Source organism: Armatimonadota bacterium, assembly GCA_016223145.1.
Taxonomy (GTDB): domain Bacteria; phylum Armatimonadota; class Fimbriimonadia; order Fimbriimonadales; family Fimbriimonadaceae; genus Nitrosymbiomonas.
The window spans coordinates 1-57,671 of record JACRPN010000022.1; the positions used below are offsets into that span (position 1 = coordinate 1).

General features: G+C 62.0%; 38 protein-coding genes (1 of these 38 running past the window's edge). 16 read left to right on the forward strand and 22 right to left on the reverse strand.

The window, feature by feature from the left end:
* Positions 1-523: 523 nt before the first annotated feature.
* On the reverse strand, positions 524-2,476 hold the full coding sequence (locus HZC36_16100; GenBank protein MBI5708507.1) for a 9-O-acetylesterase: 1,953 nt from the start codon (positions 2,474-2,476) through the stop codon (positions 524-526).
* A gap of 94 nt (positions 2,477-2,570) precedes the next feature.
* Positions 2,571-3,197 carry a PEP-CTERM sorting domain-containing protein gene (locus tag HZC36_16105; GenBank protein ID MBI5708508.1) on the reverse strand — a complete coding sequence of 209 codons (627 nt, stop codon included), beginning with the start codon at positions 3,195-3,197 and terminating at the stop codon, positions 2,571-2,573.
* A gap of 216 nt (positions 3,198-3,413) precedes the next feature.
* On the opposite strand from HZC36_16105, the gene HZC36_16110 reads away from it, so the two are divergent.
* From HZC36_16110 to HZC36_16145, 8 genes are all read left to right on the forward strand, one after another.
* Positions 3,414-4,013 (forward strand): TlpA family protein disulfide reductase, encoded by a 600-nt coding sequence (locus HZC36_16110; GenBank protein MBI5708509.1) that lies wholly within the window; start codon positions 3,414-3,416, stop codon positions 4,011-4,013.
* Positions 4,014-4,277: 264 nt separating this feature from the next.
* Positions 4,278-5,330: a LacI family DNA-binding transcriptional regulator gene (locus HZC36_16115; protein ID MBI5708510.1), complete on the forward strand. Its 1,053-nt coding sequence runs from the start codon at positions 4,278-4,280 to the stop codon at positions 5,328-5,330.
* Positions 5,327-7,495 (forward strand): alpha amylase N-terminal ig-like domain-containing protein, encoded by a 2,169-nt coding sequence (locus HZC36_16120; GenBank protein ID MBI5708511.1) that lies wholly within the window; start codon positions 5,327-5,329, stop codon positions 7,493-7,495. The genes HZC36_16115 and HZC36_16120 overlap by 4 nt, the downstream gene beginning before the upstream one ends.
* Entirely contained in the window at positions 7,492-8,439 is a 948-nt protein-coding gene (locus tag HZC36_16125; GenBank protein ID MBI5708512.1) for a prepilin-type N-terminal cleavage/methylation domain-containing protein, read from the forward strand. The genes HZC36_16120 and HZC36_16125 overlap by 4 nt, the downstream gene beginning before the upstream one ends.
* A gap of 61 nt (positions 8,440-8,500) precedes the next feature.
* Positions 8,501-8,821, forward strand: coding sequence for a hypothetical protein (locus HZC36_16130; protein ID MBI5708513.1), 321 nt, complete (start codon positions 8,501-8,503; stop codon positions 8,819-8,821).
* A 24-nt stretch (positions 8,822-8,845) separates the two neighbouring features.
* Positions 8,846-11,008 (forward strand): alpha amylase N-terminal ig-like domain-containing protein, encoded by a 2,163-nt coding sequence (locus HZC36_16135; GenBank protein MBI5708514.1) that lies wholly within the window; start codon positions 8,846-8,848, stop codon positions 11,006-11,008.
* On the forward strand, positions 11,005-12,321 hold the full coding sequence (locus HZC36_16140) for a glycosyl hydrolase 53 family protein (GenBank protein ID MBI5708515.1): 1,317 nt from the start codon (positions 11,005-11,007) through the stop codon (positions 12,319-12,321). The genes HZC36_16135 and HZC36_16140 overlap by 4 nt, the downstream gene beginning before the upstream one ends.
* Positions 12,322-12,591: 270 nt before the next feature.
* A complete protein-coding gene (locus HZC36_16145) occupies positions 12,592-13,665 on the forward strand; it encodes a Zn-dependent exopeptidase M28 (GenBank protein MBI5708516.1) in 1,074 nt (357 codons plus the stop codon).
* Between the two features lie 147 nt (positions 13,666-13,812).
* On the opposite strand, the gene HZC36_16150 is transcribed toward HZC36_16145, so the two are convergent.
* From HZC36_16150 to HZC36_16205, 12 genes are all read right to left on the reverse strand, one after another.
* On the reverse strand, positions 13,813-15,162 hold the full coding sequence (locus HZC36_16150) for a hypothetical protein (protein MBI5708517.1): 1,350 nt from the start codon (positions 15,160-15,162) through the stop codon (positions 13,813-13,815).
* Between the two features lie 144 nt (positions 15,163-15,306).
* The gene (locus HZC36_16155) at positions 15,307-16,242 is read right to left on the reverse strand and encodes a PD40 domain-containing protein (protein ID MBI5708518.1); all 936 of its coding nucleotides are present in this window, start codon (positions 16,240-16,242) and stop codon (positions 15,307-15,309) included.
* Between the two features lie 6 nt (positions 16,243-16,248).
* Entirely contained in the window at positions 16,249-17,055 is an 807-nt protein-coding gene (locus HZC36_16160) for a phytanoyl-CoA dioxygenase family protein (GenBank protein MBI5708519.1), read from the reverse strand.
* A 339-nt stretch (positions 17,056-17,394) separates the two neighbouring features.
* Positions 17,395-18,837: a hypothetical protein gene (locus tag HZC36_16165; protein ID MBI5708520.1), complete on the reverse strand. Its 1,443-nt coding sequence runs from the start codon at positions 18,835-18,837 to the stop codon at positions 17,395-17,397.
* The gene (locus HZC36_16170; protein ID MBI5708521.1) at positions 18,818-19,714 is read right to left on the reverse strand and encodes a hypothetical protein; all 897 of its coding nucleotides are present in this window, start codon (positions 19,712-19,714) and stop codon (positions 18,818-18,820) included. The genes HZC36_16165 and HZC36_16170 overlap by 20 nt, the downstream gene beginning before the upstream one ends.
* A 1-nt stretch (position 19,715) precedes the next feature.
* A complete protein-coding gene (locus HZC36_16175; GenBank protein MBI5708522.1) occupies positions 19,716-22,478 on the reverse strand; it encodes a hypothetical protein in 2,763 nt (920 codons plus the stop codon).
* A gap of 73 nt (positions 22,479-22,551) precedes the next feature.
* Positions 22,552-23,898, reverse strand: a complete 1,347-nt coding sequence (locus tag HZC36_16180) for a carboxypeptidase regulatory-like domain-containing protein (GenBank protein MBI5708523.1) — start codon at positions 23,896-23,898, stop codon at positions 22,552-22,554.
* A gap of 309 nt (positions 23,899-24,207) precedes the next feature.
* Positions 24,208-26,724 (reverse strand): hypothetical protein, encoded by a 2,517-nt coding sequence (locus tag HZC36_16185; protein ID MBI5708524.1) that lies wholly within the window; start codon positions 26,722-26,724, stop codon positions 24,208-24,210.
* 119 nt (positions 26,725-26,843) lie between these two features.
* The gene (gene csaB, locus HZC36_16190; GenBank protein ID MBI5708525.1) at positions 26,844-27,923 is read right to left on the reverse strand and encodes a polysaccharide pyruvyl transferase CsaB; all 1,080 of its coding nucleotides are present in this window, start codon (positions 27,921-27,923) and stop codon (positions 26,844-26,846) included.
* Positions 27,920-29,794 (reverse strand): hypothetical protein, encoded by a 1,875-nt coding sequence (locus HZC36_16195; GenBank protein MBI5708526.1) that lies wholly within the window; start codon positions 29,792-29,794, stop codon positions 27,920-27,922. The genes csaB and HZC36_16195 overlap by 4 nt, the downstream gene beginning before the upstream one ends.
* Positions 29,781-30,467, reverse strand: coding sequence for a rhomboid family intramembrane serine protease (locus tag HZC36_16200; protein ID MBI5708527.1), 687 nt, complete (start codon positions 30,465-30,467; stop codon positions 29,781-29,783). Before HZC36_16200 ends, HZC36_16195 begins: the two co-directional genes overlap by 14 nt.
* A gap of 40 nt (positions 30,468-30,507) precedes the next feature.
* Positions 30,508-32,889, reverse strand: coding sequence for a glycosyl transferase family 36 (locus HZC36_16205; GenBank protein MBI5708528.1), 2,382 nt, complete (start codon positions 32,887-32,889; stop codon positions 30,508-30,510).
* A 194-nt stretch (positions 32,890-33,083) separates the two neighbouring features.
* On the opposite strand from HZC36_16205, the gene HZC36_16210 reads away from it, so the two are divergent.
* The 4 genes from HZC36_16210 to HZC36_16225 are packed head-to-tail and all read left to right on the forward strand — an operon-like array spanning position 33,084 to position 36,677.
* Positions 33,084-33,404 carry a hypothetical protein gene (locus tag HZC36_16210; protein ID MBI5708529.1) on the forward strand — a complete coding sequence of 107 codons (321 nt, stop codon included), beginning with the start codon at positions 33,084-33,086 and terminating at the stop codon, positions 33,402-33,404.
* A gap of 59 nt (positions 33,405-33,463) precedes the next feature.
* On the forward strand, positions 33,464-34,486 hold the full coding sequence (locus HZC36_16215) for a LacI family DNA-binding transcriptional regulator (GenBank protein MBI5708530.1): 1,023 nt from the start codon (positions 33,464-33,466) through the stop codon (positions 34,484-34,486).
* 20 nt (positions 34,487-34,506) lie between these two features.
* Positions 34,507-35,325 (forward strand): prepilin-type N-terminal cleavage/methylation domain-containing protein, encoded by an 819-nt coding sequence (locus HZC36_16220; protein MBI5708531.1) that lies wholly within the window; start codon positions 34,507-34,509, stop codon positions 35,323-35,325.
* A gap of 56 nt (positions 35,326-35,381) precedes the next feature.
* The gene (locus HZC36_16225) at positions 35,382-36,677 is read left to right on the forward strand and encodes a hypothetical protein (protein ID MBI5708532.1); all 1,296 of its coding nucleotides are present in this window, start codon (positions 35,382-35,384) and stop codon (positions 36,675-36,677) included.
* A gap of 350 nt (positions 36,678-37,027) precedes the next feature.
* Here the strand turns inward: HZC36_16225 and HZC36_16230 are convergent, their stop codons facing one another.
* The 4 genes from HZC36_16230 to HZC36_16245 form a co-directional block, all read right to left on the reverse strand.
* Positions 37,028-39,853 (reverse strand): glycoside hydrolase family 2 protein, encoded by a 2,826-nt coding sequence (locus HZC36_16230; protein ID MBI5708533.1) that lies wholly within the window; start codon positions 39,851-39,853, stop codon positions 37,028-37,030.
* A 184-nt stretch (positions 39,854-40,037) separates the two neighbouring features.
* Positions 40,038-41,714: a formate--tetrahydrofolate ligase gene (locus HZC36_16235; GenBank protein ID MBI5708534.1), complete on the reverse strand. Its 1,677-nt coding sequence runs from the start codon at positions 41,712-41,714 to the stop codon at positions 40,038-40,040.
* A 16-nt stretch (positions 41,715-41,730) separates the two neighbouring features.
* Positions 41,731-44,406 carry a formate dehydrogenase subunit alpha gene (fdhF, locus tag HZC36_16240; protein MBI5708535.1) on the reverse strand — a complete coding sequence of 892 codons (2,676 nt, stop codon included), beginning with the start codon at positions 44,404-44,406 and terminating at the stop codon, positions 41,731-41,733.
* Complete coding sequence (locus HZC36_16245; protein MBI5708536.1) at positions 44,394-45,863, reverse strand: NADH-quinone oxidoreductase subunit D; 1,470 nt, start codon at positions 45,861-45,863, stop codon at positions 44,394-44,396. Before HZC36_16245 ends, fdhF begins: the two co-directional genes overlap by 13 nt.
* A 199-nt stretch (positions 45,864-46,062) precedes the next feature.
* Between HZC36_16245 and HZC36_16250 the strand changes: the two genes are divergently transcribed.
* On the forward strand, positions 46,063-47,352 hold the full coding sequence (locus HZC36_16250) for an MFS transporter (GenBank protein ID MBI5708537.1): 1,290 nt from the start codon (positions 46,063-46,065) through the stop codon (positions 47,350-47,352).
* A 219-nt stretch (positions 47,353-47,571) separates the two neighbouring features.
* Entirely contained in the window at positions 47,572-50,130 is a 2,559-nt protein-coding gene (gene mutS / locus HZC36_16255; protein ID MBI5708538.1) for a DNA mismatch repair protein MutS, read from the forward strand.
* A 189-nt stretch (positions 50,131-50,319) separates the two neighbouring features.
* Here the strand turns inward: mutS and HZC36_16260 are convergent, their stop codons facing one another.
* Positions 50,320-52,107 carry a protein kinase gene (locus tag HZC36_16260; GenBank protein ID MBI5708539.1) on the reverse strand — a complete coding sequence of 596 codons (1,788 nt, stop codon included), beginning with the start codon at positions 52,105-52,107 and terminating at the stop codon, positions 50,320-50,322.
* 192 nt (positions 52,108-52,299) lie between these two features.
* Here HZC36_16260 and HZC36_16265 point away from each other — a divergent pair, with 192 nt between their 5' ends.
* On the forward strand, positions 52,300-53,433 hold the full coding sequence (locus tag HZC36_16265; GenBank protein MBI5708540.1) for a CAP domain-containing protein: 1,134 nt from the start codon (positions 52,300-52,302) through the stop codon (positions 53,431-53,433).
* Between the two features lie 756 nt (positions 53,434-54,189).
* On the opposite strand, the gene HZC36_16270 is transcribed toward HZC36_16265, so the two are convergent.
* Genes HZC36_16270 through HZC36_16280 form a run of 3 tightly spaced genes read right to left on the reverse strand, consistent with a single transcriptional unit; the run spans position 54,190 to position 56,712 of the window.
* Positions 54,190-55,149, reverse strand: coding sequence for a ketoacyl-ACP synthase III (locus HZC36_16270; GenBank protein ID MBI5708541.1), 960 nt, complete (start codon positions 55,147-55,149; stop codon positions 54,190-54,192).
* 28 nt (positions 55,150-55,177) lie between these two features.
* Complete coding sequence (gene plsX / locus HZC36_16275) at positions 55,178-56,170, reverse strand: phosphate acyltransferase PlsX (protein ID MBI5708542.1); 993 nt, start codon at positions 56,168-56,170, stop codon at positions 55,178-55,180.
* The gene (locus HZC36_16280; protein ID MBI5708543.1) at positions 56,167-56,712 is read right to left on the reverse strand and encodes a DUF177 domain-containing protein; all 546 of its coding nucleotides are present in this window, start codon (positions 56,710-56,712) and stop codon (positions 56,167-56,169) included. The genes plsX and HZC36_16280 overlap by 4 nt, the downstream gene beginning before the upstream one ends.
* A 169-nt stretch (positions 56,713-56,881) precedes the next feature.
* On the opposite strand from HZC36_16280, the gene HZC36_16285 reads away from it, so the two are divergent.
* Positions 56,882-57,671 carry the 5' portion of a hypothetical protein gene (locus HZC36_16285; GenBank protein ID MBI5708544.1) on the forward strand. The gene runs 521 nt beyond the window's last position, so only the first 790 of its 1,311 coding nucleotides appear in the window; its start codon is at positions 56,882-56,884; the stop codon falls past the right edge of the window.

Below are 57,671 nucleotides of genomic sequence, written 5' to 3' on the forward strand. Positions count from 1 at the left end.
CCGCCCCTACGGGGCTTTCTGGGCACCCCCTTAGGCGCCGTTCACCTTGGCCACGTCGCCGGCGACGATGCCCGCCGTGCCGACATACACGTTGATCTTGAGGGCGAATTGTGGCAGCCAGGTCAGTCGTTCAGCTTCGCGCAAAGGTACCCAAGACGGCATGGGTTCATTCTCCCTGGGATGCATGGGACATCCCTTTTGAGGAGACGTTTCGACGCGTGGATAAGCCGTTCCTGCTGGCTGAGGAGCCATAGGTTCGGGCTGAGCTGAGGTTTCTTCGTGCTGAGGAACGACAGATCAAGTCTGGAAAATGGTTAGTCCGAACAGAGGAGGAGGGCCGGATGGACGCAAACAGTTTTTCCGTCTACAAAGGTCGAAGGGAATTGGGAAGAGCGCGTCCGCGCATCAGCCAGGGCTCGAACTTGACGCTGAAGATGAGGAAATCGAATAGCGACTATCCGACATGGGCCCGGGCGGCATCAAGCTGGGCCAGCCGGAAACCTCGCCCTCCACTATGCAGGTCCTACTTCCTGCCGAACGTCACGCCTTTCCAGTCGTCGGTGCGGAAGGGGAATGCCGGAAGACCCGCGCCGTTGTAAAGCGAGACCTCGGGGTTCGTGGCCCAGGCATAGCGGACCGCCACCGGCTCGCGGATCTGAGGTGAGGACACGACCACCGTGTCGCCGTCGATTCTGGCGTCGGCCCAAACAAACTTCCTATCCTTGCCCGCGATCGAAAAGCCCTTGAGCCAGTACGCCAGGCCTTTAAGGCCCCCGTCCGTGTGATTGAACTTGAGGCGGATGGTGTTGCCCTCGACTTTCATGCTCTTGTAGGTCGGGCCGGAGTAGCTTACGTTCTGGCGATAGGCGACCTTGAGCGCCGAGAGCGCCAAGCGGTAGCCCACGTCCTGTTTGTTTCGGGGGTGGATGTCGTTCGCTTCGCCGATGTCTATGGCCGTTCCGATGCCGACGTTCTTCAGCTTCTGGGTCGCCATGAACTGGGCCTCGCGGAGCTCGGCCCAATCGCTTTCGCCCGGGTCGGGAAGGCGCGCCGTGAAGTTGGCGAGCTGCACAATGAAGAAGGGCAGGTTGGGCTGGCCGAAGAGTCTGCGCCAGTCGTTGATGAGCATCGGCATGAGCTCGCGGTACTGATAGGCTCTGCCGGCGTTCGATTCGCCTTGGTACCAGATCGCCCCCTTGATGGCGAGCGGCACGATAGGATGGATCATGGCGTTGTAAAGCACGGTCGGGACGTTGGGATTGCCGGACACCTGCTGAGGATAGGGAGGCAGGGCGCTCATCGCCGCGCCGGCCTGGAATCGCCACTTGCCCTGGCTCAACGGCGCCTTAGTCCCATCCGAGAAGGTGATGCCCATGTCGGCCACGGCGCTTGTGAAGCCGCCTGCGCCTCCGGTATCCAGCACACGAACTGCAATCACGTTCTTGCCCGGCTTTAGGGTGCCGGCAGGCACCGTGTACCTTCGCGCGGCGTCCCAGACACTCATTGAGCCCACGCGGACCCCGTTCACATAAGTCACATCGGCGTCGTCAATCGCGCCCAGGCTAAGAGTGGCTGTGCCCGAAGCGCCCGCAGGGACATCGATTTCAGCTCGGTAGAACCCAAAGCCATCGAAGGCTTCGAGACCCATGTCCTCAAAGCGCTTCGGGCGATCGATGGACTTCCATCCTTGGGCGTCGAACTCGGGCTTTTCCCAACCCGCCGCAACCTTGGAAGCGCCCTCGGCTTTGGCGTTCCAGGCCTCAACCTGCTTCTCGAAAGGCTCGCCCATGTTTGCCTTTTGCCGGTCGATCTGATCGAGCAGGGCCCCAAAGTCGCCTTGTTTGGTTACGGACGCGCGGCTGGCCCAAGCCTCGATGATGGTGCCGCCCCAGCAGTCCTCCACCAGGCCGATCGGCACGTCCAGCCGCTTATGAAGCTCCCGCCCAAAGAAGTAGGCCACGCCAGAAAAGCCGCCCCAACCTCCTTTGTCGATGGTTTCCGGCGAGCAAACTGACCACCCGGTCGGCACCGTGGGCTGCGGATCGAAGGCCGTAACCTTGGGCACCATGGCCAGGCGAATCTTGGGGTAATTGGCGGCGGCGATCTCGTTTTTCGGGTTTAGGCAGGCCGCGATCCCCTGCTCCATGTTCGATTGGCCCGAGCAGATCCAGACGTCCCCAACGAGCACGTCGTCGAGCACGACTTTCTGCTCTCCCACGACAGCCACTTTGTAAGGACCACCCACCGGCGGAGGCGTAACTTTGACTACCCACTTTCCATCGGCGCCAGTCGTTCCTGAGGCGTTCTTGCCGGCGATGGTGATAGAGACCTTGGAGCCAGGCTTCGCCCAGCCCCAGAAAGTGTTCGGCATGCCCCGCTGCAGGACCATGTGGTCCGAAAAGATCGGGTTGAGGAAGGGAAGCGGGCTTTGTGCCGACGCGGGAGCGAGCGCGAGAACGAGAATGGAAAGCGTCATTGGGGAACCTCGTATCCGACCCGTCGAGATTACCCATCCCAAAGAAACGATGCCGGCGCGAGCGCCGGCATCGTTGGTCCCAGCGGGGCGGACTCTATCGCTTTCGGCGAAGGAGCGCCAGCCCACCGATGGCGAGCGCCGCGAGGGTCGCGGGCTCCGGCACCGGTGTGTCGGTTCGGATGTTGTCGAGATAGAACACTCGGTTCTGAGCGTTGTTGGCGTTGATCGAGAAGCCCAGGCGGTAGGGTTGCCCTGCCACCATGACGCTGGTCAGCGGCGAAATGTTGAAGGTGACCGTGCGTTGTCCGGCCAATCCGCCGTTGCCTGGTCCATAGGTGATCTGGCCGATCTCTCGCCAGCTCCAGCCTCCAAACATCTCCTGCATAAAGGCCTTTCCGTTGAACCAGCCGTCCTGAAAGTCAACCGGCAAGTACATGTCGATCATCAGTTGGGTGGCCAGCATCAGATCGTCGGCCCTGGCGCCGGACACGTTGTCGACCATCAGCCATCGGAAGCCGGCGCCGGCCGGGTAGTCCACTCGGGCAGAATGAGACCCGTCAGTCACGCCAACGGTGTCCTGAGTGAGAGTCACGTCGCCACCGCTCCACGAGGGGTTGTACCAGCCCTCGGTTCCGGTTTCGAACGAGTAGAGCAGACCGGCTTGGCTTTGAGCGGCAAGCGTCAGCAGCCCCAGTGCCAAAAGAACACTTCTATTCCTCATCGAATTCCTCCTCAAATTACCGGCAGGCCCTAGCATAATTCCCGGGCCAAGCCAAATCCAGTGTACGGGAACTGTCCTTCCGAAACTACTGGCAAAAATGCCAATTTAGCTGGCTTTGAACTTGCATGAAAGGATACAAAAACGTCGTGAATGGCCACCTTCGTGCCGACCGGAGATCGGGAGGCTCTCCAAGGAATCTCAGCGCATAATGAAGGCATGAAGACGCTCCGCATTTTCGCCATCGGACTGCTCGCCACCGCCGGATTCGCTCAGACCACCGGGTCTCAGGCGACGGTCCCGGCCGCCAAGATCAAGCCTGTCCAGGCGCAGACAGCCCAACCCAGCCTTGAGGAGCGCATCAAGATCGTCAAAGAGGCCGAAGGCAAGCCGCTGCCGAGCTTCCTGATGAAGCGGCTGGACGACAAGGTGCTTGCCAACAAGGACGTAATGGGAAAGGTGGTGGTCATCGATTTCTGGGCGACCTGGTGCGGGCCTTGCAAGGCCGCGGCGCCCAAGCTGGACCGGCTCTACAAGGAGTTCCATGACCGCGGGCTGGAAATCATCGGGGCGAACCTCGCCGAACGAGGCGAAGGCGGCGCCAGGATTCAGACCAAGGACAATGCCGTGGCCTATGTCAAGGAGCACGGCTACGGCTACACCTTCACCTATGCCAACGACGAGCTTGGCAAGAACTGGAAGGTCCCTGGGTATCCCACGTTCTTCATCGTGGGCCGCGACGGCGTGGTGAAGGAAGTGATGGTGGGCTTTAACGAAGGGCGCATGAAAGAGCTTGTGGCCGAGCTCCTCGGAAAGTGACGGGGGAAGTCGATTCCTCTGGTTGTCCACATTCGCGTCTGTGATTTCGCGGCCTGCGCCTAAGCGCAGGCTGGAAGCCCTCGGACCGGGGTGCGGACGGGGATGTCCGCGCTCCGGTCCGCACACCTATCACCTTGGACCTCGGACCTCCCCCTGTGAATAACCCCGAGAATATTCCGGCAAATATTCCTTCCGTTTTTGAAAAGTCTGTGATATAGTGTTTGAGAATACGTATTCTGAATACGAATTCTCGAAGAGGAGTTCATGCCAAAGGGGGCAGATCAGAAGCCTGCGGGGGTCACCCAGCAGGATATCGCGAGGATGGCCAGCGTTTCGCAGGCCACCGTGTCCCGCGTGTTGGCGGGTGACACCCGAGTCGAGAGCACGATCCGAGACCGCGTCTCCGCGGTGATCAAAGAGCACAACTATCGCCCCGACGTTCGGGCACGCTCGCTCCGAAAGCAGCTCACCGGTTTGGTGGGGCTAGTTGTGAAGCGCCCCACTCCCAACCTCGCCGAAGAGCCCTTCATCGCCGACCTGATCGCGGGGATCATGACGCAGCTCGCCGGGACGGGCTACCACCTTTGCCTCGATTTCGCGACCTCCGAGGTGGGCCAGGCTGCGGTTTATGACGAAATGCTCCGGACCCGGCGCGTCGACGGGCTCATCCTCGTGGAGTCGGAGGCCTGCGACGACCGCGTCCGGCTCCTGCAAGAGGACCGTTTCCCATTTGTGCTCGTGGGCAATCCCATGGAGCACGAGGAGATCGTCTCGGTCGACAACGACAACGTTGACGGTGGCTATGTCGCGACCCGGCACCTGCTGAGCCAGGGCTATCGCAAGGTTGGGATCATCGCCGGGCCCCAGGGCCTGACGGTCAGCGAAGACCGTATCACGGGCTATCGAAGGGCCGTGAGAGAGTTCGGAAAGGACTCGCGAATCTGGTACTCAGAGTTTGGCTCGACGGCGGCCCGGGTCCTTGCCGAGGAACTGCTTGAAAGGCCGAACAGCCCCGACGGCCTGGTCGTGTTGGACGACAACATGGCGTTCGGCGTGATTTTGGCGGCGAAGACGGCGGGCAAGCGCATTCCTGAGGACCTGGGGGTCGTGGGCTTCAACGATTCGAGCCTCTGCGACCTCCTCGACGGAGGGCTGACCTCCGTCAGCCTCAACATCCCGCTGATCTCCTCGCACGCGACGGAACGTCTCCTGCAAACCGTTCAGGGCCAGCCGATCGACGGTCCCAAGCGCCTGATCGTGCCGATCGAGCTGCATGTCCGGGGTTCATCGGCCCGTCCCAAAGGGGGAGCCCTATGATTTTCTGGGCGCCCTTCGTCGACCTGCAGGTCAAGGAAATCGCGCACGAATTAGTGTACCGGGCGGACCGTGAGCATCGTAGCGTCTTTCTCGCGGGGAGCTTTAACGGCTGGAGCCCGTCGTCCTGGCCGATGAAAGGCGACGCCGACGCGCGCACTTGGCGCTATGCCGCAAAGCTCGCGCCGGGCAGGCACTTTTACAAGTTTGTGCTCGACGGTTCGACTTGGATCACCGACCCCAAGGCCGTCCGCAACGAGGACGACGGCAACGGAAACACGAATTCGGTGTTGGACCTCCTGCCGAACGGCATGGCACGGCCCGGGAAGACCGGAGACGGCAGCGTCAACACCGCTGCGCTGAAGCACGTGCAGGAGGCGCCGTGGGTGAACTGGGATCAAGGGCGGCTCACGCTGCAATTCCAGACGTTGGCTCAGGATGCGAAGCGCGTGTTCGTCGTGATCCAGGGCAAACGCACTCCGATGCGCCGGGTTGGCACAGACGGGCTCTTCGACCGCTATTCAGCCGACGTGCCTTGGGATCGCAAGGGGGCTGTTCGCTACTCCTTTGCTATAGAAGACGGCGGCGCAACGGAGACCTGGGTCGCCAAGGGCGGCAGCAAGGACTCCCCCTTCACCCTGGACCCCAAGTTGTTCCGCCCGATCTTGGTCCCCAACTGGGTTGAGAAGACGGTGCTCTACCAGATCTTCCCAGAGCGATTCGACAACGGTGACCCATCCAACGACCACTCCAACAAGGTCGCTTGGGACGCCAAACCGGAGTACTACACCTTCCACGGCGGCGATCTGGCGGGGGTGCGGAAGCACCTTGGCTACCTCAAGAGCCTGGGGATCGGGACCGTCTACTTCAACCCAATCTTCGAGGGGCCAAGCAACCATCACTATGAGACGTTTGATTATTTCAAGGTCGATCCGCACCTCGGCACGAACGCAGAACTGGCTGGCCTGACTAGGGACCTTCACGCCGGCGGCATCAAGGTGATTCTGGACGGCGTGTTCAACCATTCCGGAACCGGATTTGCGCCGTTCAAAGACGTGATCGCTCGCGGAGAGGCTTCCAAGTTCAAGAACTGGTTCTTCATCAACAGCTTCCCGGTTATGGTGAAAGACCCGCCGAACTATCGGGCGTTCTACAACTTCCCGTCGCTTCCAGCAGTCAACCTGCTCGATCCCGATGCCTCGGCCTACATGCTGAAGGTGCCTGGCTTCTGGGAGCGCACCGCGAAGATCGACGGCTGGCGGCTGGACACGGCGCAGGACGCCCCGATGGAGTTCTGGCGGCGGTTCCGCAAGGCGGTCAAGGGAATCCGCAACGACAAATGGATTCTAGGTGAGAATTGGGGCGACTCGTCCCCGTGGCTGAAGGGCGACCAGTGGGACGCGGCGATGAACTACCCGTTCCGGGACGCCGTGCTGCACTTCGTGGCGCAAGGGGACATCCGTGCAACGGACTTTTTGCGGCGGCTCCAGGCGAATTACGAACTTTATGTGCCGCAGGTCTCGCGGAACATGATGAACCTGCTCTCCAGCCACGACACACCGCGGTTCTACACCTTGTGCAAGCGTGACCCGAAGCTGGCGACGATGGGTGCAGTGGTTCAGTTCGCCTGGGCGGGAACCCCGAGCGTCTACTACGGCGAAGAGCTAGGCATGGAAGGGGAGCGCGACCCGGACAACCGAAGGGGGATGGTCTGGAATCTGGCCAAGCCCGACAATCCCTTGCTCCAGACCTACCGGAAGCTGATCGCGGCCCGGCGGAATACGCCCGTGCTTCAGAGCGGCGCACCCGTTCCTCTCGAAGCCAACGACGCCAACGGCACGGCGTCGTTCGGGCGCGTCCTGGGTGAGGACCTCGCGGTCGCCATCGTGAACCGGTCTGACTCGCCCAATGAGGTTTCGGTTCCCCTCTCAAAGGTCCCCGCGAGGACCTTCAAAGGCAAACAGTTTCAAGACGTCCTCAGCGGCAGGCGGTATGCGCCCTCCGCCCGAGGAACGCTTTCCATCAACTTGGAAGCCAAGGGCTCCGCGCTCCTGGTTCCCACTCGTCCACACACCGCGGTCCGAGCCAATTCGGTCCGCCACGACCGGCTCGGCTCGGACTTGCGGAGTCGCAATATCCGCAAATCTCGTTCCTTGGAGGCCCAATGAAGAAGCAGATAAGAATGGGCTTTACGCTCATTGAACTCCTCGTCGTGATCGCGATCATCGCCATTTTGGCGGCGATCCTCTTCCCCGTCTTCGCGCAAGCGAAAACCGCAGCCAAGAAGGCCGCGGACCTTTCGAACGTCCGGCAGTTCGTGACTGCGACGCTTATGTATGCGACCGACTATGACGATCGGATTCCGCACTACAACTGGCCGGAGGGCTACATCTTCGCAGCCAGGCTAGAGCCCTACATCAAGAACCGCGGCATCATGAAGAACCCGGCCGTAACGTCCCCTCAGGGAAACATGCAGAAAAAGCAGGCCGACAACGGTTCAGGCGACTACATGCTGGATCCCAACGATCCTTGCGTCGGCCTTGGAGTCTCGACCCGTGGCCCCAAGCCGAACTATTACGACGACAAATATCCGCCGTTGGACTACGAAATCAACCCGACCCTGTTCAGCTACGTGGATGCGCCCTCGAGCCACCCATGCTCGAGCGGCCGTTACGGCTACTACCATCCCGGTACAGACGCCACCTCGGGTGGCACGTCGGGTGACGGTAACGTCGGCATTGGCGGCGGCTATCCCATGTCGTTCACGAGCGTTGCCAAAGTCGGTTTGATTATCGACTTCCCTGGCAACGGCATGCAGTGGCCGGGCGGCTCCGGACTCAACTTCTGGGGCGTCAAGACCGGCATCTTTGCGGACGGCAGCAACGTGGGACACATGGACGGACACGCCAAGTTCTACAAGGGCGTCAAGCTCTTCCCGAACTTGAAGGCAGACGGAACGCTGGTCTACGGCGACACCTGGTGTGGCGGCGAAGGCGGCACCTGCCCGTGGGGCGGTTCCGTTGGATGGGCGGCAGGCGCTCCTCACAACGAACAGAACGGCAAGGGCTGGATCTGGTGGGGTACGAACTACGCCGATCCGAGCAACCAGTAAGCGATCGATTCGGAGGCGGCTTTGCCGCCTCCGATTGACCTATGAACATGGAGGAAACCAGGTGAGACAGTTGTGGCTAGTAGGGATTGTCGCCGCCCTTGGAATCATGGCGACGGGCTGTAATGTCGGGAATGCTCCCGAACCTATGTCGGAGAACCAAGTCAAGGATGAGGTAGCCAAGCTAACCCCAGAGCAGCAGATCGATTGGATCAATCGCAGTCCGATGCCACCTGAGGAGAAGCAAAAGAAGATCGACGAGATCAAGGCCAAATACGGCATTTCGGGTGCGGTAACGGGCGCCAGTGGCGTGCCGGGAGCTGCTGGCGGTGGCGCCGCTCCGCCTGCGGGTGGTTCGGACGGTTCCGGCAGGACCCCGAACTGACTTCCGTGAGCCATGCTGGCTAGCTTGACCTTCTTGCTGGCAATCGCGCCTTGGCACGAACGCCCTCAAGGGGCCTGGTTCGAGCCAAGGTCCGTTGCGTTTGCCCATGCGCCGTCGATGCACCTTGAAAGCGTGTCGGTGGTCGGCGGATTCAATGATTGGGACCGAGCACGGAACCCCCTTGAGCTGAGCGCTGACGGTAAAACCTGGCGCGGGACCTTCGACATCCAGCCTGGCGTCTACCCGTATCTCTTTGTGGAGGACGGCAGTCGCTGGGTGCCGGATCCCAAGGCGCCGCCCTTCCCGGATGCCAACGGCAACGTGAACTCCAAGCTGGTGGTGCTGCCGCTCGATTACGACAAGCAGCCAGGAAGAGTGGGCGACGGGAAGGTCACCGCCAGCGCCGCGCTGCACTGGCCAAATCCCGAAAACACGGTCCGGCTGGATGAGAACAGGGCCTACGTCAAGCTGCTGACCCGGGCGCGCGACGTCGCCAAGGTCTGGGTGGTGCTGGAGGGCGGGGAGCGGTTTCCGATGCAGCGGGTGGCTGGAGACGAGCTCTTCGACACCTGGCGTGGGGAGTTTCAGATTCCCAGGGGCCCGGTGACCCGGTACTCGTTCTTGCTGGAGGATGGGGGGAAGGGCTATTGGCTTGGTGAGAGTGGGCTCTCCTCAGAGCTGTCCGGCGTGTCGGACAGGTCGGCCAAGTCGGCCAATTCCGACTTGAATAAGCCCCAGACCCCAAACCCCACACCCCGCACCCCCTTTGCCCAGGCGCTTCGCTCCTACCCCCTTCCCAGAGAGCCGGACTGGGTTCAGGATGCCGTTTTCTACCAGATTTTCCCTGAGCGATTCGACAACGGCGACCCGACAAACGACGGACCTGGCGTGGAGCCTTGGGGCAGCAAGCCTACCGGCCGAAACCGGATGGGCGGCGATCTCGCCGGCATCCGCAAGCGTCTGGACTACCTCTCCGAATTGGGCGTGAACGCCCTCTACCTGAACCCGGTCTTCCAGGCGAACTCGAACCACGCCTATGACACCGTGGACTACAAGACCGTGGACGCGCGGTTCGGGACGAACCAGGAACTAGGTAGCCTGGTGAAAGCCCTGAAAGGCAAGGGCATCAGAACGCTGCTCGACGGCGTGTTCAACCATTCGAGCCCCGACTTCTTCGCGTTCAAAGATGTCATCGAGAACGGCTGGTGGTCGGCATATAGGAGGTGGTACTTCCTGATTCAGCCGCAAGTGGAGGTGAGGGAGGGCCAGAAGACGTATCGGACCTTCGCGGGTGTGCCCTCGATGCCCAAGTTGAACCAGGACGACCGGGAGTGCGCGGAGTATTTTCTGGGGATAGGGGAGAGGTGGATCAGGGATATGGGGATCGCGGGTTGGCGGCTCGATGTCGCTGACCAGGTGAGCCAGGAGTTCTGGAGGGCGTTCCGAAAGAGGGTGAAGCAGGCCGACCCGGAGAGCTACATCGTCGGCGAGGTCTGGGGGGACGCGCACGAGTATCTTCAGGGCGACCAGCACGATGCGGTGATGAACTACCGCTGGCGCGAGGCGGTGCTGAACTTCCTGAAGGCCAAGGACCCCAAGCCTTCGGTGCTCGATCGCGACCTTGCCCGCATTCGCCAGGACTATCCAAGGGCGACACTCAATGCGATGTACAACCTGCTCGGAAGCCACGACACCGAGCGGCTGAGGACGGTGTTGAAGGGCGATCGCGCCAAAGAGCGGCTGGCCGTGGCGCTGCAGTTCTGCTATCCGGGCGTGCCCAGCATCTACTATGGCGACGAGATCGGCATGGAAGGGGGCAAGGACCCCGATGAGCGCCGGTGCATGATCTGGGACCGCTCGAAGTGGGACGGGAAGCTGCGCGAGGTGTACCGGCGGCTCATCCGGATTCGGAAGGAACGGCCTTCGCTGCGCCGTGGAGACTTTCGGGTGATCGCTGCGGACGATGCGCGCGGGCTTTTCCGATTCGAAAGGCGTCTGGGCAAGGAGAGGACACAGCTTGTGGCCAATATCAGCGGCGGGTGCCGAGACGTCAAGGTGGAAAAGGGGTTTGAGATGATCTACGCGTCTCCCGGCCTCGAACTGAGAAAGGACCGGATGTGCGCCGTGGGTCCGATGAGTTTTGCGATCGTGGGGAACGTCGTGAAGCCGCTTAGGGGACAGAAATGACGACGATTCTTCTGACCTTGGTCTCTCTGGGGACTCTGGGCATCAGCCACATTGCGGGTATGAGCGATGCACGGCTGGAGGCCGGCGAAGGGCGAAGGGCGAAGGGCGAGGTTCGATACGCTATGCGCGATGCGCGATGTGGAATGGGCCCTGTCCCCCAGACCCCAGACCCCAGACCCCAAACCCCAGACTCCGCACCCTCAACCTTCCTCTCCGGCGGCGACGTGTCCGAGATTCCTCAGATCGAAGACGAGGGCGGCAAGTTCTATTGGAAAGGCAAGCAGGAAGACCCGTTCGTCATCATGCGCAAAGCCAGGTGGAACTGGGTGCGGTTCCGCATCTGGAATCAGCCGCGAGATGGCTATTGCGATGTGGCGCACACGCTGGCCCTGGCAAAGCGGGCGGCTGCGCAGGGATTGCAAATCAGCCTGGACTTCCACTATTCGGATTGGTGGGCCGACCCCGCCAAGCAGAACAAACCCAGCGCGTGGAAGGACCTGAGCTTCGCCGCGCTCACAAAGGAGGTCTACCGCTTCACGCACGACACGGTCCGGGCGATGATCGCCCAAGGCACGCCACCCAACATGGTGCAGGTGGGCAATGAGATCATCGGCGGGATGCTCTGGCCCGAGGGCAAAGTGAACAGCAACGAGCCGGAATCGTGGAAGCGGTTCGCGGTCCTGCTGAAGGCGGGGCTGAGGGCGGTGAGGGACGCGGAGAAGGGAATTGGTGAGAATGGTGAGAGTAGTGAGAATGGTGAGAGTAGTGAGAATGGTCCGGAACAACCCTCACAATTCTCACCATCCTCACCACCCTCACGAGTTCTGACGATGCTCCACATCGACCGTGGAGGCGACAATACCGCTTCAGTCTGGTGGCTGGACCACGTGGTGAAAGAGGGCGTCGAGTTTGACTGTATCGGCCAGAGCTACTACCCGTTCTGGCATGGCACGCTGGCTCAGCTTGAGTTCAATCTTAACGACTTGGCGCGGCGCTACGGCAAAGATGTGTATGTGGTCGAGACCGCCTATCCTTGGACCATGGACCACAAGCGGCGATCGCTGATGAACGAGAAAGACAAGCTGACGCCCGGCTTCCCGGCGACTCCCGAGGGCCAGGCGGCGTTCCTGAAGAAGGTCACGGAGATTCTGAAGGCGGTCCCAGGCGGCCGCGGCAAGGGCCTGCTCTATTGGGCGCCGACCTATCTGCTGACTCCCAAGAACAAGGACCGCTACCCTTATGAGAACCTGGCGACGTTCGACACCTCGGGCAGGGCTCTGCCGGCGGTGAGGGAGTTGGGCGTTAGGCGTTAGGTGCCAGGTGCTGCTTTGGGAGTGCGCTGACTTGTCAGCGCTTTGACTTGCGGGGCCACCGCTGCTGTAGCTCTTGGGATCGCGTTGTGGCCACCGTCCCCCACTCAACGTCGGCGTGAATCCGAGCAGCAAGCAAGAATGCGAGGATTTGTGTCTGCTGAATCGGCGGCGAAAATTCAGACGAATCTGTCAAGAAACATAAACCGGGGTCGGGACTAAACTGGAACGATGAGGCTGCCTCAGAGATTTTCTGCGGCCAGGTGGATTGACATGAAGCGTTCTTTGCTCTCTTCTGCGGCCTTGGCCGCGCTGTTCGCGGTAGCGTCCGGGCAGTCGCCATGGGATCCGGTGAACCAAGTCTCCCAAGCGCAATACACGCAGTACCAGCAGACGATCCAGAACTCAGGACTCGGGCTCTATGGCGGCTCGGCCTACGATCAGTGGTACCGAAACCGCTGGAACACGGGAGGTTCCGCGACCGAGTCTTTAGGCTTCAAGGAGGCCAACCTGTTTCTGCGCGATCAACTCGGCGGGATGGGGTTGGACGTCTCCGAGCAGAGCACCTATCGCAACGTGATCGGAGAGCTTCGGGGCACGCAGAACCCCGAGCGGATCTGGATCATTTCGGGCCATTTCGATCACCCGGAGAGCGGATTCGAGGCGCCGGGTGGGGATGACAACGCAAGCGGTACAGCTGGGATGCTCGAAGCCGCGCGGGTGCTCAGTCAGTATCGCTTTCGCGACACGATCCGGTTCATTGGTTGGGGCGGAGAAGAGGGCTGGATGCTCGGCAGCTGGGATTACGTGAACAACGTGGTGAAGCCGCGAGGCGAGAACATCGTCGGCATGCTCAACCTCGACATGATCTTGCGGCCCGGTTGGGATAGCGACCCGAGCGCGCCACGCGACCTCGACCTCTCGACGGGCGATAATCCGGCCTGCATGGCGCTAGCCCAGGGATTCATGGGCGCAATGGGAACCTACGCTCCCGGCATCTTGCTTGATCCGCGAAACCCCCAAACGGAGGATTGGTACCCCAGCGACCAGGGACCCTTCATCCAGGAGGGCTATGCCGGGCTGATGATCGCCGAAAATACGGCACACGAGATCTGGTACCAGGGCACGAACTGGTACTACCACACGGCCAACGATGCCAGCGACCGGGCGGCGAACGACCCATTTCACGGGTCGGGTGTCACCTACGAATACGATTGGGCGACGGACGTGGTGCGGGGCTCGGTGGGGTTTCTGGCCGACAGCGCGGGCATCGTTCCCGAGCCAAGCGGTCTGCTGGGACTGGGCGTGGGGATGTTGTCGTTGCTTCGTAGGCGCGGCCAGGGCTAGCCCTTCGGCTCTGTCTCGTTGGGAGTCTCCGCACCCCTGTAACGTATGGGCTTGCCTTCGATTCGGGCTGACTCCATTACGGAAAGTGTGAGGGCGACAAGTGTCCTCTCGATGCCGGTTCTCGCCGCCAACTCAATGCGCTGCCGATCATTGCCCCAGCCCATCCCTCCAGTGGACCTTCCTATTGGTCTTCGCAGCCTTCAGAAACCATGCCCAGACCTGGCGATCGACAGGATGCTGGACTTGTTCAGTAAGGTCCAGAGGGGTCTTGCCTTCACGGTTCTTCGCGTCTATTTTGGCGCCATTCTGAATCAACCATTCAGCTGATAGAGCTCGCGATCGGATTACGGCGAAGTGAAGCGGAGTGTTACCGGTGGTCGGATCCGCATCGTTGATGTCAGCGCCCAACTTCCTTAGAAGGGGCAGCATAGTCGGACGATTCATGCCGAGGACGAAGGGAGAAGCTCCTGAGCGGTCGTATGTCTTGAAGGACGCTCCGGCGGCGACTAGGGCCTTGACGCAATCCCCCGAACCGCTTTCAGTGGCGTAGTGAAGCGCCGTCATGCCCATCACATCTCCAGCATTGATTTCAGAACTGTCGGCTCCGAGCGCTGGAATCACCTTTGGGTTGTCCTGCTGAACGGCGATGATGTATGGATTGAGGAGCGTATTTGCCAAAGGGGGCCCCTTGATTCCCCTCTTCGAAACGTAGCTTGCCATAGCAGGAGTGCTGAGAGCCGCCAAGTGTAGGGCTGTATAGCCTCCGGCACTTGGCTCCGAGATAAGGTGTCCGGAGAGCTTCTCCAGCTTCTCTAGAAGGGGGATGTCACCTCGGACCACGGCATAGAGGAGAGGAGGAATGGAGCCAAATGTGACAACGTCGAAAAGCTCTGGCCGCTCTTTGAAGGTCGCGAGGATCTTGTCCGGCGACTCAGTCATCACGAATGCGAAAAGGCAGTTGCAGTTCCGAAGATCGAACTGCGTGTCGAGCTTCTCGGCGCTCTCGAAGCTGGCCGAGAAGTTCATGTCCCGTCTCCAAGCGTTCGCTGGAAGCGAGAAGTCGAGAGGGCCGGGAAGGGACCGTTGTCCGGGTGACAGCTCGTTGACTGTGAACCTCCCGACGTTCCAGAAGTTCGCATCCACCGTCCGTTCTATTTTGGGGTCTCCGTTGTCAAAGGTGAGGGTGATCTTCACCTTTGGCCTAATGAGGGCGAGCTTTCCAACATTTTTCAGAGAGACTGTCGCTCTCCAAGGCATGTTGCCGTTTGGGTCCGGGCTGGTCGTGACAGGACTTGCGCCATAGAAGTTCAGCTCAACGCCCGTCTTGACGCTCTCACCCTTTGGAGGATTCGTGTTGGGGGGCGGCTGGTAGTTTGGGTCTTTAGGCGCTGAAGCAAAGGGGTTTGGCTTCACGCGGCCCTTCGGCGGATTTGGCTCACCGCAACCCACGGACATCAGTACGACACATGTGGCCGCTGATAAGTACAAGGCCTTCATGTCGCCATTATAGGCCAATCCACTGAGAGGCGCCAATCCGGCTGTCACACGCCAATCTAGGTTGGAGCGGTTCGCAGACGATGAGTTACGACACGTGCAATGGGTTTGGGTGTGCCTTAGGCGTGCGGTGGCCCATCGAGAACCTCAGTTGCGATAGGAAGTCATAAGCGCCTCTTCGTCTTTCGGAAGATCGCGTACCTTCCGAAGCCCCTTGCCCTCGGAACTCACCTTCCACCTGGAGCGTTGGCCCGAATCATCTTCCCGAGTGAAGTTCAATTGCCTGCCGTCGCCACTCCACTCGCTACAGTAATAGGATGCCGTCTTTGAACTTGCGAGACGGCGACGCCTAAGGCCGTCGGCGTTCATGACCCATACCTCGCTTTGGGCACCGCTCTCAAAGCTCTTCGCGTCGTTGTCGGCAATCATCGTGTAGGCGATCGTTCGGCCATCCGGCGACCACTCGGGCCAAATGCAAGTCTGGCCCTCGGCCGTTAGCCATCTGCCTTTGCCTGTCCTGTAGTCAAGGCGTCGAATGCGCTTGTGGTCATACCAAAATCGCGAACCGCCCACGACTATTAGGACAACTTCTCCGTTTGGAGAGAACTGGATGAGCTCGGGCCACTGTAGCACGAAGCTGTGAACCTTTCCACCAGGGAGTTTGGAGAGCTCTCTTCGCTTCTTTGAACGGATGTCGACATCCCAAAGCGGGTTCCCGTCCGCGTTCACCGACACCGCCCCAAACACGTTGCTCCAGTAAAGGACATGCCGGCTGTCTGGCGCCCATTTGGCGATTTCTGGCGACCGGTCCCACCTTGGGCCGCCCTCGACGATCCGACGTGCGCCGGATCCGTCGGCACGAGCGACGCACAACGTCTCTCGAACCCAGTCGGTGTTGCTTTGGGAATTCGGGTTTTGCTCGCGCAGGATGTAGGCGATCCGCTTGTGATCAGGGCTCCAAGTCCTGTCGGTGATGGAGCCCACCGCTTTGGGGCCCCAGCGTGCAGCTTCGGATAGAAGGCCATCGGGAGGGACCGATTGCTCAAGGCTCGACATCCAAAGACCGATCAGCAGCCCAATCACTCGCCGTTAGCCTCCTTTCGGTTCTGCCTCGTGGTACGTCTCCGCACCCCTGAACGGCATGTGCCTTCCCTCGACGTACCTTGGCCAGGGGTTGTAGTCGTTGATTCCCGGGACGGGCGAGCCGCGCAGCATCAGGCAGCTTGGCCAGTTCTCTTCGGTCAGGATTCTGGTGGTCGCTGGGATGTAGCGGATGGTGAGACCGGCGCGGCGGTGCGGCGAATGGTTCGCGTGCGAACCGTGCACGATCTTGGGGTTGTGCACCGAGACGTCTCCCGGCGCGAGCACGAAGTCCACGGCCTTGCTTTCATCGACGAACTCATCCGGCACCTTTCGATCGAGCACGGCCTCCTGGCCGGCTTCCTCCATCTCCTGGAGCTCCAGATTCTGAGTGCCTGGGATCACCTTCATGCAGCCGTTTTCGGGGGTGGAGTGGTCCACCGCCAGCCAGAGGGTGACCACCTCCATCGGCTCCAGGGGCCAATACGCGCCGTCCTGATGCCACAGCACCGGCTGGCCGTCGAACGGCGGTTTGCTGATGAAGTGGCTGGCGAACAGCGCGACGTTCGGCCCGACGAAGGTCTCGGCGATGTCGAGCAGGCGCGGGTCGGCGATGAGGCGCGTCCAGAACGGGTTGTCCTTCATCAGCCAGTGGTGAAGCTGCTCGGGCCGCAGTTCGGGATTGCGCTCCAAAAGCCAAGCGATGTGGCGGTCGGTCTCGGCGATGAGCTCGGCGTCGAGCACGTTGCGAAAGATGGTGTAGCCCTCTCGGTCGTATTCGGCCTTGTGCGCGGCGAAATCGGCGGCGGTGGTCATTGGGGGATTATGGGCGAAGAGAAGAGGGTTGGTGTTCAGGTTTTCAGGTGTTGGGGGGGTTAGGCATTGGGGCATTGGGGCATTGGGCGGCGGAGTCTCCACCCCCAACCCCCTCCTCAGTTTCGCTTCGCAAAACCAAGGAGGGGGCTCCATTCGCGCGTCGCCCGTTGCTCAGCGCGCAAGTGGCGTTCCACTTTCCAATGCCCAATTGCCCAAATTCCCAGATGCCCCCCACCCTTCGCATTTGCGCACTCATGCCCCTAATGCCTTAACGCCCCAATACCTTCACGCCCCAATGCCTTCATGCCCCAATGCCTTCACGCCCTATGCTCTTCGCCTCTACTTTTTCCTTCCGCCGCCGATCTGGCCCTTGAGTGGGGGGATCTTCTGATCTGGTGGCGGTTTGGTGCCGCCGCCTTTCGTGGGGCGTTCCTCATCCTCGTTCACCACCAATGAGCCCTTGGCTTTGAAGCCCTCCCAGATGTCCTCGTCCCCCTTCTTGGTGGAGACCTGGAACCACTCGCACTGCATGTCGTCGCCGACCGAAGTTTGGAACCGTACCTCCTGCTTGCCCTCGCCGCCGGCCAGCCTGAGCGTCTCCTTCTCGGCGTCGTAGAGTGCCTTGGGGCCCCAAGCGCGCCGCCACCCGATCTCCCCGATCGACTGGTACGCCTCGGGCGAACCGGTGACCTCGGCATGCCGCGAGCCCTTGGCGTACCAATACTCGATGCGCTGGGCGTGGATCACCACGGGGTATTGCCTAAGGTTCTTGGTCGAGCGGATCTCTTCGTCCTGCTTGCGCTTCTTCTCGTCGGCGCTGTCGGTGGCTTTGGGCCTGTCTTTGGCAATCTCCTCTGGCACCGTCGGCGTGTAGGGAGGGATTTCGACTTCCTCCAGCTTTTGGTTCTCTTCGGGCTTGATGAGCATGGTCACATTGCCCTCCAGCACCGCGCGTTTTTCCTTGCGGTAGATCGTCACCTTGTCGGCGATCACGTTGGCGTCCACCCCAAAATAGCGCACCCGCCCGGTGGCTTCGATGACGTCGGTTTTGCGGTTTTGTCTCGCTGTGGGGGCCTTAATCACCACCTCGCCGTCGGTGGCGTCGATGTCGGTGTAGTCGATGAAGTCCTTGGTGCTCTTGGAGCTGCCAGATTGCCGAATGGTCCAGGTCGAGGTCTTGCCCTGGGGCTTCTCGCCCTCGGCGAGCGTAGCCTTGCCGGTCCACACACCGGGCCCGGTGCTGAAGGTGTCGGAAGAAGGGAAATACTCCAGCTTCTCCGCCTTCAGTACCCCGCCATAGAACCTTCCCTCGACGAACCCAGGCACGAACAGACGCCCAGGGGTCTGCTCAAAGTCGAAAGCGTCGACTTGCAGGTCCATTTCGGCGTTCCAGACGCGGGCCCCGTCGTTCCCCTGAAACTTCCGTGCGCCACTGTCGTACTCCCCACCTTCGCTGGAGAAATGAAGGTTGGTGTCTTTGCCGTAGTACACGCCATCCCGAACGTTTGCCAGCCGAAAGTGGTTGCGGTCCTTTCGGATGTCGATTCGCCCGACATGGAAGCTGGCAACGAGCTTGCCCATCTCGTAGCCCTTCACCTGAACGTCTTCCATTCGAATGCCGATCTCGCCCCCCAAACCGCTGGACTGGGGCCGGAACCGCGCGAACGGATCAAGCGTGAGGAACCAGCGCAGGTAAACCGAGACGGCAAGGAACCCGACGATGGCGGCCACCGTCAGAAGGGCCCGTTTGAAGGGGCTCGGCTTACTGGAGATGAAAGTCACGTCGCAGCACCTCGTTCGCCTGCGTCAGGGTCACGTCCTGGCCCGGGGCCGTCAGGGCGCCCTTGGACGCGGTGATCGTATAGGACCCGGGGCTCACGAAGAAAAAGTACCTTCCATCGGCCCCTACGTTGTACACCCGAACGTCGTTTCCACCCTGTTTGAGCCGAATAATGGCGCCCTGCGCTCCGCCTGCCGCCGTCACCGATCCCCAAATGTTGTAGGGCGGGCCGGGGGGGTTGGGGTCGCTTGTAGGCGAGACGAAGATGTCGCCCACGTCCACGATGCCGCCGGAAGCAGTGAACGGCTGGGTGGAGAACTCGGTCGTGAAATAGCCGCCGGCGCGGATCGTGCCCACGATGCCCCAGAAGGCGGTCTGCGTGGCGCTGGAATAAGCCACGTTCGAGAGGGTGAATAGGCCGTTCGCGTCGCTGAGCGCCGACCGCCCCGCAAAGAGCACCGCCGCGCCCGAAATCGGGTTCGAATTGGTCGAGTCGCGCAGCGTCCCGCGGACCGTCACCTTTTCAGTGCCTATCCAGAGGTCTCCGACGTCGGTGACGCCGCTGGCGGCCGCCACGGTGAACTGCCACACCCCTGTGGAAGCCGAGTGGGTGTCGACGGTCAGGCTCGTGGCCCCTGCCTTAGCGGGAACCTGGAACGAGCCGTCGCTGGCGTTGGTCAGCACACCGGTGGAGCCCGATTGAACCGTGGACTGCGGGTTGGTGGGGCCACCGGTCACGACGCTGAGGACCCGGCCCACGAAGGTGGCCGTGGCCGGGGTTCCGCCACCCCCGCCGCAGCCCAGGAACGTGGCCGCAAGCAAGAGCAGGGACGCTTTCGCCCAGAGGCGCAGGCTCCGGAAGCTGTTCAAGCGCTTCAATTCAGTTGCCTCCCGGGGTCACGCGGACCTCAAACGTGCGCGTCGCCGATTTGGCTTTGAAGGAGTAGGTGGTTGTGCCCGTGGTTCGGACCGCGAAGAAGCCCTCCGGATCACGAAACTCATAGCGTTTGAGCTTGCCTCTGGGTAGGGTCAATGTCATCGTGTAGGTCTTGCCGGGGATGAGGCCCACAGCGTCGATCTTGTAGCTGCTCCAGGAGTTCAGGGGCCGGGTGTCTCGGAACAAGGGCTCGGCGCCTCTGGCTGCGAGCTGAAGGCCACCCATGCTGGGGGGCAACCCGCTGTCGAAGGCGTCGTCGAGGCCGAACGTCGCGCCTGGCTCCTGGCCGATGTACGATTCCGCCCTGAACTTGCCTTGGCTCAAGGAGAGTTTCATGGTCCAGCCGCTTGAACTTGATCCCTGGATGCCTGACTTCGCCCAAGAGGGAGATCGGCCCTGCGGGCCAAAGGTCGAGGCAGGCTCAAACATGAGAGACACGCCTTCCGAACTCAGAACGCGAACAAAGTAGGCTTTTCCAGGCTCGAAAATCGTGGCTTTGAGCATCGTTCCCGTTTCCGGCGCGCCTGTTGCGGCGTCGTTCGGGCCGGGGACGAACTCAAAGAAGTCCACGCCCAGCTCTGCGCCGAGCGCTTCGCCGAAGGTCTTGGGGAAGTCGATCGAGTGGATCACGGAGACGCGGGTCGTGGGCACGGCCTCGGCCAACGGGTTGGCGATCAGGTTCCAGCCAGGGCGAAGCGCGATCGATGCAGGTGTGCCGGGAACCGCACGGCCCGCCACAGCCGCCGAGGGCAGCGCAGCGTCCAGCCGGACGAAATAGCCGTTGCCGTGAATCGGTCCGCCGCCGTCCGGATAGATGTCGTATCGGGCTTTCGAGCCGTTCCAGCGCGCCGCCAGCACGGTTGAATCCGAAACGCCAATCACGTCGCCGAAGAGGGAATCGAACGGGTCCACCGGGAACCCGATCGCCGACAGTCCCTTGGGCAAGCCTCCTGTGTAGCCAAACGTCGTTTCGCCGCCTCCGCCGATAAGGTCGAGCGCGAGCGGGCCAGGCCCCTTGTTCACGGTTCGCGAAAGCACCACGGTCTGGCTTGCGCCGGACGTTTTCACAAGCTCCACGATGAGCTTCTGATAGCCCAAGTACTCGCTGGTGTTGATCCGCTTGCCAAACGCGCCAAAGGTGACGGCGATGTTGTCTACTACGGTCGCGCCCATGGTCACGCGCACCCTGAGGGTGTCGCCGGAGCCCAGCTGGACGCCGCTGACCGTGCCGTAGAAGTCGTTTGGCGTCGGGTTCGAACCGGTTGCGACGCCCCCCGCCGGCACGAAGCAGCGGACGTTGCGATCCTGCACCGGGATGTCGATTTCGCAGCGGTAGGGGTTTCCTGCGTGGAGATCTGGGAGGTTCGGCACCACCGCGCCGTAAGCACCCGCGATGTCCATCCGGTCCTCCTGGGCGCTAGGGAAGATGCGGTCGTAAGCCTCGGACCAGAAGATCGGGTAGCTCACGCCGCTGAGCAGGGTCTCATTGCCGCCGGCGAGGGTCTCGAAGAAGGTGGCTTGCACCAAAAACACGCCGAAGTCGCTCGTGCCCGAATCCGGCGCGAGCGGAATCGGCTCGACGAGGAGCTTTCTGCCGAGCGTGAGGCCGGTTTCCAGGATGAACTGGCGCCGCGCCCAACTGGCGAAGGGCAGGCCCTCGACCTGGGCGTTGCTCGTGCCGGAAATCGTGTCGAGCACCGTTTGGCCGAGCGCGAAGAGCGCCGCCCGGTCGCTTGCGATGCTGGTGTCGGCATAGAACGCTTGATTGAACTGCTTGATGAAGGCCGGATATTCCGCGATGACCTTTTGCCAGGCTGAGCCCGCCATCTTGTAGCGGAGCAGGTAGATGCCTCCGATGCTCCCCCCGGGAGGAAGGTCCACGGAAACCAGGTTCGGCGCGATGAAGGCCGGTCCGCCCAGCGCGCGCTGGTTGTTCCATTCGTACCACGTGCCCACGTCGTAGGTGTTTTCGAGTACTTGGGCGATCAGGTCGGCATCGAGCGTCGCGGGCATCGCGCCAGGGGTTCGAACCACGCGCATCGCCGCCGCCCGGACCAGACCCTCCTGAAAGGCGTCGAAACCGTAGCTCTTGGGGCCAAGGTACGCCAGCAAAAGGCAATGGACGAAGTTGACGGCGGCGGCCTCTTGGTTCTGGTAGACCGGGAATCGGATTTCGCGCTCGCCGGAGCCGTTGTTGTCCACGTAGTAGCCGCCCGAAACGGCATGGCGGTCGCCAATATCGGCATCGTAGCTGCGGATGTGGACGGTTCCATTGACTGAGGGCGCACCAAAGACGGCGTTCAGGGTGGATTCACATTGGGTGAAAGTGTCGATGAGGAGCTGCTGGTAGACCGGTGGAAAGGTGCGCGCACCCGAGGCATCGAACTCGAGGGTCAAGCCTCCCGCGCGCCCGCTGGGACCCGCCGGGGGAAGGTCTTTGCCGCCGGAAGTTAGGCGGACGGCCGAGGGAAGGGAGAAGGGTGCGATCCTGTGCCATCGGCCGACTCTCGCAAGCGTGTCGATCGGCAAAGACATGCGGGCTGCCACGTTGCGCGTGAGCTTCCTAACGGCGGAGTCGGCCAGCTCCATGGCGGCGCCGCTCGCCCGCGAGCTGCCAACTTCGACGCGCAGGACGCCGGTCTGCGCGGCGCCAAGGCAGGCAAGGGCGGAAAGGGACAAGAGGCCAATCGATCGAATCCACTTCATCGCATTCAAACACGGCAAGGGGGCCCGAACGCTCGAGCCCCCTTGCACTCTATAGGACTGCTCCGGCGCCGGGCTAGTTCGCAATGAACTCTCCGATCCGGCTCAAGGTGCGGCTGTCTTGGCTGTTCGCAAGCCCGAGCACCACGTAGTAGTACTTTTTCCCCGAGGTCAGGGCGGGCCCGGTGTAGTCGAGCGAGGTCAGGCTCGTCGGGTTGCCGCTGTTGTCCCAGAGGCTCGCCACATCCAGTCCCGGGTAGCTGGCAAAGAGGAAGACCATGTACTCTTCGGCACCGGCCGCAGCCTGCCAGTGGAACCGGACCGTTCCGGTCTGTGTGACGGGCAGGGTGATCATGTCTCCGAGCGTGAAGACCCCGTAGCGGTTGCTGAAGTTGCTCTCCGAGTTGAAGGTGTCCGGGTACCGGACGTTGAGGCTGGTCACGTCGTAGTAGTAAGCCCGGCCGGGAAGCAACAGGTCGTCTACGTCCGAGTAGAACACGGCCTGGGGATCGCGCAGGAAGTCCACCACTGCGGAGGCCCCGTTGGAGGTCGTGGCCCGGTAGATTCCAAAGCCCAGAAGCGAGTCCAGGTATTGCGAGGAGATCGGGTCCCAATAGAGATCGACTTCGACGTGGCTGCCGAGTGTGGTCGTGCGGCCCATCGGCTTGGGGATGTAACGCCTGTCGAAAAGGCGCTTGATTCCGTCGTAGGCGTCTTTGTTCTGGGGCGAGCGTGAGGCTTCGAAGGGAGTGGTCCAGGCGACGGCGCCGAGATTATCTGGCGGCGGGATGGGCGCATCGGTCGGGTCGGAGAGCAGAAAGTCGATGTTGCGATCCTCGCCGGCGGCAAAGTTGGCGCTGATCGTGTCCGAGTCAAACCCCAATCCACTGGCTGAGAGCGTGTAGTTCATTCCTGCGGCAAGCTCTCCCATCGCGTAGTTGCCGTCCTTATCGGAGATGGCGACCTGGCTGGAGAGCCCGCCCATGTTGGCAAAGACGCGGGCCCCGGCGAGCCGGAAACCGTCGCGATCTCGCACGACACCGTGAATCTGGGCCTGCTGGCTGATGGCGACGACGGTGATGTTGACGCTCTTCGACCGCTCGTTCTTGAAGACCGAGGCGATGTTGTTGCCCGTGTAGTGGGTGCCGTTCTTCCAGATTTCGGCATGCACGATCTTCTGCCCCGTACCTACGCCGCTCAGCATGTAGATGCCGCCGGAGTTGGACTGGGTCTGGTTGTCGTTGCACCAGATCGTCGCCCCTCGAACCACTTCTCCGTTGATGTCGAACACGACGCCGGAGATCTGGGTGAGGGCCGTTCCGCTGCCTCCACAGCCCACCGCCGCGAAGGTTGCAGCCACGCACAAGAAAAGGGAAATGCGTCTCACGAAACTGAAACGTGTCGGCGAGGTTCGAGTTACCATGGCGAGTCTCCTATTGGCGGTCTGCCCGTGCGTGGCAGTTCCTTCTACGCTTTGACGGTCCGCCGACGACGATGGAGAGTAGTGTATCTGGGATTGGGGTCTGTGGGTTCGCAGGGTCCTAAGGAGATGAGGAGATGAGGAGATGGGGAGAGGACTTGCCTCGATTCCAGGCAGCCTGAGAGTCTCTCTCACGAAAGCTCTCCGCATGCTGAGTCCCTCCGTCCCTGGGTCCCTTGGCACCAATGTCTCCCACCCCAACCCCTCCCTCATTTACGAACCAAAACGAGGGAGGGGCTCCCCACCGTCCCTTCACCCCCCAAACGTAAACGACAGCTCAATGTCGAAGCCGCGGGAGCGGTAGGCCCCGCTGGTGGAGGCCGTATCCAGATTGCGGACCTCGCGCACCTTGTAGCCCCCAATCAAGGCGATGGATCGCCAAATCTGGTAGCGATAGGAGAGCGCCGCATACGATTCGGATTGGCCCGAGTAGCCGTTGGTCTGCCCATCCAGGAAGTCGAGGGCAAGGGACTGCTTATCGTTGAGCTGATACGTGAGGTTGGCGTCGAAGTGCGTGCCGTTCTGCTTGTAAAGGCTATTGCCGCCCGTCAGGAGCGAGTTGACCCCAAGCCGGTAGGACCAGGGGCCGATCCGGTCGCCTCGAAACTCCGCAGAGACGTTTGTCGCGTTGGACCGCGTGTTGCTTCCGGCGTAGCGCGTCTTGCTTTGGCTGAAGTCGAGATCGAAAAAGTGGTTCTTGTCCAGTTGAGCCGTAGCGCCCGCCAGATAGAACGTGGTGTCGGAATTGGAGGTGATGGAACCGATATTGCGGGACTGCACATAGTCGGCCCGAAGGTTGATCCGCTCGGTGGGCCGATAGGTCGTTCCCAGGTGCAGCCGCCGGACGTTCGTGTTCCCGAGGGAATACGGCTGGCCGTTATAGCCGCCGCTAAAGCCGTTTCCGCCATAGCCGAGGCCCAGGCCGTTGGTGAAGCCCCCAAGCGTCGCCAGCTTCCCAGAATCGCTTACCGTGTAGTCCAGGACGACCGATTGCCTCTCGCTGGGTGTGTAGCCGGCGCGCGCCATGACGTCCGACCCTACACCCGATTCCGAGCCGCTCTTGATCGAGCTCACGCTCGCATCCAGACCGAATGCCCAAGCCTCGCCGGCCGTGTAGGAGGTTTTGGCCCGGAGCGTCTGTAGGCCGATCTTCCGGTTGGAGACCACGTTGTTGAAGGTGGTAGGACCTTCCGCCTGGAGCGCCTCGAAGCCCCAGTTGGTGATGAGGCGCCCGAAGGTCCGCGACGTGCCGAGCTCCAGCCCATCGGTCTTGGAATCGGTTCCGGTCGAACGGCTGCGAGTCCGGCGGTACTCCAGATTCCAAGGCTGGCCGGCCGTCTGAAGATAGTCTGCGCCGGCGGTGAAGCTGGTCGAGCGCGCCGTGGTGAACTTGAGGTCGCCATTGCTGTCCGTCGTTCGGATCGAGACGGCGCTGTTGGCGTTGCGAAAGTCCAGCTTCCAGGGGCCCGAACCCTTGTAGGCGGCCCCGATGTCCGCGGCCTTTTCGTTTCGGTTGAAGCCGCGGCTCTCGACGCTCACGAATGTGCTGGGGACGTCTCGGACGGAGGAGGTCAGCGTCCAGTCGTTGAGCTGGTAGTTGAGGTCGACGCCCCGCGCCGTTCCTTCTAGGGGCGAGACCGGGCTTTCCAGCCTTCCGGTCGCCTGGCTATAGCGGATGCTCCCACTGTTTTTGCCGTTCCCGATCGGCAGACGGTAGTCGAAACCCCACACTTTCCGGTCTCCATCGAGCGCCTGCGTGGGCTTGGGCACGTAGGTCGCCGAAATCGTGCTGGAAAGCGAGATGAACCGCGTAAAGAAGAACACAGTCTTGTTCTGAGAGTCGAAGTTGTAGTCGGCGCCCTCGGTCTGCAAGATGCCGTCGACCTTGACGACGACGGCATGGGGGTCCAGTGGCTCGAATTGCAGATAGTAAGGCGTCGAAGCATCGCCCGCGCCCTGAAAGAGCTCGGTCCGGGAGCTGAGGGTGCTGCTCGCACCGGTGCGCTGCTCGATGGCCGTGAGCCCCAGCGTGCCATATCGCCCAAAGTTGTAGCTCGCCGAGGCGCCCTGGATCGTGCCGGTCGCGCGGCCCAGCGTGAAAGCCTCGAAGCTGATCGTGATCGTGCTCGTCGGCGCGATGATCCGTTCGATGAAGGTGATCGCTCCGGTCTCATAGCTGATCACATAGTCCTTGAGAAGCTCCATGGGCTGGCCGTCCACAAGCACGGTTTCGGAGCCCTTCACGATCTGGGAGAAGCTGAGATAGTAGGGCCCGGAGGAGTTGTTGCCCTGGAGGGTGACGGTTCTGGCGCTTCCCTTGGCCTGGGTGTAGAGGGCGCGCATCTGGAACGGCCCTTGGCGATATTCGGCGACTGTGCCTTTCAGGAACTTGTTGAACGCCGCAAAACGGTTGGTGTTGAGCAGGCTGCCGTGAACGTCGCCGGCGAGGATCTTGAACGGCTTCTTGTCGAGGGTGAGCGTGAAGTCTTGAGATTGCGGGTCCTTGAACCGGTTGGTGTTGATCGTGGACTGGAAGCTCATCGAACCCAGCACTTTGTTGCCCGCCACAGTCATGTAGCCGTTGTCGGTGAAGGTCTTGTTCCCCTCGCCGAAGTAGTTCAGCAGGTCGAAAGCGTCGCGATCCCCCTCGACGGTGTGCTGGTGGTAGCCTAGCGTGCGTCTGCCGCTCACTTGAATCTTGTCGAGGATCTCCCTCTTGAACCACTGAAGGATATCGGCGCCGTGGGCTTCACCCGGGATAACCAGCAACGCGGCACAGCCAATCAGGGCTGCAGCCTGTGGCGTTCTTGGGGACCTGCGTTGGGACCTGCGATTCAAGCTTCTGAAGTTCCGACTTCTGAGGGGGCGGTTTGGGTTCGTCGAAGCGCTCACGAACTGCTTTTTTGCGCCAGGAACGGCTTCAAAGTCTCGATATTGACCTGCGCCAGCTTGACCAGGTCTTCCCGCTTTTTGGCGACGATCTGCACATTGCGCTCGCGCTCCTTGAGGAACCCCATGAAGGCGTCGAAGAGGCGGTCGGCGGTCAGGTTCTCAATGGGTGGGGCAGTGTGAAGCCCCAGCATCTTGGCGAAGGCGTCCACTTTGGGATCGTAGCTGACCATGAAGGGCGGCACGCCGGCGTTGGCGGCGAGGATCCCCGCGTGGAGGCGCATGGCGATCACCGTTTCCATGCGCGCGATGCGCGATTGGATGAGCATCGGGGTGTCCAGCTTGCGGATGTCGGGGACCTTGCCCCCTTGCAGCCTGCCGATTTCGTAGATCATCTTGCCGTCTTCGTTGCGGTCCATCTCGATCAGCACCGGCATGTAGTTGGCCTTGAAGAGCTTCTGGGAGAGATCGCCAAAGAGCTGGTTGATTTTCTTGACGTTGCCCCAAGGCCTGGGCGCGATACCCACGGTTTTCATGCCACCAACTTGGAACTCGCCCGTTTCGGCGACCTGGCGGGGCTGCATCAGGAACGAGAGGTCCGCGCCGAGACGAGGCGTTGCCTTCACGCCAAGGTCTTTGAGGGTGTTGACTGATCCCGGGTCGCGCACGACGATGGCGTCGGCTGCGGTGAAGGCGAAGCGCGCGGCACGTTTTCCGACAAAAGTCTTGAGAGGCCCTACACCCTGGCTCAGGAAGACCACCTTCTTCTTGGCCTTCTTGGCGCGGCGCACCAAGTCGCCGTAATAGGCCGCGCTGCGCGCGCTGGTCACGTCCTGAAAGACGCTCCCACCTGGAAAAACGAGAATGTCGCAGCGGTTCATGGCCTCATTGATCTGGCGCATGTCCTTGCGAGGGACAGAACGGATGCCGTAGTTGCGGTAGGTGATCTCGGGCGAGCCGCTCAGCAGCTCCATCTCGACGTCTTCTCGGGCGAGGCCCTCTGTCAGCCCAACGAGGATCGCGTCGTCACCAAGATTGCCGCAACCGAAATAGCCCGCCAGAAGTAGGTTCGTACTCAATTTGAACTCTGCGCGCGCTGGTGCCGCCCTCGAAAAGCTGCCCACAGGAGCAGGCCGATTATACCGCCCACAACAGCGCCGACCCCGATTCTCGTGACGCTGACCAATAGAGGGGTATGGATGTGGCACATGGTGTTGACCACGCTGGTCTGGCCGATCGCACCGAGCGTTAGGGCCAGCGCCGTCCAGCCGCCCAGCTTCGCGCCCTTGTCGCCAAGCTTGGTCTGCCATGCGAGCAAGAACAGCCCGATGATCAGGGCCGGATGCCCAAAGAGGATTTCCTTGGTCCGCGGGCGGACCACGAGGAAGGTCTCCATGATCGAGCGTATCTTGAGCTCGAGGCCCGAAACAGCCTCGGGGTTGTCGTTGCCGGTGCGAAGGAACATCAGCCCGAGCGCGCCGAGGATCACAACGAAGAGAACGGCTTGATTCCAGGTGATGGCGCTCTTGAGCGAGCCGCGCGCGTTGGTGAGTCGAGTCAGAAAATAGAAGCCGACGAGGGCCACCGGCAGATAGTGGGCAAGCTTGACACCCAGGAACTGGTCGGCGACCACCAAGTAGTTGGTGCCGTTAAGCAGCCCGGCGACGCACAGGCCACCAATGAGGCTGGTCACGGTCATGTGAACGTAGGAGACCAGCGGGTTGGCTTCGCGGCGTGTGTCGAGAATGAGGAAGGCGAGGGTGGGGAACGCCACCGCACATGCCAGGGCAGTATAGGGACGCGCCGAGTCCAAATAAGCTCCAGCGCCGAGGCCCAGCGAGAGCGCCCCGCCAAGGAGCTGCCATTTCTGGCCGGAAACCAGGCTGCTGAAGACGAAGAACAGCACCGGCGCGGCGGCGAGCCCGATGCCGAGAAACACGACCTTGGGGACCCCGGGGTCCTCATAGGGCCGAGCTGGGCCGATGCCGAGACCTTCTCTTTGGAGTCCGTTCGAGACTTGTGCCACGAAGTGCGCTAGGGAGTCCAGCGGCGCAGGCCCCGAGAAGTTGAGGGGGCGGAGAAGGAGGATTCGGATGCCGCGCTCGGCGGCGGCCTTGACATAGCGCTCGACGGCGGCGGAATCGGGCATCTTGTCGAGCTCGGCAGCCTGCGCCGAGTGAAGTCGGACGGTGAGTTCGGGGGCTTGGTCGAGCACATTGGCAATACCGCCCATCTTGGCGAACTCGGGGTTCGCGAAGATCATGTTGTTGGCCCTCAGGGCTTCGATCAGCGCCGGGATGTTCTGGCGTCGCCCAAGGACCTGGTCGCCCATCGGAAGGAAGTAGCGGGCCTGAGCCTCGCGGAGGAGAAAGGCGATGGCGGCCGGGTTCGATCCCTCGGTGTTGGAATAGCGGGCGATGATCTCCAGACCGTGCAACTCCCCGGTGCCGTACATCGATCTCCGCAGCCCGACCACGACCGATCGCAGCACATCGGGCTGGACCCCTTCGACGCCTGCCGTCTCCCAACCGTTGTCCTTGATCTTCGGGTTGACCGTCACGGAACCTGGGAATTGGGCATTGAGAGCATTGGCGACTTGGGCAATGTCGAATGCGCTGATTTCGTAGGCATGCCCTCCGTCGGCGGCGTGGTACGCGTCAGAGACCTCCTCGGGGCTGAACCGGACCATACCCTCGTCCATCAGGTTGCCAACCGTCTTCTCCGACTCCACAATCGCCCGCAACCCCGCCTCTTTGAGTCGTGGAAGGGCATCGGCCAGATCAAGGCCCTGAGCTGCGGCGATGCGCTCCACAGACTCCAGTTCCAGAGCGATCATCACCGAGCGGTTGTGGCGCTCGACCTTGAAGCGCTCCAGCAGCGACACGCAGGAGACCGCCGCGCATACCAGCACGGACGCCAAAACCCAAACCGGAACCTTAGGTGAGCTCATCTTCAAACTCCGCTTCTCGCCCCCTGAGGATCTTCCTGCGGCCACCCATCGCCAAAATGGTCGCCATGCCCGCCATGAACCCGCCCGCGTGCGCCCAGTTCGCCACGCCCACCTGGTGCCCGAACACCTGCCATAGGAACCACACACCCAGCAGAATCCACGCGCTGACCTCCAGCGGGAGAAAGATGTAGGGAAGGATGACCTCGATCTTGCTGGCGGGGAACATCAGGAAATAGCACCCCAGCACGCCGCCGATCGCCCCGCTGGCGCCAACGATGGGCGTTGGCGAGAGGGGATCCACAAACACCTGGCACGCCGAGGCGAACAGTCCCCACCCCAGGTAGTAAAGAGCGAATCGAGGGGCTCCCAGCGCGACTTCGATCGAGGTGCCAAACACCAACAAGAAGAGCATGTTGCCGGCGAGGTGCATGAAGTTCGCATGCAGGAACATGCTGGTGTAGAGCGTCGTGAGGTTGCTCCACTGGCCGTTCCCACTGAGCGCCTCGGTAACAAGCTTGGGGCGCATACCGAGGTCCGCAAAGACCACACTCGGGTTGCTGAGGTTCCAGTGCCACTGCCGGTCCCAGAAATAGATGATCACGTTCACGGCGAGGAGCGTGTAGGTGACGAGCGGATACGTTCGGCCCGGCTGATTGGCGCGAAACGGGAACATGCGGGGGGGATTGTACCGGGGATAGGCGCGCCCGGCGGAACTACCGGGTCTCCACCGTCCGTCTCAGGCCCTTGCCGCTTGGCAGGATGGGGCCAGAGTGCGGATTTCCGTCGACGTACAGCGCCTCTGCAGTGTTTGCAGAGAGGGATATGTCGAACGTGTCCCCGCGGAACGGGCGAACCATCGACACGGGCCCGAGCCCTTGAGGCAGACTCCCCCTGGCCACCAAGCCCTCTCGCGTTGGCCGGACGCCCAAAATCCAGTGGGTCGCGGTTCTTCGCAGCCATGCGGCGGTGCCGGTGTACCAGGTCCACCCTGCGCGGCCCTCAAAGGGCGAATCAGGGCCGTCCACGTTGCCGGGCATCACGTAGGGTTCCGCCTGATAGCGGTCGGGGTCGTCGGCGGATCGCAGCGGCGGCAAAAGGCTCCGGTACAGGGCGTAGGCGCCGTCGAGGTCCCCGTGTCGTGCCAGGGCTTGGATCGCCCAAGTGGCCGCGTGGCAGTAAACGCCGCCGTTCTCCCTTAGGCCTGGCGCGTAGCGGGTGATGTAGCCGATGTGCGGATCAGGCGTACAGTAGGCCGGGGCTAGAAGCAACGGCCCGTAGGGCTTGATGAGGCGCCTTCGCACCGAGTTCATGGCGGCCTCCGCGCGCTCGGGCGAGGCAATGCCGCTGATGACGGCCCAGGTCTGAGGGTTCAAAAAGATGCTGCCGCTGCGGTTCTCTTTGGACCCGAAGGGGCGCCCCTCGTCATTGGTACCGGCGATATACCAATCGCCGTCCCAGCCGTGCGTTTCGACCGCCCGCTGGAGGTCGCCGGCCTCTTGTTGGAACCTCGACGCCGTCGCCCCATCCCCAAGGTCACTTATCACTGGCGCCAAGCGGCGAAGCACGTCATGTAGGAACATCGCCAGCCAGACCGATTCGCCCCGGCCCTCGAGCCCGGCGTGGCTTAGCCCGTCGTTCCAGTCGCCGGCGCCGATGAGAGGAAGGCCGCGCTTCGAGCGGCGGTCCAGCGCCCTCTCGATGCCGCGCAGACAGTGGTCGAGCAGCGTGCCTCGGGCGCCCGGCTTCTCCGTTTCGCGTGAGAGATAGGCGAGATCGACGTGGCAAGCGGCAAGGTCGTCGGTCTCGTCCATGTACTCCAGCAGCGCGTAAGCGGGCCAAAGGCTGGTGTCGGAGTGCTTACTCGCCGCGAAGATCTGGGAGTTGGGGTGCCACCAATGGCGCACACCTCCGTCCTCGTACATGGCCTCGGCGTGGATGCCGATCTGGGCGAGTGTCGCGCCAGGCTCGATTTCGAGGAGCATCAGGCTATCTTGAAGCTGGTCGCGGAACCCGTAAGCGCCGCCCTGCTGGAAATAGGCGCACCTCGCCTTCATGCGCCCCACTTCGGCTTGATAGGGGAGCCAGGCGTTGTTCATGAGGTCGAAGACGGGGTCCAGGGTCTCGATGGCGAGAGCGCCGGAGCGATCGGCGTGGAATCGCCGGGTCGCCTCAAGCGCGGATTCAGCTGCCTCCAAGGTTTGAAAGGGACGAGGCAGGTTCTTGGATTCACCCTGAACCGCCGCGATCACGACGGCAAAGGACTTCGACTCGCCAGGCGCGAGTTCGAGTTCGGCAGTGAAGGCGCCGACCGGGTCGTCCCAAGATCCTGTGTTCGCGGGCTTTTCGGCGCTGATCAGGGCTTGGGGCTCGGCTTCAAGCCCGGCGCGCCCCAGGAACTGGGACTTGTCGCAGAACCAATTGGCACCGTCAAGACCGATGGCCTCAAGGCTCGCCGAGAGCGGAGATTCCGGGCGAAAGTCCCGGTCTTCGGGGATGGGCGGCCGCTTCGTGACGACCAGTCGCCGCCCCTCGACCGACGTGGAGATGAACAGCCGGTGGAACTCGCGGTGCCACTCGCCCTGCTCACCCAAGAACCACTCCAGATACGCGCCGACCCTCAGGCGGGCGGGCGTCGGCCGGCGATTGCGGATCCGCACGATCCAACATTCGCAGTCGTGCCCTTCAGGCACGAAGAAGGTGTGGTCGGATTCGATTCCGTTCTCGGTGCGGCGAAATGTGCTGTAGCCAAGTCCGTGCTCGACCTCGTCACTCTCCGCGCGTTTTCGGGAGGGCCCCAGCGAGGTGGTGTGGATGGCGCCGGTGTCTCTGTCGGCAACATAGAGCCAACGTCCGTGGGCGTCCCGGGCCAGATCCTGCTCCCAGCGGGTGATGCGTCCAAGCTGCGAGTTGCCAATCCAGGAAAAGCCGCCGCCGGCCTGGCTGAGCACGAGCCCATAGCTGCCGTTGCTCATGACGTTGATCCAGGGCCTGGGGGTCAGGGGGTCTTCAATGAGGAATGAGCCCGTTTCGGGAAGAAACCGGCCGTAGCGCGAGCAGGGCAGGTTTTCGCTTCGCGGTAGGGTTTCTTCTGACATCTGGCAAACCGCCGATCCCAGAGGCGACGGCGTAAAGAGTATCGGGGACTCGTGTTCGGGATTGTTACTCAATGGGCGTTCCCAGTACAAGTTGAATCTGCAGCCCAGGAACGGCCAAACGGACCATCCTGGAGGAGATTGACTTTACTGAATCGTTTCAGTTAGGCTATTATGAACCATAGGAGACGTATCCCGTGAAGATTTTTGGACCCATCGCCCTGTTTCTCATCCTTTTTGGAGTTGTCGGCTGCTCCGGAGGGGGCACGCAGTCGATGAACCAGGATTACCTTCAGAACGCCGAAGCGCAAGGAAAGGCGAAGCGCGCCATTTTTGACCGGGCAGGTGGAGACTGGAACGCGATGTCCGCCGAGGACAAGAAGGAGTTTCTTTCGTACTTCCCCGATGAAGCGAATGCCCAGAAATTCTGGGAAATGATGAAGCATCCGCCATCGTCCGGCGGCCCGGGAATCCCGCCCACTGGGGCAGGTACGGGAGCGCCCACTACTGGCAATTAGCCGAATGCTTTGCGATTTTGCCGAATATGTCGTAAGATGATCTGAACCGTTTCAGTCCCATGGCTCGAAGAACCACGATCAATGACGTTGCGCGCAGAGCTGCGGTGGGAAAGGTCACCGTCAGCTACGTGCTCAATGGGCGCGCCACCGAGGTCGGAATCTCCTCCGAGACCTCGGAACGCGTGTTCGCGGCTGCCAAAGAACTGGACTACAGGCCGAGCGCGATCGCACGGATGCTTGTCGGGAGCAAGGCCGACGCCATCGCCGTCGTGTTCCAGCATGCGAGGTACTTCTCGACCAGTTCCATGTTCCTCAGCGAGGTCATGCGCGGCGTTTGCGAGGCGTGCACCGATCAAAACGTCGACCTGCTCCTGCACACGAAGTCGACCGACGATGCACGGGATGAGGCAAACGCGCTCTCCGATGGGCGGGTCGACGGCGTGCTGATGCTCCGCGACGAGGGCGACCCGACACTGGCGGCGCTCATCGAACGTCAGTTTCCGGTCGTGCTCTTTTTCTCTCGCTCGTCCGATCCGAACGTGCCGTTCGTCGACAGCGACAACTTCTCCGGCGGCAAACTGGCGGCGGGCCACCTGCTCTCCCTCGGCCACACGCGGCTTGGCATGGTCGCCGGCTCGCCGAAATCCATCGACTCGTCCGACCGCCTTCAAGGCTTTCGCTCGACGCTGGAAGCTGCCGGCCAATCGCTGGACCCGGCGCATCTGGTTCACATGCCGAGCCCAACCGCCGATCCAGAAGAATTCCTGAAGATGGTCGATCGTTCGGATCGCCCGTCGGCTCTGTTCGTCTGGTCGGACGACGTCGCCTTCGAGTGCATGAGGCTCCTTCACGAGAGGGGCATCCAGATTCCCACGGACATGAGCCTTGTGGGTTTTGACAGCACGTCGGCCTGCCTTCGGGCGGTGCCGCCCTTGACCAGTGTGCGCCAGCCGATCGCCGAAATGGCGGCTTCGGCCACTTCGATTCTCACTTCCATCGTGCGGGGCCGGGAGGTCTCAACGCGACAAATCGTGTTCCCGCCCCAACTCGACATCCGAGGTTCGACCTCCCCGATTTTATGATCAACGCTTGATCCCGTTCAATGAGGAAATCCATGAATCGTCATAACCGTGCCTTTACGCTCATCGAATTGCTGGTCGTGATTGCGATCATCGCAATCCTGGCCGCAATTCTCTTCCCGGTGTTCGCTCAGGCGAAAGCCGCTGCAAAGAACACCGTGGCCATCTCCAACATGAAGCAACTCGGAACCGCCTGGTGCATGTATCAGACCGACTACGACGACTACTTCTCGCCGCGACGAACCGATGTCGGCCCTCCGGTGGGCCCCGGGCAATACTCCTGGAAGCAGATGCTGATGCCCTACATCAAGAATCAGCAGCTCTTCTCGGACCCGATGAACCGCGCTGCCCAGTATCCGGACGACTGTTCCGATGCGAACCTCCGCGCAGGGTGGGGCCAAGTGATTGTCGGCGACAAGCTCGCCCGAGGCTATGCGTACTACGACCAAGCCTGGTTCGTGAACCAGAACTGGAACGCGCAGAGCTACTCGCCGACCCAGCTCGAGCAGCCGGCGAACACCATCGCCATCTGCGAGCACAAGCGCGTTTGGGTGGACACCGGCCCCTGGCTGAACTGGGACAAGAACGATTGGGACCCCGTGCTGGGCACGGTCGGTTCGCTCGGCTGGCCCTGGGGCGGCAACAAGTGGGAGGAGAAGGCGATGGTGGTGGTCTATGTGGACGGCCATGCCAAGCGCGCCGCTCACACCCGGATCTGCGGCCGCAACGACGAGCTCAACATGTGGAACTATCAGCGAAACAAGCTCGCCACAGGCTATGGCCTTGGTGACCTGACCTGGATGGACACCTACTGTGTGACGATGCCTCCGCAAGTCAAGTAGCTTCGAAACTCAAAGCCCCAAAGGTGGCCGGGTTTCACGGCCACCAGCAACCTTCGATGAATGCAACACTTCTGATTCCATTGCTATTGAGTGGCCTCGCAGCGCAACAGCCGCTGCGGGGCCAACTTCTTTTGGATGACCTCTCCAAGCGTGCCGTGAACTTCTTTTGGGAGCAGTCGGACCCAGCAACCGGGCTCACCCGCGACCGTGGCCCAAACACCAAGGGCGGCCCGCAGAACAACGCGAACATCGCCTCCATAGCATCGACGGGCTATGCCCTGAGCGCCTATGCGATCGGCGTACAGCGCGGCTGGCTGGAACGGGAGCCGGCGCTCAAGCGGGCGAGACTCACGCTTCGAACGGTCCTCACCAAGCTGGAGGGTCGGAACGGCTGGTACTACCACTTCGTGGACTGGAAGACCGGCAAGCGCGAGTGGAACTGCGAGCTATCCAGCATCGACTCCGCCCTTCTTTTTGCCGGCATGACGCTCGCCGAGCGCGGCTTCAAGGACCCCGAATACAGCAACCTTTGCGATCAGGTGCTGGCGCGGGTGGACTGGAACTTCATGCTCACCGACGACGGCGCCAAGAAGGACAGCCTCACGTTCAACATGGGTTGGAAGCCTGAGGATGGATTTCTGAACGCTCGCTGGGCTTCGTTCTGCGAACTCGGCTTTCTGTACGTTCTCGCAGCTTCGCATTGGAAGCAGATGCCCGCCGGATGCTGGGAAGCATGGGCCCGGCCGGAGGTGTCGTACAAAGGCATCACGATGCTCGCCTGCGGACCCTTGTTCACCCACCAGATGAGCCAGGGCTTTTACGACTTTCGCAACCGGCGCGACCGGCTTGGATACGACTACTTTGTGGACGGGCGCAACGCAACCCTGATGCAAAGGCAGTACTGCACGGACAACCCCAAGGGCTTCAAGGGCTATGGCCCCGACATCTGGGGGCTTTCGGCCTGCGACATCCCGACAGGCTACGGGGCGCAGGGCGTCCCGAATCCGGACGAGGATAACGGCACGCTCGCGCCCGCTTCTGCGGTGGCCAGCGTGATCTACACGCCGGACCTGAGCGTTCGTGCGGCCGAGGCCTTTGTCAGGAAATTCCCGAAGAGCTATGGGCAGTACGGGTTCACTACGGGCTTCGACCCGACCAAGAACTGGTACAGCCCCGACGTGATCGGCATTGACCTCGGCCAGATGCTCTTGAACATCGAGAACGCTCGTGACGGGCTTTGCTGGAAGTGGATGATGTCGGACTCCAAGGTGCAGCACGCTTTTGTCAAGTTCGGGCTCAAGGAGACCAAAGAGGGACCGCTGGAGAAGCGGGCTTTACGATCAAGAAAATAGCCCCTCCCTTGGTTTTGCGCAGCGAAACTGCTTCCGAGTCCCGATCCATCGGGAAGGGAGGGGTTGGGGAGGGAGACTCCGAGGCAAGCCCTCTGCCGCCACAGGCTAGGGACCTCTCGCCAAGACGCGAGCCGCCAAAACTCGCAAAGGCCCCCTCACCCCTGTTCACTTTGTTCACAGGCCCTCTCCCCATTCGGGCGAGGTTGATTGGTTCGCCCTTCCCTTGCCGCTAAGCGATAGGGGGAGGGCGTTAGGGGGTGGAGGTGCCGGTATTTAGGCCCCAAACCCCGGACCCCAAACCCCGACAAATCATCATCGAGCTTTCGACTCAAGCGCGGAGGGCTGTGGCTCTACGGATGCTTTACGCCCTTGCGCAGGACCGGCTTCTTGCTTTGCAGCGTCAAGGTGGCGCCCTTCAGGCCCGGCGAAGACGCCTTTCGCGTAATCGTTCCCGGTTTGTCGGTGGCTTGGACCAACGCCATACAAAGCCCGTTGAATGCCTTGCGTTTGGTGGCCCTATCAGGGTCGTGGTCGCTCGGGTCGCCGTTCCCGACCCCAGCGATGGCGCCCGGGCCTGAGGTCGAGAACGAAACCTCATTGGAGGCCGTCGGAACCACCCGTCCCTGGGCATCGAGAATCTCAACCTTGACGACCGCCAGGTCCTCACGGTCCGCGAGAAGCCCCTGCCAGTCGGTGCTCAGTCGGATCGACGCTGGCGCGCCGGTGGTCGAAACCTCATCGCGCGCGACCTGTTTGTCGCCGTTATAGGCGACGGCCTTGAGGGTTCCTGGAGCAAAGGGGACCTTCCACTCGGCGTGTCCGTACTTGGGAACCTTCTTAACGCCCAGGGTCTTGCCGTTCAGAAACAGCTCCACCATCTCCGCGTTGGTGTGGCACCAGACGTCGATCGGCTGCCCTTCCTTGCCCTGCCAGTTCCAATGTGGCAGGATGTGCACCATCGGCTTGCCCTCGTCCTGGCCGTCGGATCCGTTCCAGTGGGCGCGGTAGTACCACCAGTTGTCTTTGGGGAAGCCGCAGATGTCCATGATGCCAAAGTGGCTGTTGATGCAGGGCCAGCCATACGGGGTCGGCTCACCCTTGTAGTCGAAACCGGTCCAGACGAACGCGCCAAAGTTCCATTCGTGTTCGGCAACGGGTTTCCAAGCTCTCTCGGCGGTTTCGGCCCATTCGGGGTGGTTCACGTCATAAGCGCTGACGTATCCCTTGCGCCGGTCATTCGCATAGATGCCTCGGGTGGAGACGGTGCTGCCGGTTTCACTGCCAAAGACGGGGGTCCTGGGGTGAGCCTTTCGCATGCGATCGTACTGCTCGATGTTGTAGTTCACGCCGAGCAGGTCGTTCACGTCCACGATGCCGGTCTCATAGCTGTGGTTGATCGCGCCGGTGCAGGGCCTCGTCCCGTCCAGTTCGTCGGCGACCTTCTTCATCGCGAGGAAGAGTTGCTTGCCCAGCTCTGAGCCCTGGACCGGCTCCTCGTTGAAGAGCGACCACATGACGATACTCGGGTGGTTGCGGTCGCGCCGGATCATCGAGCGCAGCTCTGTGAGCTTTTCGGCCTTGGCGTTGGTGCCCGTCTTCGCTGTTGTCACGTCGCCCAAGTGGCGCGTTTCGTCCATGACGATCATGCCGAGGCGGTCGCAGGCGTCCAAAAGCTCCTCGGCGGGCGGGTTGTGGGCGCAGCGGTAGGCGTTCGAGCCCATCTCTTTGAGCTTCTTGATACGCCAAGCCAAGAGGCTATCGGGAAGCGCCACTCCAACCCCGGCATGGTCTTGGTGGTTGCAGGTCCCCATCAGCTTCACGGGTTTGCCGTTGAGGAAGAAGCCCTTGTCGGCGTCGAACCGGAAGCTGCGGATACCGAAGGTCGTTTCGGTGACGTCGGAATAGTCGCCTGAGCGAACGGTTGTGTGGAGCGTGTAGAGGTTCGGCGATTCGGTGGACCAGAGGTGGGCCTTACCGATCTTGAAGCGGCCCTTGACGGTCTTCTCGCCTGTCGGGATACTTGTGCCGGAGACGGAGAGCTCGGCGACCTTCTTGCCCTTGGGATCGAGGATGATGAAGGTGACGTCCGCCTCCGCCGCCTTGCTTGAGGCGTTGACCACCTCGCAAGCCACGTCGATGATCGCATCGGGTCTTGGCAAGCCCTCTTTGCCTTGCGGGGTGGCCTTGACGAACGTGCCCCAAGGTTTGGCGTGGACCGGATCGACCACGGTCAGCCAGACGTGACGATAGAGGCCGCCGCCCTCATACCACCAACCTTCGGAAGAGCGCGGGTCGACAAAGACTGCCAGCTTGTTTTCGCCCTGCCGGAGGTGCTTGGTGACGTCGTAGCGAACGCCGATGTAGCCGCTGGGATGGGTGCCAAGCTTGTGTCCGTTAAGCCATACCGTGGAGTTGCGATAAACGCCGTCGAAGTCGAGGTAGACACTCTTGCTCTTCCAGCTCTTGGGGACGTCGAAGGTCTTCCGATACCAGGCAGTGGGCGTCGGAAGGGAGCCGTGCGATGCGTCATATCCCGCCTTGAAAGCGCCTTCGACGACGTAGTCGTGCGGGAGGTGGACGGTGCGCCACTTCGTGTCGTCAAATCCGGGCAAGGCCTCTTTGGGTTCGGGCCTCTTGAGGGGCTCGAGGGAGACGGGACCGGCGATGCCGCCTTCGCCGCCTTGATTCTCGACGAAGACGACGAGCGTGTTGGGTCCGGAAGGGTTCCAGGCTGACGCGATGGGGACGTCGAAGGGGTCGTTCCAGCCGCTGTGCTCGATGAGCTTGACGCCGTTCAGGAAGACCAGGCAGTTGTCGTCCACGGCCTCGAAACGAAGGACTTTCTTGGCGTCGGAGGGCTTGGCGCCGAGGTTGGTGCGGAACCAGGCGCAGGTGTTGTTGCGCTGAAGCTCGTTTCGGCGGCGGACCGGCGCCCAGGCGCCCTCGTGCAGGTCCATTGGCAAGGTGACGTCTTTGAGTGACGAATAACCTTCGGCCATCTTGAATTCCCAGGTGAATTGGCCGAGGCCGCGGGTGGGTTTGGGGTCTTCTCCTCTCAGAAAGCGCCAATCCGCGTCGAAACGGATGCGCTGGCGGCCGGTGCCTGAGGCTGCGGTGGTTGCTGCGGAAAGAAGTGCCCAGGTGAGAAGGCACGCCCAAAAGCCGAGCGCTGACATGCTTTGAGTTTACGGATTTTGGGGTGGCGGGTGCTGGTGCGGGAGGGAGGCGTCTCGACCCCCTCACTCGGTTCGCTGAAGCTCACCGACCTCTCCCCAAGGGGCGAGGTGGACAGACCCCCTCACCCGGTTCGCTGAAGCTCACCGACCTCTCCCCAAGGGGCGAGGTGGGATGCTCGGCCGCCTAGAACAACCCAGAGATCTTCCCGTTTGCGTCGATGTCGATCTGGAACGCTGTAGGACTCTTGCCCAGGCCCGGCATCAGCATGATCTCGCCGCACACCGCAACGATGAACCCCGCCCCGGCGGAGAGCCTTAGCTGCCGGACGTGCAGTGTGAAGCCCCTGGGAGCGCGAAGCAGCGAAGGATCGTCGCTCAGGCTGTATTGAGTCTTGGCGACGCAAACCGGAAGATGTCCGAAACCGTGCTTCTCCAGCCAGTTCAGGTTCTTTGCGGCCGTTTCGGAGAGCTCGACGGACTCGCCGCCGTAGACCTGCCGCACGATCGTTTCGAGCTTCTCCACCACCGATTCGGCAGGAGACGTGAGCGAATCGAACTGCGACTTGGCCTCCGAAGCCTCCACCACGGCTCGGGCAAGCTCCTCACAACCCGGACCGCCGGCGTTCCAGGGGTCCGAGGAGATCGCCTGCACACCCTCGACCGCGCAAAGCTCGATCAACCTGTCATGGTCGGCATCGTCGTCGTCGGCTCGCCGGTTGATTGCCACGATGACGGGCGGCCCGTAGCTCTGCAGGTGGCGCAGGTGCTGGCGCATGTTCTCAAAACCGAGCTCGAGATTTCCACCGCCGTGGTGCTTGAGCGCGCGGATCGTTGCCACAAGCACGATCGCATCAGGCCCCCGTCCGAGCTGCGGACAGACGATGTTCAGAAACTTCTCTGCCCCCAGATCGGCGCCAAAGCCTGCTTCGGTGATGGTGTAGTCGGCGAGGCCAAGGGCGCACTTGGTACCCAGAATTGAGGAGCAGCCGTGCGCGATGTTTCCAAAGGGACCGCCATGAACAAAGGCGGGGCCGCCTTCAATGGTTTGAACCAGGTTGGGGCGGATTGCCGAAGCGAGCAGCGCGGCCATCGCGCCGTGGGCGTTGAGTTGTCGCGCAGTGACCGGCTCCTTTTTGTTGTTGTGGGCCACGACGATGTTGCCGAGACGCTCTTTGAGGTCCTCCAGCGAGGTAGCGAGGCAGAAAATGGCCATGACTTCGCTGGCTGGCGTGATGACGAACCCATCCTCGCGAACGAACCCGTTGCTCCTTCCCCCAAGCCCCACGATGATGCTGCGCAGAGCCCTGTCATTCATGTCCATCGTCCGCGGCCAAAGGTCGGCGCGGGTGTCAATATCCAGCTCGTTGCCGTGGTGCAAATGAGCGTCCAGCATCGCGCTCAACAGGTTGTGTGCGGCCTGGATCGCGGGGAAGTCGCCCGTGAAGAACAGGTTGATATCCTCCATCGGCAGCACCTGGCTATAGCCGCCGCCGCAAGCGCCGCCCTTCACGCCGAAGATCGGACCCAACGCGGGCTCTCTGATCGCAGGGAGGGCGTTCTTTCCTATGCGACGCAACCCCTGGGCCAGACCGACTGTGACGGTCGTCTTGCCCTCGCCGGCGGGGGTCGGGCTGATGGCGGTCACCAAGATCAGCCTGCCTCTGTTGGTCTGACCCGAAAGGCGCTTGATCGCCGAGGCGCTGAGCTTGGCCTTGAAGTGCCCAAGTGGCTCGTAATCGGCGAGGGAAAGACCGGCATCCTTGGCCACGTCGACAATCTCCCGGAGGCTGGCCTCTTGGGCGATGTCGAGGTTGGTCTTTGGTTTGGCGACGCTGCCGGTGTCGGTCGAACTTGATGTCATTAGAATAGGGGCTCCGTTAGTGTGAGTTGTGTGGGATTTTTTCAATGCGGACGGCAGTAACTTTGTACTCGGGCGTGCCGACGTGCCGGTCCCGGTGTCTGCTGGTGATGCGATTGGTGAAGACTTTGGTGTCGTGAAACGTGGCGAAAAGCTGCCCAGGCTTGACGATGCTTGTGACCCTGGCGGGCAGCGTGGTTGTGCCATAGCGGCTGGTAACCCGCACCTCCTCGCCGTCGGCGACCTCGAGAGCGCCCGCATCTTGTGGAGAGATTTCGAGGAAGTCCGTCGGCAAGAGCTGGCGGTTGGGGGTTCGATAGGTCATGGTGCCGGCGTTGAAGTGGACCAACGTCCGCCCGGTGTTGAGCACCATCGGGAACTCGTCCGTAACCACCTCTTCCGTCGGGAGATAGGGGATGAGCGAGAACGCCGCCCGGTCACCGATGGGGAAGGTCTTGGTGTGCAGGATGGATGTCCCGGGGTGGTTCTCGTCGGGGCAGGGCCACTGAATGCCGTGCTCTTCGATCCTCTTGTAGCTGATGCCGGCGCCGGGCTTCCAGACCTTCTGCACTTCCTGCCAGATGCAATTCGGCGAATCGTAGGCGAAGAACTCGCCAAAACCCATTTCGGCAGCCAGCTCGCATGTGACCTGCCAGTCCGGACGGGTGTTTCCGACCGGCTCGATCGCCTTCCGCACGCGCTGGACGCGGCGTTCGGAGTTCATGAACGTGCCGTCCTTCTCAAAGTTCGAGGCCACGGGAAGGAACACGTGCGCGAACTCCCTGGCGGTCTCGTTCATGAAGAGGTCCTGGACGATCAAGAGTTCCAGGTTCTGAAGTGCCGAGCCGGTGGCCTCGGCGTTCGGATTGGAGAAGTACACGTCATAGCCGATGCAGTAGAGAGCCTTGAGTTTGCCGGCGGCGGCGGCGTCCACCATCTCCATCCAGTTCAGTCCCTTCTGACGCGGCACTGGCGCCTTCCAGACCTCTTCGAAGAGGTCCGCCGCGGCCGCGATCGGCGTGTAACCGGCGAGGTGGCTCGGCTCGCAGCCCATGTGGGCGGAGCCCTGAACGTTGTTCTGGCCACGGAGCGGGTTCTCGCCTGAACCGGGTTTGCCGAGGTTCCCCGTCAGCAGCGCCAGGTTAACGAGGCAGCGCACGCCGTCCACGCCCTGCACGTGCTCGGTCATTCCCAGGCCGTGAAAGATCATCGCGGGCTTGGCTCCGCCATACACGCGCGCGGCCTTGCGGATGTCTTGCGCGGAAACGCCGACCATCGGGGCGACCCTTTCCGGCGTGAAATCGCTGAGAAACGCCTTGAACGCTTCGAAGTCGTTCGTTCGCTGCGCGATGAACCCTTCATCGACGAGCCCCTCTTCGATCAACGCGTAGGCGATGGCATGGCATGTGGGCACGTTCGACCCAGGGTTGATCTGAAGGTGCACGTCGGCCATTCGCGCCAATTCGGTCTTGCGGGGGTCGATCACGACGAGCTTCGCGCCTTTCAGGACCTGCTGCTTGATGCGCGCCCCGACGATGGGGTGGTTCTCCGGAGGGTTCGCGCCGCTGACCAGGAATCCCTGGGCCACCTCGATGTCGTCGAAGCAGTTCGTGGCCGCCCCGGTGCCCAATGTGACCTTAAGCGCCGCCGCGCTGGGGCCGTGGCATACGCGGGCGCAGCAATCCACGTTGTTGGTCTTGGCTACCACGCGGGCAAACTTCTGCGCCAAGTAGTTCTCTTCGTTCGTCGCCCTCGCTGAGCCAAGCACGCCCACCGAATCGGCGCCGTGCTTTTCGATGAGGCCCCTCAGCCGGTCTGCCGTAAACCGGTAAGCCTCTTCCCACGAAACGGTCTCCCAATGGCTCCCGCGCCGGATCATCGGCGAGTGCACGCGATCTTCTGCATGTACGAAAGCATGGGCGTAGCGGCCCTTGACGCAGAGGTGCCCCTTATTGACGGGCGAATCCTGTACGGGCCTTCCGACGACCACATGATCGTCCTTGACTCCGATTTCCAGTTCGCAGCCGACGCCGCAATACGGGCACGTCGTGCGCACCCAACGGTCCGGCACGCCATGGAGCTCGACGGCAACGTCTGAAAGCGCCCCAGAAGGGCAGGTATCGACGCACGCGCCGCAACTGACGCAGGAACTGTCCATCAGGCGCTCTCCCTTGTCGGGGCGGATGCGGGTTTGGTCGCCGCGATGCCACGCGCGCCACACGAACTGGCCCTGGACCTCCTCGCAGATTCGAACACAGCGGTAGCAATACACGCACTTGTCCATGTCCACGCGGATGTAGGGGTGCGAAGTGTCTTTAAAGGCGCCGGCGTGGGCCGCACCGGAGGGCTGCAAGCCTTCGGCGATTAGGTAACGGTGAAACTCCGAGCGCTCGTCGATCGGCGAGTCCCCGGGATGTTCCTCGGCTAGCAGCCTGAGGATCGTCTGCCGTTGGCGGACCGCCTTCTTTGAGTGGGATTCGGCCACCATCCCATCCGAGAGCGGGGTCGTGCAGGAGGCCACAAGCCGCGACTGGCCCTCGACCTCGACCGAGCAAAGCCGGCAGCCGCCGTAAGGCTTCAGCCTTGGGTCGTGGCAGAGCGTTGGGACCTCGATGCCCACAGAACGCATCGCTTCGAGGAGGGTAAGCCCCTCGGGAAACTCATGGGTTGTGCCGTTCAGGGTTACCCGCAACACGAATCTAGCTCCTTGCCGAACTTGGCGATGACGCTTCGGGCAAATTCCGCGAGCCCGGTTCCGTGCCCGCAAAGGCTGCTCTTGTGGAGGGCGTCGATGATGTCGAAGAGCTCGTCGCACTCGGCTTCCAATAGATGGACGCCGCTTTCCATCTTCCAGAAGAGCTGCTCCGCCCTGCGGCTTCCCAGCCTACAGGGAACGCACTTCCCGCAAGACTCGGTGGCGCCGAACGTGAATACGTGCCCGAGCAGCTCGGCGAAGTTGGTGGTCTCGCAGAACGCGACGATACCGCCGTGGCCGATGCTCGCGCCGATCCCGTGCATCTCGTCGAAACCGAACGGCGTGTCGAACTCCGCCGGACTCACCAGGCCGGCAAGCGGGCCGCCGATGATGACGGCCTTGAAGCGCCCGGTGCGGATGCCCCCGCCAAGACCCTCCAATATCTCACGTAGCGGCACGCCGAACTCGACTTCATAGAGCCCTGGCCGCCGGAACATCGAGTTCAGCGAAACGGCCTTGGTGCCACGGCTGGTCGAGAACCCCAGCGCCGCATAGGACGCGCCGCCGTGCAACACGATCCACGGGACGCTGGAGAGCGTTTCCACGTTGTTGACGAGCGTCGGCGAGCCAAAGAGCCCCTTGGCTGTGGGGAAGGGCGGCCTAGCGCGCACCTCAGGCCTTCGGTGCTCGATGGAGTTGAGCAGCGAGGTCTCCTCGCCGCAGACGTAGCTCCCCTGGCCGATGACGATCTCGACATCGAAAGAGAAATCGGTTCCCGCTACGCGGCTTCCCAGCCAGCCTGCCGACCTGGATTCTTCGAGCGCTTGGGTCAGCGAATCGAGGCACTTGGGGTACTCCTTGCGAAGGTAGATGTAGCCCTTGCCGGCGCCAATGGCATAGGCGGAGAGCGCCAAAGCCTCGATGAGCCGGTGTGGCGCGCGCTCCATGATGAAGCGGTCGATGTAGGAGCCGTGGTCGCCCTCATCGGCGTTCGCGACCACAAACTTGGTCGGCGAGACCTCGCCGAAGACCGCCCGCCACTTCTTGCCGGCGGGAAAGCCTGCGCCGCCCCGGCCGCGCAATTGCGAGACCTCGACTTCGTGGACGACGCGCTCAGGTTCCTCTTTCAGTGCCTTTTCCAGCGCCTCGTAGCCGCCTGAGGACCGGTAGTCCTCCATGGATCGCACGCTGCCTTGAGCGATTCCCGCGAGCACGATGGGCTTGCGGCAATGGGTCTCGATAATCGGGTCCTCGTCTTCTTCGGTCGAGGAGGGGCTTTGGTAGCACTTACCCAAGCAATACACTGGGGGCCACTGCTTCAGAGCTTTCTCCCAGCGCTCTGGGTTTTGAACGCGCGACGCAAAGCAGGAAAGCCCTCGACAATAGCGATGTTCGAGCTCGATGCCGCTCAAGTGGTAAAAGGAGTCCACTTCCGGGCCGGTAGGGACCTTTCTCATGACGTGTCCTGCCTCATTCTCGACGAAAGAGTCGAGTTCGGTTCTGATTCTAATCGGTGATAATGGAGTTTGTTTCCCGAAGGTTGGGGAACGTCGCCCTCATACAGTTTGGCACCGCAAAGAACAGTTCAAGCATGAGGTTTATGTATAGATTGAAACTGGTAACGTTGGGACGTCTGCAAGGGGGGAGGGAACCCGAATGAGCATGGCCCAGGCGCCTCGCAAAAGCTGGCATGGATTCCGGTGGTGGATCGTCGTTCTGCTGTTCTTCGCGACCACTTTCAACTACATCGATCGCCAGGTGATCGGCATTCTCAAAAACACTATCTCGAGTGACCTCCAATGGCCCAAGGAGCACGCTGAGGAGTACTACAGTTACATCGCCGCGGTCTTTCAATCCTGCTATGCCCTGGGCTACCTCTTCGGCGGGCGGATGATGGACGTCATCGGCCTGCGGCTGGGCTACACGATCTGCATCGCGTTTTGGAGCCTTTTCGCCGCCGCCACCGGTTTCGCTCAATCGCTGTCCGGGTTCTTTGTGGCGCGCGGCGGTTTGGGACTTTCTGAAGGGGGAAACTTCCCGGCCGCCGTCAAAGCGGTGGGCGAGTGGTTTCCCCGCTCGGAACGCGCCCTTGCGACGGGGATCTTCAACGCCGGCTCGAACATGGGCCCGGTGCTCGGCCCCCCTTTGGTGATTTGGCTAAACGAAGCCTACGGGTGGCAGATGGCGTTCATCGCTACCGGGCTCATTGGCTTGCTCTGGGTGCCGTTTTGGCTGGTGATGTACCGCAAGCCGGCGGAGCACCCCAGGGTCTCTGCCGCGGAGCTTGAGCTCATCCAGAGCGATCCTCCCGATCCGGTTGCGCGAATGCCCTGGGGCACGCTGCTTCGGTACCGCGCCACCTGGGCGTTCATCGCGGGAATGGGCCTGAGCTCGCCGTTTTGGTGGTTCTATCTCTTCTGGGCGCCGGACTTCTTCCAGAAGACCTTCCAGATGGACGTCAAGAACGTCGGCGTCCCGCTCATCACGATTTATCTGATCGCGGATGTGGGCAGCGTGGCAGGCGGTTGGCTGTCCTCGCACCTGATCCGGTCTGGCAGGAGCGTCGCCTTCGGCCGAAAGACGGCGTTTCTCACCTGCGCCTGCTGCATCGTGCCCGTTGTCAGCGCCCCCTATATGCCCAACGCCTGGGCCGCGATCGGCGTGATCGGCCTGGCCATGGCGGCGCACCAGGGCAACTCCGCGAACCTCTACACGATGGTCTCAGACACCATGCCGCGCTATGCGGTCAGTTCGGTCGTGGGCATGGGAGGTTTTGCGGGTTCAGCGCTAGAGATTGTCTTCTCGCTTTGGGTAGGCAAAGTGCTTCAGCAGACCCACAGCTATCAGGTGATGTTCCTGGCGGCGCCGGTGGCCTACTTCACCGCCCTCGGCATCATCCACCTGTTGCTTCCGAAGTTCGAGCAGGCGGAGGTCAAGGCGGGCTAACGGCCCTGAACGTTCACCCCCAAACCCTTCTCCTCCGATGCTGGAGGAGGGGCCATCCCCTCTACCCCTCATCTTCTCATCCTCTCATCCGCTCTCCCTCCCGCTTCCCTGGTTCACGAGCCTTAACGAAGGGAGAGGCCCTCTCCCGCTCCCGATGGAGGGCTTTCAAGGGAACGGGCCATCAGCCATACTCCATCTGCCTTGAACGCCAAGACCCCCATGCTGCGCCAGTACTTCGCCGCCAAGGCGGACCACCCGGACGTGCTCTTGGCCATGCGGGTGGGCGACTTTTACGAGTTCTATGGCGAAGACGCCGAGATCGCGGCACACGCCCTCGAAATCACCTTGACCGCGCGGGAGGACTCAGGCAACAAGGTGCCGATGGCGGGTGTGCCGTTCCATTCGGTTGAGAAGTACTTGGCACGTCTCATCTCACAAGGCATCAAGGTGGCGCTCTGCGATCAGCTCGAGGACCCCAAACAGGCTAAGGGGCTGGTGAAGCGCGGGGTCACCCGAGTGCTGACGCCGGGCACGGTCCTGGAGGACTCGATGCTTGAATCGGGGCGCGACAACTTCCTCGCTGCGCTCTGTGTGATCGAAGGGCGGGTAGGGCTGGCGGTTTTGGAGCCCAGCACCGGAGAGTTCGCCGTCACCGAGATCGCTGGAGAGGAGGTGCAGGAGCGGCTGCTTCAAGAGCTGGCACGGCTGAGGCCCTCCGAACTGCTCGTGGGCGCACAGGCAGAACAGTATGGGGAGGTGGCGCGCACCTCACTGGGCGCCAGCGTGACGTCCCTCACTGCCTGGGGTCCCGAGCGCAGCAAGGTCAGGCTTCAAGAGCACCTAAGCGTCGCCAACCTGGCGGGGTTCGGCTGCGAAGACAAGCCCGGCGCGCAGGTGGCCGCCGCGATGATCCTGGCCTACGCAGAAAAGAACGGGCTTTCGTTGGGCCACGTGGACACGCTGAGCACCTACACGGTCGACGGCTTCATGCGCCTGGACCTCGCAACCCGCAGGAGCCTTGAGATCACCCAGAACATGCAGGACGGCGGAAAGCGTCTGACCCTGCTCTGGGTGCTCGATCAGACGCAGACCTCGATGGGCGCGCGCCTCCTGCGACGCTGGCTGGAACAGCCTCTTCTTGATGTTGAGGTGATTCAAAAGCGCCAGGACGCGGTCGAGCGGCTGCACGGGGCTTCGATGGCTCGTGGAGACCTGCGGGAGGAGCTTAGGCGCGTGCACGACATCGAGCGACTCGCTTCGAGGTGCTCGACGGGGCTTGCCGGTCCGCGCGATTTGGTGGGGCTCCTTGCTTCTCTGCTGGCGCTGCCAAGGCTCGGCTCACCGCTGTCCAAGGTCGCTTTCGGCAGGCTTCAGGAGCTCCGCGAGGCGATCCACGACCACAGGGATCTCATCGACGTTTTGAGCGACGGCCTAGTCCAGGAGCCTCCGCACCACGTGCGTGATGGCGGCGTCATTCGCCCGGGCTGGGACCCCGAGCTGGACAAGCTGCGCGAGCTGGCCAAGGGTGGGAAGCAGTACATCGCCGCTCTGGAGGCTGCCGAGCGGGTGCGCACGGGTATTTCCACGCTCAAAGTCGGCTTCAATTCGGTTTTCGGCTACTACCTCGAGGTGCCCAAAGCCCAGATCGCCAAGGTGCCCGAAGACTATATCCGCAAGCAGACCACCGCCAACGCCGAACGCTACATCACCGCCGAACTCAAGGAGCACGAATCGCAGGTTCTCGGCGCTGAGGAGAAGGCCCAGGCGCTGGAGGTCGAGCTGTTTGGGCAGTTGCGGCAGCGGGTTGCCGACCGATCGCGGGAGCTTTTGTCCACGGCGAGGGCGCTCGCGGAGTTGGATTGCCTGCTTTCGCTGGCCGAAGTGGCCTCCAGCAAGCGCTTTGTCAAGCCGGAGATCGTCGCCGAGTCGGCGATTCAGATCGTGGGCGGCAGGCACCCGGTGGTGGAGGAGGCCAGCACCGCATTCGTGCCCAACGACCTGGCTCTTGGGGATGCAGCGGCAGATCCAAGGCTGGTCATCCTGACGGGACCGAACATGTCGGGCAAGAGCACGTACTTGCGCCAGACCGCGCTCATCGTGCTGCTCGCCCAGATCGGCTCGTTTGTACCGGCAAAGTCTTGCCGTTTGGGGATGGTGGACCGCATTTTCGCACGCATCGGCGCGCGGGACGAGTTGGCGCTCGGGCAGAGCACGTTCATGGTCGAGATGGTAGAAAGCGCGAACATCCTCAACCATGCGACCGGCCGCAGCCTGGTGATTCTGGACGAGGTGGGACGCGGCACCAGCACCTACGATGGCCTTGCGATCGCCTGGGCTATGGTCGAGCGGCTCGCAGAAATCGGCGCGCTAACTCTCTTCGCGACGCACTATCACCAGCTCAACGCCCTTGCGCAACAGCTTCAGAAGGTGGCCAACTTCAGGGTCAGCGTCGAGGAGTTCGGCGACGAAATCGTCTGGACGCATCGGGTGCTCGCCGGGGGCACCGACCGAAGCTACGGCATCCACGTGGCGAAGATGGCGGGAGTCCCGAAAGGCGTTCTGAACCGGGCCGCCGACATCTTGTCCGACTTGGAGGGGAGTGGAAGCGAGCCCAGGCCCGCGCAAAGCGAGACGAAGCGCTTGCAACTCACCCTTTTCGAAGCCGAGAAGCCCAGAGTGGTTGCCGAGCTGGAGGATCTTGATGTGAACGCGCTCACGCCGGTCCAGGCGCTGATGCTGCTCGACGAGTGGAAGCGCAAGTTCGGCACGCCGGGATGAAGGCGGTGAAGGGATGAGTAGGTCAGGTTGTGAGAATGGTGAGAATGGTGAGAGTGGTGAGAGTTGTGAGAGTGGTGAGGGTGGTGAGAATGGTGAGAGTGGTGAGAATGGTGAGAGTGGTGAGGGTAGTGAGGATGGTTGGCGGTTGACGGCGGGGACGGAGCGCCGGGTCTGCCCGTCCTACCGCCATTATCGCGTGATCTCGGCGAGCAACTGCTGCACGTTTACCGCACGCTGTGACCCGGGACTGCCAAAGCGCCGCGCCCTGAACAGCCTGTTCCTTGCGCCCCGCTTGTTGCCCGACCTGTACTCTGCTCGGGCAAGCTCCAGGTCAATGCTGGCTGCCGAGTTTCCATACTCCCCGTGCCGGCTGGGGTCCTGCTCGTTGGCGGCGGCGTCGCTCAAATAGCCGGCGGCCACATCTTTGAGCTGGAACTGCAGGGCGCTGTCCCGCTCGATCGAAGCTTGCTTCAGGTAGATGTCGCCCAGGGCATACGAGATCGCCGAATTGGTCTTGTCATATTCGAGGCCGCGCTGATAAGCCGCGGAAGCCGCCACTAGGTCTCCCGACTGAGCCAATTGTGCGCCCTTTTGGGCATAGTCCATCGCCAATTGACGCTCTTCTTCCTCTCTGCTTACGGTGTCGCGCAGCTTGGGAAGGGCGATCTCGCGCTCTTTGATTCTCTGGTCCACAGGCATCGAACTCATATGCCCAAGATCTCGGCGGACCGAAGCGTCTTTGTCCTGGTCCTGAGAGCGCTGGATGGCGACTCCCAACGCCCAAATCCCGACCATCACGAGCCCGAGCACCGAGCCAAGCACCACCACGGTGAGGAAGAGCTTGCCGAGGAAGTCCTTGGTTTCCGGCGTCATCATCGGCTTGCGCGGCGCCGGATAGTAAAGCGGGGCCTGCGTCATCGGCTGGGGCGGTGGGCCGTAGCTCTGCACTTGGCCGTAAGGCGTGGTCACCGGCTGTGGCAGACCCGTTTGGGCCTGGGCCTGCTGGTAAGGATCGTAGGGGTAGACCGCCGGCTGGGGAGGCGGCGCGTAGGGTGCAGCTCCGTGGGCCCCACCCATGTAGGGGTTATTCATGGGCGGCGCGGCCCCATAGCCAGGCATGAAGCCCAAGGTCGGGCCCGGATCGAGCACCACCGAATGCAGCGAATTGGCCGCCGCCTCCGCGGCGGCGATCATGTCGGCCGAATTTGCATACCGGAGTTGAGGGCTCTTCTCGAGCGCCCGCGACAGAAACTGCCAGACGGTGTGGTTGGCCTGCGAGGGTTGCACCGGCTGGGTGTTCATGATCGCGTAGGTGATGCTTACCACGCTGTCGCCTTTGAACGGCTTCTCGCCCGCAATCATCTCGTAAAGCACGACGCCAACGCCGAAGAGGTCGCTGCGAACGTCGATCTCTTTGCCGACCACCTGCTCGGGGGACATGTAGCTCGGGGTGCCGAACACCTGCCCGTCCATCGTAATGTTGGGCTCGAAGGTGAGCCTTGCGATGCCAAAGTCGGTGAGCTTGACGCGCCCATCGGGCAGGAGCTGGATGTTCTCCGGCTTGATGTCCCGGTGGATGACGCCGTTGGCGTGGGCGTATTCCAGCGCAGAGAGCACGTCGAGCACGATCGCGAACGCCCGTTCGATGGGGATGAATCCGCTCGTGTCCAGATCGTTGCGGAGCGTGTGGCCGTCCAAATACTCCATCGCGATGAAGTACTTGCCCGCCTCCTCGCCGCACTCGTAGATCGTGACGATGTTTGGGTGGTTGAGCGATCCGGCGGCTTTGGCCTCGCGAATGAACCTCTTGACCCGGTCCTCGCGCTGCGTGTCGTTCATGCCCGAGGGCATCGCGAGCTCTTTGAGCGCCACGCGCCGATTCATGATCGGGTCGTAGGCCTCGTAGACGATGTCGTTCGACCGCGCGATTTCGCGGATGATCTGGTACTTGCCGATCGCCGTTTGACGGTCGCTCATGGGGTGCCCAATGTATTAGAACGGGTTCGAGGCGCTTTCTGTTCGTAAGCGCGACAACTAGATTATCGTCGGACTACGCCACGAATGGACCCCAAGCCCCGTGTGCAGACCATGTTAGGGTATGCCGCGAGCCTGGCCGAACCCGACAATGTTGCCCGGTAGCCTCGCGCGCCGACTTGGAACAACCAAACCATGGCAAGGCAGCGCGTGCTACAAGTGGCTCTATGGTGCCTGGCATCGGCTCTTTCCGGACTGGGATCGGCCGATGTCTACGGCGGCGTGGCCACACCCATCGACTGCTGCTACTTGGTCAAGCCGGAGATCACCTGGAATGTGTATTCCACCGGCGGCGACAAGATCGTGGGCGGAGAGATCACGATCAACGGTGAGAAGGTCGAGACGCGCTACGACGAGACGGCGCAGTGCGTGGTCGGCCAGTTGTCCACCCCTTTGGAGCCTGGCAAGTACGTCGTGGTTGCCAAGGCGCTGTTCCAGCGAGGGTTCTCCTACAAGGTCGACTGGGTGTTCAACGTGATGCCGCAGGCGTACGTCCAGCTTCCCGATCCCAATGACGAGCAGCTGGACGCGATCGGGATGGTCAACCAGTGGCGCGGGCGCCTGGGTCTCGGGCCCGTACGGGTCGAGCCGAGGCTCTGCGCGGCCGCCCAGAAGCACACCGAATACAACGCCGCCAACAACACGACCGGCCACTTCCAGCGGCCGCAGCTCGCCGGCTTCTTCGGGGAGGGCCCCGCCGAGAGGCTGCAGGCTTTTGGGTATTGCGGCGACTCCTATGAGGCCGTGTGTTACGGGTATCGGAACCTCGCCGAACGCATTCAGTCGCTGATCGACGCCCCCTACCATCGCATTCCGTTTTTCCAGCCGGGAGCTCCGGCCGCCGGGGCCGGATCGATCGGGGACCGGGTGACCTTCATGTTCGAGATGGGCTCAGCCAAGGCCGTGTCGGTTTATCCCTACGATGGCCAGGAAGGCGTCCCAATGGCCTGGTGCAAGATCGAGCGGCCCGACCCGCTCAGGGTTCACCCGCAGAAGCCGGGTGTCGCGGGCTACCCGATCACGCTCACCTATTACGGCAAGGACGTGCGCCTATCAGAGGTGCGGGCCTCGCTGCGCAGTGCGTCAGGTGAGGAGCTCGCGGTTCTGGTGAACACTCCCGACAACGACACCTGGCTGCGAAACGCGGTGATCGTGTTCCCGGTCAAACCGCTGCGGCCCGGCGAGCGATACACGGCGAACGTCAGCGCTAAGGCGTCGGACGGGACCGAGATCGACAGGACCTGGTCGTTCCGAGCCTCGTTGAAGTAGCTCCCCTTTGCGAACAACTGGAAACGGTGTAGCCCGGGCGTCCCGCCTGGGTGGATTCGGTTCAGCGACTGAAGTCCCCGAGCCTCCCATTAGGACCCTCTTATCCCCAAACTTATCCACCTTTGAAGGGGGGAAAACTCCCCAGAAAATTGCTTGGTTCCGCGGGCCGTTCCTGATACTATATTCATGCACTCAGCTCTGGAGGATTCGAGACGGAGCAGCCGCAGCGCCGGCAAAGGTGGAGACGACACTCCTTCCACCAGCGAGAGCAAAAAACGCCATCCCCGGCGCAGAGGGGATCGCCCGAAAGGGCGGCGGATCGTGACCTTCGGGAATCGACGAGCGGCAGCCGATCGCACCCTCGCGGGGCGGCTTGGATCAAAGCCCAGCGAGCGTAGCGGCAGAGAGCCAAGCTCCTGTCTGCCGCCAACGTGAGGCAACTGCGGCTTCCGCGCTCTACGGAGCGGGCTTCGGCCCAATCGGCAGAGCAGGTGGGCAGGAGAGAGCGAAAGCTACCTCCCGCCCACTGGAAAGCCGAATGTAGACTGAAGCGGACCAGTAGCGGAGCTCTCGGGCTCCTAAACCCAAGCAGGAAGTCTACAAGCCTTGGAGCCAAGGCTCCTTCGGGAGCCCCTCGCACTGAGGTTTGAGACGCGCCGACGCACGAGGCTTGCCTCACGCGGAGGCGCGTTTCGCTTTGTAAGGAGGCATGTAGGACGTATAGGACTTATGGGACCTATACGTCCTATCCTGCCACTACCACCGGATCAGATTTGCGCCCCAGACGACTCCGGCGCCGAACCCCACAGTCATCACGACCATCCCTTCTTTCAGCCGGCCCTGCTCGACGGCCTCGGAGAGCGCGATCGGAATGGAAGCGCCGCTCGTGTTGCCATAGCGGTCCACGTTGAGGAACACCTTTTCAGGCGGGAGCTTCAGCCGATGGGCTGCCGACTCGATGATGCGCAGATTCGCCTGATGCGGCACAAAGAGGTCCACGTCGCTCGGCTGCATGCCCGCTTGATCCAAGGCCTTCATGCAGGCGTCGCCCATAGCCTGGACCGCAAAGCGATAGACCTCGGCGCCGGCCATGAAAATCGTGTCACGTTCGCCCTTGCTTTTGGGGTTGCACGCCGGATTCATCGAGCCGCCCACCCGAAGGTCGATGTGCTTTGCGCCCGAACCGTCGGCCAGCAGCGCCGTTTTGATCACGCCTCGCTCGGTGTTCTCGACACCCTCCAGGACGATCGCCCCCGCGCCGTCGCCAAATAGCACGCAGGTCGAGCGGTCCTGCCAGTTGACGAAACGCGAAAGCACGTCCGCGCCAATGACCAGCGCCCGTCGAATCTGGCGATTCTCGACCATCGCGGTGGCCACGGAAAGCGAATAGATAAACCCCGCGCAGGCCGCCCCCACATCGAACGCCCCGGCATTCTTCGCGCCGATCGCCTCCTGAACCAGACACGAGGTGGAAGGAAAAAGCATGTCCCCGGTGACCGTGCCCATCACGATCATGTCGAGGTCCATCGGGTCCACTGAAGCGCGCTCGATGGCCTTCAGCGCTGCGCGCGTGGCAAGAGTGCTGCAGTTCTCGTCGTCCGACACGATGCGGCGCTCGCGGATGCCGGTTCGCTGGAGGATCCACTCGTCCGAAGTTTCGACCATCTTCTCGAGGTCGGCATTGGAAAGGACCTTGTCGGGGACAGAGTGGGCGATGGATCGGACGACGGCTCTTGTGGGCAAACTACTGATCTCCCTTTTGTTCTTCGATGCTTTCTCGGATCGTTTCGACGAGGCCCCTGTCGACGGCCTTCTGCGCCAGCAGCAGGGCGTTCTTGATCGCCTTTGCGTTGCTTCTTCCGTGGCCGATCAGACAGATGCCGTTCAAGCCCAGGAGTGGAGATCCGCCCACTTCGGCGTAGTCCACTTTCTTCCAGAGGCCCCGCATGAGGTTCTTCATGGGCAAGTATGGCAACTGCGCCAGCTTGCTGTCCGGCAGTGCGTCCTTGATCAGCTTGACGATCAACTCGCCAACGCCCTCGGCAGTCTTCAGGACGATGTTGCCGACGAAGGCGTCGCACACCACGACGTCCGTGTCTGAATCGAAGATGTCTTTGCCCTCGATGTTGCCCGCGAACCAACCGTACTTTGAGAGCAGCGTGAAGGCTTGCTTGGCGAACTGGTTGCCCTTGCCGGGCTCCTCACCGATGTTCAGGAGGTGCACCTTCGGGTTGTCCCTGCCCATCACGCGCTGGCAATAGGCCCTGCCCATGAGGGCGAATTCGACGAGGTGCTCGGGGTCAACGTCCGGGCTCGCTCCGGCATCGAGCAAGAGAAAGTTCAGCTTTCGGCCCGGCAGTTCGCTGGCGATCGCTGGGCGATGAAAGCCGTGCATCTGCCGCCAGCTTAATAGGCATCCTGCGGTCACCGCGCCGGTATTGCCCGCGCTCACAAAGGCCGCCGCCTGGCCCCTTTTCACCAGGTCGATCCCTACGCAAAGCGAGGAGTCCTTCTTCTTGCGCAGGGCGTCGAGCGGCTTGTCGCACATGTCAATCGTTTCGCTCGCGGGGTGAAGCTCGATATTCAGTGGGCAGGGCGAAGGCAGGTGCTTCTGAATCTGCTCGATGTCGCCCACCAAGACGATCGTGTGATGAATCTCGGGGGCTGCCAAGACCGCGCCCAATACAACTTCCTTAGGAGCGTGATCGCCCCCCATCGCGTCGAGGACGATGTTCACTTGGGCAGGTCCTTCTTGGGCTTGCCGGCTTCCTGGATGGTTGCCAGCTTCTGGAATTCCGGCCGCCCGTGCTCGTTGTCGTTGGAGGGCTTCTTGAGGGCTCGCGGGCATTGGCCGTCCCACCCGTACTGGCAGAGCGGTTGCATCGGAAGGCTGATCATGAGGTCCTGCCGTAGGAGCGAGTCCACCATCAGGCTGTTCTCGTGAAAAAGCTCGAACGGCTCGTCGGGAACCACTCGCGCGAAGTCGTTCATTCCGTAGCACGCGGCCACCCCTTCGACGGGGAATTGCTCGTCCACCTCGAACTCGATGGGCGTCTCCAAAGGCTCGCCGCAACGGGCGCATTCGCAAACGGCGACCCCCCGAAAACTGCCTTTGAGGAGCAGCAGGTTGCCGGTGCTAACCGCTTCAAGGCATCCTTCGACCGGTTCCATGAGCTCAAGGTCGGCGTCTTTGCCGAGGTCGGACTGGATCTCGACCGCTATCTTCTTGCCGGGGTGCTGAAGGACCTCGTTCAAATCCAAAAGGTCCGAGGATCTCATGCTTGGGTTCGAGAGTGTACCAGGAGGTAAAACTATATCGGCGGGATATGCGTCTCATATGTGAGCGCAATGTTGCTATACTTAGCGCACGTTCAAATCCAGGAGACTGGAAGCTACTCGAGGTGAATCTGTTTTGAAGCGGTGGGCAATCCTTTTGACAGCGGCTACCATGGCCCTCGTTGGTTGCGGCGGCGTCGGACCCGGAGGCGGGGATGACGGCGGCGGCGGTGGTGGCGGTGGTGGGGGCGGCGCAACGCGCTCCTCCGTGAACTCGGGCCTCCTCGCCAAGAGCGGCGTTATTGACCTGACCGTCGACTCCGGCCAAGGACGAGCGCCGGGATCGCTCGTGGCCGTCTGGCGCCATCAAGAGTTCACCGATCTCTACGGAACCGAAGAGACACAGCTCCGAGGGGAAGTTCGTATCGGGCTCGATCAATACACGACGAACTCGATGGAAGTTGCGATTCCGTTCAATATGTTCTCGCCGTGGGCTGCGAGCCGGTCGTTCGACGCTCTGCCCCTGGAAATCCAGAGCCTCAAGGTGGAGAACAACAGCGGTGGCTACGTGACGTACACCGGACCCGGTGGACAGCCGTTCTTCATCGACTCTTTTGCGCTTCACGCGACCTCGATGCCTGGCCGCCGAACGGCAATCCAGATTTTCCTCGACGATGCGATGCTCGGAATCGACACGCAGGCCCAGCCGCCCGCGGCGACCTTCGACCGAGACCGATTTGAGGCCGTCAACTACCATCCGGAAGATCTGAGGATCAACGGTTGGCTGGCGGATTACCTCTGCTTCGACATCTCGAACGTGGCCAACAAGCCTGAGTTCTCGGCGAGCGGCCCCTATTCGGGCGAGGATGTGACCAAGGTCTACTTCAGCGGCGATGCTTATGCCATCAGCGGCGACCCGGTGGTGGGCGGCGGCCCGATGGAGATCCTCACTCAGGGGACCT

Bases quoted from the DNA above. Each gene is read 5' to 3' on its own strand.
- HZC36_16195 (MBI5708526.1), bottom strand. From the start codon at position 29,794: ATGAGCTCACCTAAGGTTCCGGTTTGGGTTTTGGCGTCCGTGCTGGTA.
- HZC36_16115 (MBI5708510.1), top strand. From the start codon at position 4,278: ATGCCAAAGGGGGCAGATCAGAAGCCTGCGGGGGTCACCCAGCAGGAT.
- mutS (MBI5708538.1), top strand. From the start codon at position 47,572: ATGCTGCGCCAGTACTTCGCCGCCAAGGCGGACCACCCGGACGTGCTC.
- HZC36_16250 (MBI5708537.1), top strand. From the start codon at position 46,063: ATGAGCATGGCCCAGGCGCCTCGCAAAAGCTGGCATGGATTCCGGTGG.
- HZC36_16220 (MBI5708531.1), top strand. From the start codon at position 34,507: ATGAGGAAATCCATGAATCGTCATAACCGTGCCTTTACGCTCATCGAA.
- HZC36_16100 (MBI5708507.1), bottom strand. From the start codon at position 2,476: ATGACGCTTTCCATTCTCGTTCTCGCGCTCGCTCCCGCGTCGGCACAA.
- HZC36_16105 (MBI5708508.1), bottom strand. From the start codon at position 3,197: ATGAGGAATAGAAGTGTTCTTTTGGCACTGGGGCTGCTGACGCTTGCC.
- HZC36_16260 (MBI5708539.1), bottom strand. From the start codon at position 52,107: ATGAGCGACCGTCAAACGGCGATCGGCAAGTACCAGATCATCCGCGAA.
- HZC36_16140 (MBI5708515.1), top strand. From the start codon at position 11,005: ATGACGACGATTCTTCTGACCTTGGTCTCTCTGGGGACTCTGGGCATC.
- HZC36_16125 (MBI5708512.1), top strand. From the start codon at position 7,492: ATGAAGAAGCAGATAAGAATGGGCTTTACGCTCATTGAACTCCTCGTC.
- HZC36_16200 (MBI5708527.1), bottom strand. From the start codon at position 30,467: ATGTTCCCGTTTCGCGCCAATCAGCCGGGCCGAACGTATCCGCTCGTC.
- HZC36_16120 (MBI5708511.1), top strand. From the start codon at position 5,327: ATGATTTTCTGGGCGCCCTTCGTCGACCTGCAGGTCAAGGAAATCGCG.
- HZC36_16150 (MBI5708517.1), bottom strand. From the start codon at position 15,162: ATGAAGGCCTTGTACTTATCAGCGGCCACATGTGTCGTACTGATGTCC.
- HZC36_16230 (MBI5708533.1), bottom strand. From the start codon at position 39,853: ATGTCAGCGCTCGGCTTTTGGGCGTGCCTTCTCACCTGGGCACTTCTT.
- HZC36_16205 (MBI5708528.1), bottom strand. From the start codon at position 32,889: ATGTCAGAAGAAACCCTACCGCGAAGCGAAAACCTGCCCTGCTCGCGC.
- HZC36_16235 (MBI5708534.1), bottom strand. From the start codon at position 41,714: ATGACATCAAGTTCGACCGACACCGGCAGCGTCGCCAAACCAAAGACC.
- HZC36_16280 (MBI5708543.1), bottom strand. From the start codon at position 56,712: ATGAGATCCTCGGACCTTTTGGATTTGAACGAGGTCCTTCAGCACCCC.
- HZC36_16145 (MBI5708516.1), top strand. From the start codon at position 12,592: ATGAAGCGTTCTTTGCTCTCTTCTGCGGCCTTGGCCGCGCTGTTCGCG.
- HZC36_16215 (MBI5708530.1), top strand. From the start codon at position 33,464: ATGGCTCGAAGAACCACGATCAATGACGTTGCGCGCAGAGCTGCGGTG.
- HZC36_16265 (MBI5708540.1), top strand. From the start codon at position 52,300: ATGGCAAGGCAGCGCGTGCTACAAGTGGCTCTATGGTGCCTGGCATCG.
- HZC36_16225 (MBI5708532.1), top strand. From the start codon at position 35,382: ATGAATGCAACACTTCTGATTCCATTGCTATTGAGTGGCCTCGCAGCG.
- HZC36_16245 (MBI5708536.1), bottom strand. From the start codon at position 45,863: ATGAGAAAGGTCCCTACCGGCCCGGAAGTGGACTCCTTTTACCACTTG.
- HZC36_16160 (MBI5708519.1), bottom strand. From the start codon at position 17,055: ATGACCACCGCCGCCGATTTCGCCGCGCACAAGGCCGAATACGACCGA.
- HZC36_16175 (MBI5708522.1), bottom strand. From the start codon at position 22,478: ATGAAGTGGATTCGATCGATTGGCCTCTTGTCCCTTTCCGCCCTTGCC.
- HZC36_16180 (MBI5708523.1), bottom strand. From the start codon at position 23,898: ATGGTAACTCGAACCTCGCCGACACGTTTCAGTTTCGTGAGACGCATT.
- HZC36_16110 (MBI5708509.1), top strand. From the start codon at position 3,414: ATGAAGACGCTCCGCATTTTCGCCATCGGACTGCTCGCCACCGCCGGA.